Below are 46663 nucleotides of genomic sequence, written 5' to 3' on the forward strand. Positions count from 1 at the left end.
CCGCAAAGGTGCCGTCGCCTGCCGCATCCGGCTCGGCTTCATCGGTATGAAGCCAGCGCACCGCGACCCGGCATTCGCTCCCGGTTTCGGCTGCGGTCAGTTCCTCCGGGGTGCACAGCCGTTTGAACCGTGCCAGCCGGTGCAGCCCGTCGCGGTAATCCCGGGCGAAGAAGGCCGACATCGTGGCGGGCGGATGCACGGAAGTATCGGTCTCGACGGTCATGCGCAGGCCGATGGCGGGATCTTGCGAGAGTGTTTCGACCGCACGCCACAGCGCGAAATACTGTGCCGTCGTCAGCCATGTCTCCGGCGCGATATGCAGTGTCGCCGGCAGCCTTGCCTGACGCAGCAGAGCCGGGGCGGGCAGGCCCATACGCTCCGCCGCCCGCCAGAAGGCTTGCGGCAACCTGCATCTGTCGCCCGCGTCCCTGGTCATCGTTGCATCCTCCGCCGCGGTCCTCACATCTGGCTCTTGATCAGCCGGTCGAAGGCACGGTCGCCCAGCCACTTGCGCACCCAGATCATGAGCTTTGCGTATTTGCCCGCTGCGTAGCGGGCTTTGGGCCGGGCCGACAGGAGGGCATTGCCGACGACATCGGCGATGACTTTGGGATCAGTGCCCTGGCCCCGGCCATAGCTCCTGTCGATGGAGGCGGCCACGCTTTGCGCGAGCTTCTGATAAGGGCCGCTGCCGGACCGTTCCAGGATGCCCCGGGAAGCCGCATCGCCAAAGCCCGTCTCGATAAGCCCCGGCTCGATCACGACGACGTGGATGCCGAAGGGTTCGAGCTCCAACCGAAGGCTGTCCGACCAGCCTTCCAGCGCATGTTTGGTCGCGTGATACCAGGCGCCCAGCACCGTATAGATCTTGCCCCCCATCGAGGTGATGTTGACGATGGTGCCGGCGCCGCGCGCCCGCATCGCCGGGAGCAGAAGCTGGGTCAGGCGAGCGGGGCCGAAGACGTTGACCTCAAACTGGTAGCGCGCCTCATCGAGCGGGATCTCCTCGACAGGGCCGTAGAGACCGAAGCCGGCATTGTTGACCAGCACGTCGACGCCGTCAGATTTTTCGGTGATCGCCCGGACCGCGGCAACGATATCCTCGTCCTTGGAAATATCCATCCGCAGAGGGATTGCGCCAAGCTCTGCCAGATCGGCCATCTTCTCGACGCTGCGGGCGGCGGCATAGACCAGATAGCCGTCAGCGATCAGGCGTCCGGCTATGGTTTTTCCCATGCCGGATGACGCGCCCGTAACCAGGGCCGTAGGTTGGGATTTGCTGTTCATGGTGCACCTTTTTGCTCTTGCATGGAACGCAAGGTAAGCCGGCGCATCATGCCAGATCAGTTGCAGACGACGCCAGAGATATTGCGAAAGGCGCCAATTCTCCGATATTCGCAATGCTTCGGCACGTCATCTCGCTTATTCTTTTGGTTTTATGTCATTGAAATAAAGTATTTTTACTAATCCTTTTATTGCTGAGAGGAATCTGTAATTAAATTCTCATGCTTGTATGTAGAAAGTGAATTTTTAGAGTTAATAACTATAAGTTGACAATATACAATTCACGTTTATTCTTCCTGTAGTATTTTTATGGGAGGAGAAATTGTCTAGCGCAATCAATGAAAAATTCTTCTTCGACTATATAAAGCTGCATTTGTTCGATGGCAGCCTGTCGGCAAAACAAGTCGACGGTATGCAAAGTATTCTGACCGCGTGGAGTGCAAAACATGCAGGGCAGGACGACCGGTATCTTGCCTATATGCTTGGTACAACCCATCACGAGACCGGAAGAACCATGCAGCCGATCAAGGAATGGGGCAGCGATGCCTATTTCTTCAGGATGTATGATCGCAAAGGTCAACGGCCGGATGTCGCGCAACAGCTGGGAAACACGCAGGATGGCGACGGTGTCAAATTCTGCGGCCGCGGCTACGTCCAGCTCACCGGACGGGCCAATTATACCAAATGGGCCGCGAAGACCGGGCAGCCGCTGGTGGATAATCCGAATCTCGTCCTGCAAGCCGACATCGCCACTGTCATTCTCATGGAGGGCATGATTGCCGGCTCCTTTACCGGCAAGAAGCTCGGAGATTACTTCTCCGGGGCAACGGCCGACTGGGTGAACGCACGGCGCATCATCAACCGTCTGGACAAGGCCCAGCTCGTCGCGAGCTATGCCACCAAATATTACGCCGCCATCAGCTACACGACGTGAGCCCGACGCAATGACGGATAGTTCCGAAAACCCGCCGCCGCGCGAGGCGACGCCGCTTGCGGAAACGCTTATCAAATGGGGAACTGTCGCAGCCGGGCTGATCGCCGCCGCCCAGGCCGGTACGACCTGGATCAATGGCTATTTCAGCGAACGCAATGCCAATATAGCGGCCGTGCAGAGCGTCGAGCTGCAGAAGGTCAAGGACCAGAGCGAGCTTGCCAAGACCTATCTCGATCTCATTCTCGACGACCAGACCACGCCGCAGGACAGGACGCTGCTCTACGATGCGCTGAGCCAGCTCAAGGACCACCCGCTACAGGCATGGGCGAAGCAAAAATATGATGCCAATCGGCTCTATATGGAAGCGCTGGTCAGGAACGCGCAGGAGAGGGCGGAGGCCGCGCGCATCAAGGAGGAATCCCAGCGAGAGAGTACGGAGCTGAAGCTCGAGGCCGAGGCCATAACGCTCGACATGAGCCAGGCGAAGGCTGAGGCTGACCCGGAAAAGGTCGAGAAGCTCCGGGAAGAGATCCTGGCGATCTATGCGAGGATATCGGAGACCGAAGCCGCCGTATCCGTTGCAACGATCACCATTGAAAAGAGCGCGTCCGACCAAAGTGTCAGCTCGAAACTGCCCGAGCTGAGCAATAGCGTGGGCCAAACAGGCGATACCGTCGTGGCGCTCAGCGAAAAAATCACGCCCGACCTGCTCAAGCCGCTTTTTGCCGCCTCCGCCTCCCAGAGGATCGAGGACAATTACATCTACCTGCAGAAGGCGCTGCAGGAGTTTCGCGTCTCCGATCCCCGGATCGTCGCCGCCGTTGTCGCAAATCTCGCGGTGGAGGCGCCCGACCTCAGGGAGCAGGAGGAAAACGAGGCCTATGCGGCGCGGACCTATGAGGGCAAGGCCGTATTGGGGAACACCCAGCCGGGGGATGGCGCAAAATATCGCGGGCGAGGCTATTTCGGCCTGACCGGACGAGAAAACTACGTGCGGATGAGCAAGAGCCTGAAGCTGCCGAGTCTCGTCGATTTCCCCGAGGATGCGAAGAAGCCCGAGCTTGCCCTGCGCATTGCCGTTGCCTTGCTGACGGAACGAACATCGCGGCTGACGGCGGCACTCGATGCAGACGATCTCGTCACAGCATCAAAAATCGTCCGCGCAGGGGCGAACCCCGAGCTTCATCAGAAGTTTGCGGCCACCTATCGGCAGGTGATCGTGAAGCTGGCGGGGTAGGCTGTCCCCGTCGACGATCGCCGCAACGCGGAGAGCCCGCTTTGGTGCGTGCTCAATTTGTTGGCAGGACCTTTGCTGCTAACGCAATGCCATCCTTGGCCTTGTGCCTGATATCGAACGCCAGCAGATATCAGGGACAAGCCCGAGCATGATGGCGGGCAGGTGGCGGCCCTGCCTTACTGGTTAGTTCGACTTCTTGGCGTCGACTTCCCTATACGCGGCGTCGAGGAAGCTGGTGTCGATCCACTTGTCGTAGTCGACGGAGCCCTTGAGCAGCTTGGCGTCGGCCATGAACTGCTCTTCGCTCTTCAGCGAAGCAAGTGCCTCAGGCGTGATCTTCGGGTCCTGATAGAAAAGGTTGTCCTTGTAGGTCTTGCGGACCGACTTTTCCGAGGACTTGGTTTCGTCGACGAAGATCTTGATCGTGTCTTCCGGGTGGGCATCGGCCCAGCGGGCGGTTTCGATATCGACCTTCAGAAGGCGCTTGACGAGATCGGGGTACTTGCGGACGAACTCGCCATTGGCGGATATGAGGAAGGGGGCCGACCATTCCGGATGCGAGGAGGCATCGAGGATGACGCGGGCCTGGCCGGTGTCGACGAGCTTGGCGGCGACATCGCCGCTTTCGACGACGGCATCGACATCACCGCGCACCAGCGCCGGGCCTGAGGCGTCGAAGGCGAGGTTCAGGGATTCCACGTCGTTCAGCGACAGGCCAGCGGATTTCAGCGCCTTGGCGAAGGTGGAGTGGCGCACTGTGCCGGTGAGATAGGCGACCTTCTTGCCCTTGAGATCGGCGAGCGACTTGATCGGGGAGTCGGTCTTGACGATGATCGCCGAGCCGTTTTCCTTCACGAAGCTGGAAAGGCCGATGGCCTTCACGTCCGCGCCGGCTGCGGCGACGCGGAGCGCCGGGTTGTTGCCGGTATAGATGAATTCGACAGCGCCGGTGGCAAGCGCGGTGGTGGCTTCCGAGCCGCCATTGGTGAAGGCGATGAATTCGACCTTGATGCCGTCCTTTTCGAATTCCTTGGCGAGCGAGCCGCTGTGGCGCTCAAGGATGAATTTCAGGTGGCCGGGGGCGGTGCTGCCGATGCGGATGACATCGGGCTTGTCTTCGGCAAGCGCGGGCGTGGAGAGCGCGGCGCTGCCGAGGGCGAGGGCCGCGAGGCCTGATAGCAGCGTGCGGCGCAGGATGGATGGGTTGAAGCGTGTCATGTGGTGTCCCCTTCAGAAACGGTATTGCATTCAGTTGTGAGAGATTTCGGAGCTGCCCTTCCAGGCGGTGGCCCAGCGCTCGAACCAGACGAGCAGGTAGTTCACGAGCAGGCCGATCGCGGTCATGGTGATGATGCCGGCATACATGTCGGCCGTTTCCATCATCAGCTGCGACTGCTGGATCAGGAATCCGAGGCCGGATTTGGCGGCGAGCATCTCGGCGCCGATGACCGCGAAGATCGAGGATTTGACGGCAAGGCGCATGCCCGAGACGATCGAGGGAATGCTCGCCGGCAGGATGACCTTGCGGAACATGTCGAGGTCAGACGTGCCCATCGAGCGGGCGGCCTTCAGCAACAGCGGATCGACTGACTTGACGCCGGAGATCGTGTTGATCAGCAGGAAGAAGACCGAGGAATAGAAGCAGATGGCGATCTTCGAGGCCTCGCCGATGCCGAGCAGCAGGATGAAAACCGGCAGCAGGGCAAATTGCGAGGTGTTGCGCAGCGTCTGGACAAGCAGGTCGGAGACCTTTTCGAACAGCGTATAGCGTCCCATCAGGAAGCCGAGCGGCACGGCGACCACGACGGCAAGCAGGAAGCCGATCGCGGCGCGCTGCAGGCTGATGCCGATATTGGCCGAGAGCGTGCCGTCGAGCAGCATCGCGTACCAGGCTTCCAGCACTTCGCTGAGCGGCGGGAAGAAGATGCGGTTCAGCCAGCCGAGGCGCGGCGCGATCTCCCAGAGGCCGAAGAAGACGACCATCAGCGGCAGGCCATAGGTGGCAGCGCCGAATTCGATGCGGCGCCTGGGCCGTGCGGCCTTTTCCTTCGCGGGGAAGAGACGGGCGCCGACGGCGGATTTATCGGTAATGTAGGCCATGGCAGGTCCTCCCTTCAGTTGCTGTAGGCGGGCGAAAGCGCCCAGTCTTTCTGCGCCTTGTTCACCTCGTCGCGCAGCGCTTCCCAGACGCGGCCGCGATGGGCGTTGAACTCCGCACTGGCTCTGATGTCGCCATCGCGCGGGCGCGGCAGGTCGATATCGATGATTTCCTTCACCGTGCCGGGGCGCGCCGTCATGACGACGATGCGGTCGGCGAGGTAGATCGCCTCGTCGATCGAGTGGGTGACGAAGACGACTGTCGTGTTGATCTTTTCCCAGATGCGCAGAAGCTCGGTCTGCAGGATCTCGCGGGTCTGGGCATCGAGTGCCGCGAAGGGCTCGTCCATCAGCAGCACTTCGGGATCGGTCGCGAGCGCGCGGGCGATCGCCACGCGCTGCTGCATGCCGCCGGAGAGCTGGTTGGGGAAACGATCTTCGAAACCGGAGAGGCCGAAGAGGGAGAGGAAGTAGCGTGCCTTCTCCGTGCGCTCGCGCTTGGGAACGCCGTGGACCTCGAGCGCATATTCGATATTTGCGAGAGCCGTGCGCCAGGGAAACAGCGCATATTGCTGGAAGACGTAGCCGGTCTTCGGGTCCGGCTTGACGATGTGCTTGCCGTCGATCCGGACGATGCCGTCAGAGGCTTCGGTCAGGCCGCCGATAATGTCGAGAAGCACGGATTTGCCGCTGCCGCTCGGGCCGACAAGGGTGATGAATTCGCCCTTGCGGATGGTGAGATCGATACCGTTCAAGACCGTGACGCGGTCCGAAGGGCGGCCGTCGATCGTAACGGTCTGGCCGGGCTTCAGCTGGAAGGTCTTGCGGACATCGGTGACGGTGATGCGGTCCATGGGATTCTCCAATTCAGACTTGCGCGACGCGGATGCGGTGGGTGGGGTCGAGTTGCGATCCGCCCGGTTTGCCGCGCTTCCAGCCAAGCGCGCGGGAATAGCTGCCGAAGAGGTTACGCGCCTCGACCTCTTCTTCAGTGATCGACAGCGGACCGTCGGCGCGCTCGGCGACATAGAGCGCGTCGGTCGGACAGTAGATCTCGCAGAGGAAGCAGGTCTGGCAATCATCCTGGCGGGCGATGACGGGCACGCCATCGGTGGCATCGAAGACATTGGCCGGGCAGACCTTCACGCAGATATCGCATTCCACGCAGCGGCTTTCGGAGACGACTTCGATCATGATGCGATCTCCTGGCGAGCATCCGATACGGCGCTGACGGCGATCTCATCGACGCCGCGCACGGTGATGGAGTGGGCAAAGGCCGGGTCGTTGCCCTTGAAATCGGAACGGCGGTGCATGCCGCGGCTTTCCTTGCGGGCAAGGGCTGAGGCGAGCGACCAGCGGCCGTGGGCGGCGATGGCGGCGGCCTCGCGCGCCTTCAGCCTGTCGAGGCCGGAGCCTGCGAGATGGTTTTTGACATCGGCCCAGAGGGTGTCGAGCTTGTCCTGGCTCGCCTGCAGGCGGCTGCCTTCGCGGAAATAGTTCTTCTCCAGGGGCGTGACTTCGGCGCGCACGCTATCGATGACATCCTTCGGCGTCAGCGCGTCCTTCACCGTGCCGCCGGGGCGCAAGCCCGCCTGGCCGAGCGGGCTGGATTTGGCGCGGAACGCCTTGTCGCCGCGGCGTTTGGCGTGGCCGGCCGCACCCTGGCCGGACCACCAGCCGCTGGCGATGGCCCAGGAGGAATTCGGGCCGCCGCCGCCTGACGTTGCACCCGCCAACGGTTCGCGGCTTGCGGCATCGCCGGCGACATAGAGGCCCTGCACATCGGTGCCGCAATCGGACGTGGCAATGCGGATGCCGCCTGTGCCGCGCACCGTGCCTTCGGCGCGGAAGGTGACGCGGAACATCTGGGCGAAAGGGTCGACCGGCGTGCGGTCATAGGGCACGAAACAGTTTGGCTGGCCGCGGCGCAGCCAGTCCTGCAGGGCGGGCTCGGCCTGATCGAGCACGGCATAGACGGGGGCTTCGATCATGGCCCTGGCGATTTCCTTTTCGCGCTCGCCGATACCGTTCTGCAGGTGGTTGCCGTCGCTATCGAGGATCGGCGTGCCATCCTCGCGGAAGAAGGAGGCCCAGCGGAAGGGCAGGCCCTTGTTGAGCGAGGAGCCGTAGGGGGCGAGCGTATATTTGCCGGTGAATTCCATGCCCGAGAGGCTGGCGCCGGCTTCCGCCGCCATCAGATGGCCATCGCCGGTCAGAGCCGCAGCGCCGAGGATGCGCTCATGGAAGGCGCAGCCGCCCGTTGCCAGCACCACGGCGCCGGCATCGACCCGCCAGTCGCGGTCTCGCTGGCGATCTATGCCGGCAGCCCCGGTGACGGCTTCGCCATCGAAATAGAGTTCGAGGGCAGGATGGTGATCGAGAACGGTGATGCCGGCCTTGAGCACGCGGCGGCGCATGAAGGCCATGTAATCGGGGCCGCGCAGATTGGCGATATAAAGCTTGCCGTCTTCATCATCGGGGAAGGGGTAGCCCCATTCGGCAAGCTTCAGGAGGTTTTCATAGGCCTGATCGACGGTGCGCAGCATCCAGCGCTGGTCGGCGAGATTTCCGGTGCGCTGCCAGCGGCGCTCGACGATCTGTGCGCGGTTTTCACCCGGCGGGACCAGCCATGTGCCGGTATTCGACGGGGCGGTCGCGCCGCTGGTGCCGAGATAGCCCTTGTCGGCAAGCACGACGCGGGCGCCATTCTGTGCCGCCGACAAGGCAGCCCAGGCACCGGCCGGGCCGCCACCGATGACGAGCACGTCCGTTTGCAGATGCAACGGGCCGCTGCCCGCCAAGTCCTTACGCTTCAGCGACATCAGAAAATCTCTAGGTGATGATAAAGGCGCGGCAGCCGGAGGGACTGCCGCCCAAGAGTCACGATAAAAAAGCGCGGCAGCTGCAGGGCTGCCGCGCTGGAACACATCAGGCAGCGTTGGAGAACCAGGAGGGTTCGTTGCCTGCGGTCCACTTGATATTGCAGCCGATGGATGGGGTCTGCTCGAGCGCAGGCCTGGCGCCGGCGAGCACGGCGTCTGTCGCAGCGCGCAGGTCCTTGCCGGTGACCGGCTTGCCATTGCCCGGGCGGGCATCGTCGAACTGACCGTGATAGGCGAGCTTGCGGGCGCCATCGAAGAGGAAAAGGTCAGGCGTGCAGGCAGCGCCATAGGCCTTGGCGACGCCCTGTGCCTCATCCTTCAGATAGGGGAAGGTGTAGCCGATCGCTTCGGCTTCGTGGCCGACCGCGGCAAGGCTTTCTTCCGGATGGGCCTCGGCATCGTTGCTGTTGATGGCGATGACACGCAGGCCCTTCGCCTCATATTCCCTGGCGAAGGCGGCAAGATCATTGCGGATCAGCTGCACGAAGGGACAACGGTTGGAAATGAAGGCCACGAGCAAGGCCGGCGTGCCATCGAAATCAGAAAGCTTGTGCAGCACGCCCCTGGCATCCGGCAGAATGAAGTCCGCGGCGCGGGTGCCGAGCTCGATGGGATTGGACGCTGTCTTGGGCATGGAAATCCTCCTGATGGGTTCAAATGATATAATCTATAAATTTTATGAAGTTTGAACCGGAAGACATTTGCTTCGATGGCGCTTTAGCGAAATAGCTTTCTTCTATGCGGGACAATCGTGGAAAGTTTTTGGGGTGAGGGTGGGAATGGCAGAGGTGGCGGGTGCGGGGAGGAGTCGAGGTGCATTCGCGGATAGGCGAGGATAGGCTGTGCCGTGTGGCCCCCTTATCCGGCCCTGCAAGCCACCTGACCGGAATGAGGGGCCTAACGCAAAATGGTTCTACACATTCCTGAGACATGTTCGGAGACATGCCTGACAGTCGGGCGCGTATCACCGCCCGCTATCCAAGCCTATGCCGCATCCAGACATTCGGCTCCTCGTACAGCCCGATGTCCGCTTCGCAATCGGCCATCAGCGGCGCCAGCCCGCCCTCCACGTGATAGGGGCCGGATACCGGAAAGCGCAGGCCGGTCCACACGGTCCATTGCTCCAGCGGTGCTGCGACGCGCATCGAGCGCGGGACGATCTTCACGATCCGGCCGCCGAGCTGCCAGTGCTTTCGCAGCCACGGATCGAACGGAGCGCCGTCTGTGGTTTTCCAGCCGATATAGTCCGCGAAGGATGCCAGCGGATAGGCGGGTTTTTTGGTCGGGCGCACGGGGGCGACGAGGGCATCGAGCCCGCTGTCTTTGGCATGCCTCTTCATGTTGGCGATCAGGCGTTCGGCAAGATCCGAGCCGCGCACTTCAGGCGTCACCACGATGGCGAGAGCGGAAAGGGCATTGGGCGTTTCTCCCGCTGCGGCGCCTTCCACGCCGCGGGTAAGAACCGCGTCCCAACCCGCGTCGGGCAGGGAGGTTTCGTCATCGGCATCAGGCCAGTGGAAGGAAATGCTGTTCGATGTGGCAAGCACGCGTTCGTTGCCGTGGCCATCGTGGCCGAGGGCAAGGAACTGGTGGCGGCGGAGGGCCGACGAAAACAGGCTGTCCCAATGTCTGACGATCACCTCGTCGCCGCCGATGAATTTCGGCCAGACGGCAGCGCCGAGCTCGTCGAACGCGGGGATGAGGTCAGGCCGCTCCTCGGCGGAGACAAGGGTGATCTCGTGGCGGGTTTCGTGCGGGTCGGTGGACATGATTGGCTTTCCTCTCCCAGATCCCGAAACGGGAGCGGGATAGCTATACGCGAACCAAGGCTCCAGCGGAATTGGCTGGCAGACGAGGGCAAGTCACCAAGGTGGTTTCGCGCAGCAAGCGGACTTAGCGGTCCCGCGGAAATTGAGGCAGAATGCATTCCGCAAGTAGCTTCAGCTGAGAGCACAGAGGAAATCACATGCGCATGGCCATTTTACCGGAGCCGCCCTATTACATGGTCAGCTTCACCTCGCAGCGAACAGCCGTAGACGATGGCTATGGCGAGATTGGTTACGCAATGACCGAACTGGCAAGCCAACAACCGGGGTATCTTGGCTTCGAAAGCGCTCGCGGCGCAGATGGCTTCGGAATACTGATATCCTTCTGGAAGGACGAAGACAGTATCCGCGCCTGGAAGGCGGCCGTTGATCATCTGGAAGCGCAACGAAGAGGCCGTCAAGACTGGTATTCGAAATACGAAGTTCGCGTCGCTCTTGTTCAGCGAGCCTACGGTTTTGACAGCGGGAGCCGGTAGACTGCCATCGAATGGAAGTGTCTCGACGACAGCTTTGGGCCAAGGGTGCCCGTCGGACTTTCCCGAAAGGGGTATCAAGAGAGCGCCTGGCGCCGGCCGAAGGCGTTTCGCAAGGTCACCGGAGGAATTCGGCCCCCAACCCGTCGCTCTCTTGATGGGGTGATGATGGTAGGCAATGGTTGAGGCGGTGTCTTGCCTATCTGTTCAATCGCCGCGCCAAAAGTGCCCCGGCATCGCCGATGACGATCGCCGGGATCAGCACCAGTGCCATGTCATTGATGCGCGGCGGCACGTCGATGACGACCAGATCGAGGCCGAACCAGGGATTGAGGATCTGCACCATGTAGATCGCCGCCCACCAGAGCCCGAAGGGGATGACGATGAGCAGGCGGCCGAGGCGGGTGGCGCTCCAGCGGTCGGCGGCTTCGGCCACGGCGATGTCGCGGGCGGCCTCGATGCCCTTGATCACTTCCGCAGCGGCCAGCTTCTGCTGATCGGTCTCAGCCGAGAGTTTCGCCTGATAGGCGGCCAAGAGCGGGCCGGTGAATTTCTCGATGATGCCGCCGAGCAGCAAGTCGGCCAGCCACTTCATTTCGCCCATCCGAACTTGTGGGCGAGGTAATACCAGCCTTCCGCGAGCGCGGCGATGAGCGCGCCCGAGGTGACCTGAAGGGCCATTGCGATATCGGGATCGCGCGAGATCATCTCGCCGAGATCGGGTGCGATCAGCCCGCGGGTGACGAGGACGGCGGCGAGGTAACGCAGGAGAATGCGGATGAAGACGAGGGTCATGTCTGCTGCCCTGATGGTGATGAATGGCGGCAGGATGGCCTGGGAAGAGTTGTCAGGCTGAACTCAGAGAATTTGAATCAGGAAAATTCTCTATCTCTTTGTTTTCCCGCAATTCCGGACACAAGACCGCTATGCACTTTTGCTGGAATTGCTCTCTTTATTTTCCGCAATTCCGGACACAAAACCACTAGGCACTTTTGTTGGAATTGCTCTAGAGAAAGCGGGCGAGCGCGCCGGAGGTGATCGCCTTGATCAGCAGGCCTGCGAGCGGTGTCAGCACGATGGCGACGACTGCCCAGAGCGCCTTGCCGATGCGGTTTGCGAGCTTTTCGACGCTGCCTTCGATGCGCAGCAGAGCAGCGTTGATATGCGGCTGCTGCGCTTCCAGCGAGACGACGCGCTCCTTCAAATCGTTGATCCTGCCGTGGAGTTTATCAAGCTCGTTGCGGGTGGTCTCATCCATGATGCCATTCCTCGTTTGGCGTCATGGATAGAATGCGAACGGTTGACAGCGAAAATCGCGGTTGACGGCGCGCGCTGGCCGAATCGGTCGGGGCCGGCATTCACCCAGCGGGCAATTACCTGACATCCAAAGATCTGACCTTTCCGCAGGAGTGGAGAAATCCTCCTGCCTATTCTTCAGTCTATGCAGCCCAGGAGTTCTTGGGCTTCGATAAGACTTGGCTTTCTCCGGTCGTCTGTCTCGGACTCAACCTTTCCTGCCGATGTTCGCTGTGATCAGCAATACGACGAAGAAAGGCCGCGGATTTGGTCAAGGTTCCCCTCTATCAAGAAAATCAGGACCGCGTTGCACTGCGGCCCGAATATACCGAAACGCTGGTTGGCGGCGCGACGGCCGATGCCTTCGGCTCGGCGATCGGCAAAGGGCTGCAGTCGGTTGCGAGCGGCATGGATGTCGCGGCCGAAGCGGTGCAGCGTGTGCAGCAGATGCGGGATGAGGCCGTCGTCAGCGATGGCGCCAATCAGTGGCTGCAGGCAAAAGACAGGCTGCTCTACGACCCCGATACCGGCTATGCCAATAGCGAGGGCCGGCAGGCGGTCGAAGGGTTCGATGCCTATGAGAAGAGCGTCCGGGGCCTGAAGCGCGATATCGTCGCGAAGATGTCGCCGGCGCAAACGGGCCTCTTCAACAAGCAGGTTGCCGCCTACGAAACCGACGCTCTGCGCTCCGGCATGATCAAAAAAGCCGACGAGACGAAGAAGTGGCTGCTGCAGGAACACACGGCGGCGGCCGAAAACTACTCGCGACAGGCGATCCAGACGCCCGATGATGAAACGCGCTGGAATGGCTTCGTCGGCCGCGGCCTGCAGGAGCTTGATGCGCGCGGCGCAAAGGAAGGCTGGGGTGAGCAGCGCACGCAGCTTGAGCGCGCGACCTATATCAGCAACGTTCGCCTGCAGTCTGCCTTGCGCATCGCCGAGAACGACCCGATCAGGGCCGCGAAATACGCCACCGATCACGTTGCCGACATCACGCCACAGGATCACATGATCCTGCTCGACAGGCTGAAGCCCGATCTCAAGAAGGCGGCGAGCGCCGACGCTGCGCATTTCAACGCTTCCAATCCCGCGCCGGGGCAGTTTGCGGCGACGGGCTTGAGCTATGATCAATATGCGCTGCTCTCCGTCATCTCGGACACGGAATCGCCTTCCTACGACCTGATGAACGGCGGCCAGCGCATCACGGACTATGCCGCCCATCCCGGCTTTATCGGCGCCGACGGCACGACGACGGCGACCGGCCGCTATCAGTTCGTCAAGGGCACCTGGGACATGGCGGCCAAGGCGCTCGGGCTGACGGATTTCTCGCCGGCCTCGCAGGATCGCGCCGCCGCGTGGCTTGCGCAGGCCAACTACCGCACAAGGACGGGGCGCGATATCAATCAGGATATCGCCGCCGGAAACTATACTGCCGTGCGGGCCGGGCTCGCCAAGACTTGGCAGGGACTGGCGAAGCTTTCCGATGCCGAGTTTGCAAAGCGCATGGGTGCTGCAAGGTCGGCGCCTCTCGCCGTCGCTGCCGGCGCACCATCGACCACGGCCGGGCCAGGACCGGCAGTGCCGCAGACCGCCGGGCCGCAATTCTCACCGGCGACGGAAAGCGTATTGGCCGGATTGCCGGCGGCCTATGCCGACGAGATCCGCGAGGGCGCTGCCGATGGCGCACGCGCCGCGGCCACACAGCAAGCCGCGCGGGAGAAAGCCGCACAGGCGGCGCAGGCCGAAGCCACCCGCCAGCGCATCGCCAGTGGCGACACGACGCTGACTGCGCGCGATATCCATGCTGATACCGTGATCGATCACGCCGACAAGCCCGCCTTGCTCGACATGCTTGATGAGAAGCGCCGGGAGGCGCTGGCGACGGACCTCCGTCTCCAGGCCCTCGCGGCCGACAAGCTCAGAATCAACGCCTATAGCGAAGAGGGCCGCAAGGCCAATGACAATCTGTGGAGCGCCATCTCAGCGGCCGTCGAGCCGGCGAAGCAAGATGCGATGCTCGAGAAACTGATCCGCCAGACCGGGGCGGTGCCGACGCCGGTCTTCGCCGATCTGCGCCTCAATCTGACACGGGGGGATCCGGCCAGCGTGCAATACGCGCTCGAACGCGCAAACTTGATTTCGTCCGCCGATCACGGCGCGCTGATGCGCTTGCCGGGCGGCGCAGGACTCGCCGACGATGCCGTCCTCTATGAGTATTACCGAAGCGACATCGACCTGCCGCCGGGACTGGCGGTACAGCGCATCATCGACAGCAAGGATCCCGAAAAAGTGAGCCAGCGCACGGCGCTGATGGAGACCCCGGGGATGAAGAGCACGATCGCCTATCTGGCGACGGAAGAATGGATCAAGCCGCTTTACCGCACGGGTATCCTCTCCTGGACGAGCTTAGGCAATGAGAAGCAGGCGACCGCGATCATCAGCGATTACAAGCAGATTCTGACGGAAAGCATCTTTGATGCCGGTGGCGATGTGGGTGCCGGCCAGAAGCTCGCCAATGAACGCCTCCAGCGCCTTTACGGCGTGTCGGAATTCTCGCTGGATGGGAAGGATGTGCTCATGCACCTGCCCCCGGAAAACTACTACCCCCACGATGGGACTGGTTCCCATGCCTATATCAGGACGCAGTTGAACGAAGCGCTTGCGGCCGATGGCATCAAACACGGCAAGGTCTTCCTCTCCGCCGACCGCACTACCGAGACCGATATCGCCGCCGGCATTTTGCCCCACTATCAGGTTCAATTCGTCAATGAAAAGGGCGAGCTGGAGCACTACCGCAAGCCGTTCTTCGCCAACCCGCCGACCCAGGACGAAATCAAAGCCGCCGAGGATGCGGCGTTCGAGAAAAAGCTCGCCGAACGTGGGGCCGAGAAGCTGGAGTATCGGGAGCACATGGAATTCGGACGCGACCGCGAGAGGGTGCTCGAGTGGCAGCTTGGCCTGCCGGAATCGATGATGGACCCGCGATTGCGGCCCCCCAAACCCGCGCCGTCACCCGCCAAAGCCTCGCCGCCGCTTGAAAGCCGCGCTCGCCCGTCGCCGAATCTCGTAAGAAAGAAGTAATCCATGCCATTTGATGAAAGCCGGGCGAGCCCGGGAACACCGCTGGAAACCGATTATCTCATGTCACAGAGGATCGGCAGGAAGCTTCCCGCCCCAAGCCCCGATATCCTCACCACGACCGGCGCCGCCTTCCGGCAGAACAATCTCGTCGTCTCGATGGCCTCGTCGCACAAGCTCTATAAGATGGCGACGGGAGAATTTTACGACATCGATCCTGATTTTGACTCCTTCGCTCCGGAGAACCTGAAAGGCTACGAGGAGTATCTCGATCACTTCGTCCATGTCTTCAACAAACGCGCGATGGATGCGGTGAAGGCAGATATCGATCAGGAGAGGAAGGACCGCGAGGATCTGGATCGAGCCGGAATGTTTGGCGCGGTGATGAATATCGTGGCGAGCACGGCCGATTTGCCCACCTTTATTCCCGGCGGCGGGCTGGTGAGGGCCGGCAGAGGCGGCTTTTCCGTCGCCCGGTCGGCGTTCAGCATGGGGCGCGCTGCTGTCGTCTCCAACAGCGCGCAGGAGGCAGGCCTCCACATCAGCCAGGAATTGCGCACGGTCGATGAGTCGCTGGTGGGCATTGGCGGTTCGGTTATTGCGGCGGGCCTGCTCGGCACGCGCCATGCCGCTCGCATGACGCAGCTGGAACACGCCGCCGCCGCACGCGCCTTCGACGCCGCCAAGGCACCGGATTTCGACGCGGCCACCAACGCGCTTCATGCTGAAATGACGGGCTTTTCCGCTCCCCGGCCTGCCGGCGACGCCGGTCTGCGGCCGGTGTCATCCGCCGATCCCTCCATTGCCGGGAATGCGGTACCGGATACTGCCAAGGCCGCGCCAGCCGCCCCGACGACCGCCCCGACGACCGCAACCACGACGGCCGAGCTCAACCCGCTGCTGCGCATGCAGAACAGCCCTTCCGCCGCCGTGCGTGATATCGGCGCGCAGATGATGGAAAACCCCGTCTACCTGTCGAAGACACCACTCTTCAAGGAGACACTGGCCGGGAATGCCGCCGGCGCAGGCGATGCCCCCACCGAGACACTTCCCGAATTTGCCCGCCGCGCCCTGGACAAGGCCGTCGAGGCCCACCGCGCCGCCTATATGGATGCCCGCAAGACGGGGCTGGCGCTGACGGAGCGGGAATTCCACGAGGACGTCGGCCGTGCCATGCGCCGCGGCGGCCAGAGCGATATTCCAGCTGTTGCGCGAGCCGCGGGTGCCTGGCGCTCTCATGTCGTCGAGCCCCTGACCAAGCGGGCGATCGAGACGGGGCTGCTGCCGGAAGACGTCGATGCCGCTGGCGCCAGCACCTATTTCTCGCGCCTGTGGAACCGGGAGGCGATCGAAGCCAACGAACAGGAATTCAAGGGCATTCTGCACGGCTATTTCGACGGGCAGGCGTCGGCTGCAACAGCGCGCGAGACAGCTGAAAAGCAAAAGACGCTTTCAGGCCTTGAAGGCGCCAAAGCCGATCCGCAAGCCGCAACGGCCGAGAGCGGCGCTGCAGCGGGAGGCAAGTCCGACCTCCTCCATCGTGCCGGCCACTTTTTCAAGCATCTGGGCCATGGCGCGGCCGAGCAACTCGAGACGGGCCTCTATAAATTTGCCATCGGCCTCGTCGGCACTGAGCCGGATGATGCCGGCGGCGGTGACGGGAGTGGCTCTGGGGAGATCGGCCCCGAAAAGACTGGCCCTGCGAAGACTGACCCTCAGCAGACTGGCCCTGCGAAGACGGGCCCCCGCGTACGCAGCAATTTCGAAAGCCGGATAAACGATCATGCCGCCCGCACCGCGCCCGAACTCCATGATCCTGCCGCCCGCGCCGATTATGTGAATGGCATCGTCGATGACGTCTACGACAGGCTGACGGGCCGGGCGACGGAGGGCTTCCCGCCTGACATCACCCTTGCCGCCCACGGCCCGTTGAAGGGCCGCAGCTTCGACATTCCCGACGCGCTCGTCGAAAAATTCCTGGATGACGACGCTGGTCGTATCGGCCGCCGCTACGCCCGCACCATGGCCGCCGATATCGAGCTTGCCGAACGCTTCGGCTCGCTCGGCATGGAGGAGGCCTTCCAGCGGGTGCGGCGTGACTATGCCGACCTGCGCGCGCAAACCCGTAATAATCTGGCCGGTAATAATCTGGCTGGTGATAGTCTGGCTGGCGGCGATCCGGCCGCGCTGCATCGCCTTGATGAACGCGAGCGCGCCGATATCGCAGACCTGCAGGCCGTGCGCGACATGCTGCGCGGCAATGCCCGCCCTGAAGCTCAGGATACGAGCTGGGCGCGTATCCGGGCCGACGCCGGCGTCTTCGATTATATCAGGACGATGGGCGGCGCATCGATCGGCGCGCTTGCCGATGCCGTGCGCCCGCTGATGGTGCAGGGCTTCACCGGCTTTATGAAGGATGCGATCGACCCGATGCTGCGCGGCGTCACCGCCGCCGGCCTCGGCATGGAGGAGGCGGGGCGCGCCGGCGCCATCGGACAAAAGATCCTGGCATCGCGCATGGCTGCGCTCGCCCAGATCACCGACCCTTATGCCAATGGCCCCGTCTTCGGCCGCTTCCTCGCCAATATGGCCGAGGGCCGCCCGCTGTTGACCGGCCTCATGCACTGGGACGATTTCCAGAAGACGCTCGCCACGCGCCTCATCGAGGACCGCATCCTGGCCAATGCCGAAAAGGTCACCCAGGAGGGCTTCGCCTCCCTGCCGCCCGGCGAGCGCGCCTATATGGACGCCCTCGGCCTCGGCAATGAGCGCGCCGAAGATCTCGGCCACTTCTTCGCCAGCCACGGCCAGACCCTCGATGGCATCAGGCTCGTCAACGCGGAAAGCCGGGGCGACGACATCGCTGCCGCCACCATCAGCCGCGCGCTGCGCGCCGCAATCGACAAGGAGACCCGCTCCCTCACCGCCGGCGGCGACGATGACACGCCGCTCTTCGCCGCAACACCCCTCGGCCGCACCCTCCAGCGGTTCCGATCACTCGCCATCGCCTCCAACCAGCGTGTCCTGCTCCGCGGCTTGCCCGAAGACCAGACCCGCCTCCTCGGCGCCATCGCCGGCATGACGACGATCGGCGCCTTCCTCCACGCGTTGGGCGCGCTGGAAGGTGGTCAAGCCTTACCCGAAGACCCTGCCATCTGGGCAAGGGAAGGGTTGGACCGTTCCGGCCTATTCGCCGTGGGCTTCACGCTCAACAACGCGCTGGAGAAATCGGGCGTGCCCGGCCTTGCAGCCGGTGCTCGCCTGCCGACAGCCTTCGCAAGCCTGCCCCACTGGCGCTGGCTCCTCGACGCGCTGCTCGGCCGGCGCTGAAGAAGGAGACGCTCGGCTGCCGCGGACCGCTCTATCTGGAGCCCGCCGCGGGCCAATCTGCTCCGACAGTCACTGGGAAAGGGTTGTGCCGGCATCAGGTCTGACTCTCGCTGATCAATGGCGGAAAGGCGCGCAAATCCAATAGTTCAGGCAATCTAAAACTGGCGGGCTGAGTGTCCGCCAGTTTCTTGATAGGCTTCAAAAGGCTTCGCGGCTGTCGCTTCTCGGATCGCCCTCGATCTGGTGTGGTCGGTAAAGATCACCCTGGGCGGTGCGCCGCCAGGGGCGGGCGAGATTGGCCGGGTCGGTTGCGATTTCGGCGATTGCGATACCTGGCGAGCCATCATCAGGGCAACGGGCCGCCCACTGGCCCTTTGGGCCGGCGATACCGCAGGGCGTGACTACGCTTTGCGGCGCATGGGTGGCGTAGCTTACCCAGAACGTGTTGCTGGCCGCAACTCCCAGCACCTCGGCGGCGAAGGGCGGGGCTGCAGAGGGAGTTTCTCCCGATGTGGAGAAGAGCACGCAGTCCACATCGAGCCTCTCATATTCGGTGAAGATTTCGTGATAATGCGACTCTATGCCGGCAGCGCAGCCGAAGCGCATGCCGTCCACCTCGAAAGTGACGGGGATTCTGCCGGGCGAATACATGAAGGAAATTTTCGTGTGGGAGAGCAGGCGCTCGTCATAGCGCGTCACCAGCTCGCCCTTGCCGGAGATGACGTAGAGGCTGTTGTGCGGCCGGTGCGGCGGGGTCAGCCGATGCGGTGCGCCGAACACCGTCCAGAGGTTCAGCGCGGCTGCCAGCTTTCTCGTTTCTTCCAGCTCCTCGCGCAACACCTCCCACTGATAGCGGCTCCAGTCGGCAGCGCCGATCTCCCTGGGGCCGGTTTCGGAAAGGAGGCGCTTGTTGGGAAAGCAGATCGTTCCCTCCGGGAAATGGATCAGCTTGGCGCCGGCCTCGCTCGCCTGGCGCATCAACAGGCGCATTTCGGCGCCGTTGGCGCGAAAGGCATCCGCATCGCGCGGGTCGAGGCAGACCGTGGTCTGGGCCACTGCCAGCCGCAGGGATTTGCCGGCGAGCTCATCCGTTTGCGGGGTTGTTTTCGATTTGCGGATATGGCTGAGGGCTGAAGTGTAGGATTCGCCGGTTCGTGCGGCGCGGGCGCGCACTCGGCGCTTGAAATTTCCGTTTCGGGTCATTGTCAGGCCTTTCCGTCACGGACGCATGTTCCCCGGCAACCACGCCCGCACGATCGGACCCTCGGTTGATGGACCCGAGACGGAAGTCCCTTTGCCTCCGCTTGAAGACCCTGCCGGGGAGGATCGCTGGAGGTTGGGCGCAGGCCACGCCTGAACGTGATGATGTTCATGCTGTGACGATTCGTCAATCTGGGGAGAGGGCATGATGTGGCCTGCGAAACGCGGCGGCGGATCCGCCGCGTTCCGTTCCTTCCGTAGAGTCAGGCGCCTTACGCAGCGGCAATGCCGTCGAGTTGCGCCATCACCTCGCGCGACAGTTCGATATCGGCCACCGCGAGATTTTCCCTGAGGTGACCGCGGGAGGAGGTGCCGGGGATGAGCAGGATGTTCGGCCCGCGCTTCAGGAGCCAAGCGAGCGCCACCTGCAGGGGTGTGGCGTTCAGGCGGGTGGCGACCTCGGAGAGCGTCGAGGACTGCAGGGGCGAGAAGCCGCCGAGCGGGAAGAAGGGCACGTAGGCCGTGTTCTCGGCAGCAAGCTTGTCGATCAGGGCGTCGTCGCCGCGGTTGGCGAGGTTGTACTGGTTCTGGACGCAGACGATCCCGGTGATCTTGCGGCCGTCATCCACCTGTTTTGCGGTGACATTCGACAGGCCGATATGCCTGATCAGACCCTTCCGCTGCAGCTCGGCCAGAACTGTCAGCGGCGCTTCGAGTGAGCCTTCGGCCGGACCATGCACATCGAACATGGCGCGCAGGTTGACCACTTCGATGACATCGAGGCCGAGGTTTTTCAGGTTGCTGTGGATCGCCGCGGTCAGCTCTTCCTTGGAGAAGGCCGGATTCCAGGAGCCGTCGGCACCGCGCAGCGCGCCGACCTTGGTGACGATGACAAGATCGTCTCTATAGGGGTGCAGCGCTTCCCTGATGATCTCATTGGTGACGTAGGGGCCGTAGAAATCGCTGGTATCGATATGGTCGACGCCGCTTTCGACCGCTTCGCGCAGCACGGCGATTGCCTCGTTTCGATCCCGCGGCGGGCCGAAGACGCCCTTGCCGGCGAGCTGCATGGCGCCATAGCCGAGCCGCTTCACCGCGCGGTCGCCGAGCTTAAAGGTTCCGGATTTTTCGACAGTAGACATCAAATCTCTTCTCCGATTGAAGGCACGAGGGAGATAGGCCCGTATCATTGCTGCGACAATCGGCTATAATCTGGACGGGCTGTCCTGTATGAAGGACAATCAGTGAGGTCAGGATTATGAAGCAGGGTTCGCCAGAAATCAGCGATGTCAGCGCTTTTCTCGCCGTGGCAAGGGCCGGCGGTTTTCGCGAGGCGGAGCGGGCAGGGCATATGAGCTCATCGGCGCTCAGCGATGCGGTGCGCCGGCTGGAAGCGGAACTTGGCGTTCGGCTGCTCAATCGCACGACACGCAGCGTGGTGCCGACCGAGGCCGGCCGCGGGCTGGTGGAGCGGCTCGGGCCTGCCTTCAGCGAGATCAATGCGGCGCTCGATTTCGTCAAGGATTTTCGCGATCGGCCGGCCGGAACGCTGAAGCTCAATGTGCCTGTCAGCGCGGCGCGACTGGTGCTGCCGCGCATCGTGCCGGCGTTCTTGAGAAGCTATCCGGATATCCGCCTCGAAATCGTCACCGAGGAGAATTTCGTCGATATCATTGCCGCCGGCTGCGATGCCGGCATCCGTTATGATGAGCGGCTGGAACAGGACATGATCGCCGTGCCGATCGGCCCGCGCATCCAGCGTTATGCCGGCGGAGCTTCATCCGCCTATCTCGCAGAACACGGCCGGCCGGAGCATCCGCGGGATCTGCTTCGACATGCCTGTATCCGCGGGCGTTTTGCCGGCCGCGCCATCCCGGTCTGGGAGTTCGAGCGTGACGGCGAGGTCGTCAGGGTCGATCCGCCGAGTCCGCTGATCGTCCAGAATGGCGGCGGCACGGATCTCGCCGTCGATGCGGCCGTTGCGGGAACCGGTGTCGTCTTCACCTTCGAGGACTGGCTGAAACCCTATTTCGAAAGCGGTGCGCTGGAACCGGTGCTGGAGCCCTGGTGGGAAAGCTTTTCCGGCCCTTTCCTCTACTATCCCGGCCGCCGGCTGGTACCGGCGCCTCTGCGCGCCTTCATCGATTTCGTCAAGGCGATGCCGCGGGAGGCGTGAGCAGAGATCATCGGCCCGCAACGTGGTAGAGTGGGTGCGGGCGATGCATTCGCCGCATCGCCATCATTCTCAATGATGGAGGAGATCATGAGCGACGCAAGCATGATGCCCGGCAACGGGACCACTGAGATGAAGCTGGAAATCATCGTCGTGCCCGTGTCGGATGTCGACCGGGCCAAGGCCTTTTACGGCGGGCTCGGCTGGCGCCTCGACGCCGATTATTCCTCTGGTGACAATTACCGGGTGATCCAGTTCACCCCGCCGGGCTCGAACGCCTCCGTCATCTTCGGAAAAAACGTCACGCCGGCGGCACCGGGCTCCGCGCAGGGGCTCTATCTCATCGTTTCCGATATCGAGGCGACCCGCAAGGAGTTGCGGGAGCGCGGTGTGGAGGTCAGCGAGGCCTTTCATCCCGAAGGCGAGGTCTATAGCGGGCCCGACGTGCCCTATCTCTTCGGCCGGCGCCGGGTCAGCGGCCCGGATCCTGATCGCGGCAGCTACCGCTCCTTCGCTTCCTTCAGCGACCCCGACGGCAACGGCTGGCTCTTCCAGGAAATCACCGCCCGGCTGCCGGGCCGGATCACCTCGGACCTTGCCGCCTTCGGCACGGCGAAAGATCTTGCCACAGCGCTCAGCCGCGCGGCCACGGCGCATGGCGAGCATGAGAAGCGCAATGGCGGCAAGCATGATGAGAACTGGCCGGACTGGTATGCGGAATATATGATGGCCGAGCAGACGGGCAAGCCGCTGCCGCAATAAGGTCATTGGCGAGCGGGGCCGGCTGCATTGGCTGGTCCCCGCCGGCTATTTTACGAGAGCTCACATCATGCAGGCTCGATCTGGGCCGCCCATTTCCAGAGATCGTCCATCTGGTTCGGCGGAATGCCCATGGCCACCGCGAGCAGATCGATGCGGGGATCTTTGCGGGAATATTCTTGGGCGTCCTCGATCATGATGCGCACGGTTTCCTTGTCCTTCAACGACATGTCAGCCATGCCGTTGACGAGGGAGAGGACATCGGCCTTGAAAACCGGCGGTTCGAGTTCGAGTGCGGCGAGCCAGAGTTGCCATTTCTTGAGGGGTGGGAAGCGCTCTTCTGAGCCCGTTGGATCGTGAAGGTATTTCGCAATGGCGGGTTCTTGATCGTCACGAGGGACGAGGATCATATCAGGCTGATCGCGGGTGAATATTTCAAGGATAGTTCCGGCGCTGTCGTAACGAACGTATATAGTGGTCATGCGAATAGCCTCTTGCAGGTGTAATCATACCAGCCGCACACGAAAAAGGAGGCTGAACAGGCCGCGCTTGTCACAGCGACGTACCTCCAGAGCTGGCCATTAGCATTGCTTCGCGCCTTGCCTGCCGCCGCACCTTGGTCGGGATAGTCGTTGCCTGAGCGCGACCGACACCGCACATGATGGGGGGCACCAGTGGTGTAGTTGGCGGCAGCAGCATCTGAGACGATCCCGATGCAGTCCTGCCCCATGCTTGCCACAACGGTATCAATCAGCACCCAGATGTCCACACTTAGTCCCACAGGGACGTTGCTTGGTATGGCTAGGCCCTGCACGCTGGCGCTGGCGGTGAACCACGCGTAGGTGTCGGTGTTGACCTCGTTGCCTGTCTGCCAGAACGGAACAATGTTTCCCGACGAGTTGGTGATGATGAGGCCCACGCGGCTCCCAGACAAGCATTCCCACCCTACCGGCTTCGTGACGCCTGCCTCTGATCCCGACAGCGACATAACAAAATCTGTAGTGCCATCTGATGGCTTCCTAATGACATATAGGAAATACGTCTTTGACGCCTGCACAGCCCCCGTGTCGAGTAGTTGAACAAGCGTTTTCGCCGTGGCAAGGGTAGTCTGATGCTTCTTACCGCCAAACCAGCCAACGCCTGGGCCGATGATTACAGATGTAACGCCGACATAAGCGGGGATGAATCCTGTAAAGAAATCAAGACCGGTGGCAACACAGACATATTTGACAATACTGCCCGCGAGAACCTTTTTCAGGCCCCAGCCTGTCGCGCTGTCGGCAATGGCGAACTCGTCGCCATCCACGATGTCGGTCTTTGCCGCCGCGCCGTGAAGCCAGCCGGCCAGGGTATTGGCGACGTCATTGTAGATCGCCAGCGTCTTCCGATACCAATGAAAGGCGGAAAACAGCCCGCCCGAACCGGCAACCGCTATATCTTCCGGATTCGTTGCATAGGCGGTCGCGAGGCTGGCGCTGGCATTTGCGCTCGTTGCCGACTGAGTGGCTTCCGCGGCCTTCTGCTGGGCGGTCTGCGTCAGGCCGGCAACATCAGGAATGTCATCAGCAATATCAGCCACGGTCTCCAGATATTGCGAGACGGCGGCAACGGCCTCCAGCGCATCGCCTTTGTCGCTGAGCGTCAGAACGTCTGCAATCAGCTTGTCGATCGTTGCTGAATCGAATGACGGTGGAATGGTGACTGCGCGGGCTGCTCTTTCCTTGAGCTGCTGGAGCCTCATCACAACGAGGTCAAGCGCCTGCTCGACGGTTTCCGCATAATAGGCGCCCTGGTTTTCCAGGTCGGTTTCCTGGGTGAAGGGGACATCCAGCAGCAAAGTAATCTTGGTGCCGTTCGCTGGAGCGGGGATGATGACCGCGCTTCCGCCGCTATCGTTGCCGATGCCGGTCACAGTGTAATCGGCGTCGAGCACCAGGATTGAATCCGTGCCAGATGCATCCGTCCGGATCACCTGCAGATGACGGGGCTCCAGGATTTTGAACTTGTATTCGAAAGCCGTGGCGATGCCGTCCCCATTATAGGGGCCGGATCGGTTTATCTCGCTCGAAATGGTCATGTGATTGTACCTCTGGTTTCCTGAACCATAGGCTCAGGAAGGTTGTCGGCCTGACCTAGCCAATCCACCTCGAGCGGCGAGACGGTCTTGCCTCGTCACCGGGCAGATGGCCCGGTTCGCGGCCGTGACAGCAGGCGCCTTGATCGCTGCCTCGTCATAGGCGCGGGCGGCACCCGGCGTCAGGCCCTTGCCGAATTCAGCGTGCTTCTGCTCGGCAAGCTTTTCGAAGGTGGCGCGGCCTTCCACGCCGGCGCGGCCGGTCAGCGTCAGGAAGCCGCCGTTGCCATGAAGCGCTTCGCGCGACCAGTCGCCGAATTTCGTTTGGCGATCCTTGGCGGCGTTGGCATTGTCCAGCTGCTCGACTTTCGCTACGGCATCGGCCAGCGTGCCGAGGCCGGTTGCTGCATTCTGTATGCCACGGCCGATCGCGGCGCCGAAGGCATCGGCGTCAGCACTGGCCGCCAAACCCTCGGTATATTCGGGGCGAAGCGCGACATGCTACTGGGTGTCCTGATAGGTGGGAACGGTCGGCATTCAGAACCTCAATTTTTTGTTTCCCGCAATTTCGGACGCAAAGCTGCGGCACAGTTTGCTGGAATTGCTTACTAACCCAAGCCCTTGGCCTGAGTATAAACTTTGCCCGCACCGCCGAGGATCGTGCCGATGGCATCCAGATAGCCGCCCTTGACGGCGGCGTCGGCGCGCATGCGGTCGAGTTTGGCGCTTGCCAGCTGGTTGGTGCCCTGCACCTTGTAGCCATAGGCTTCGCGATAGGCATTGGTGCGCACGTTCAGCGCATCGATCTCGCCCATCTTGGCGGTGTCGACGATCGTATCCAGCGGTGAGCCGAAGGAGAGGTCGATGCCGTTTGCGGCGATCGCGGCTTTCTGGCGTCCTTCGAGCTGCGATGTCTGCAGGCGCTTCTGCTGCTCTTCCTGCTTGCCGCGCTCGATCGCATCCTTCGCCTGCTTGTCGGCGATCTGCGCGTTCATTTCGGCGACCTGGGCATTGTATTTGTTCGCTTCGCTGGTCGCCTTAGCCTGCTGCACCTGGCCGGCAGCACCCAGAAGCGTCGAGCCTAATGTCAGCGCCAGACCAAGATCACACATCCGCTTCTCCCATTTCGAACAGCCGGAACGGATGGCCGTTGATCTCCACCGGTTCGGATAGCCGGAAGCCCAGCCATTCGAGCCAGCGAACGGAGATCGTATTGCGCGCATCCACGAAGTTTCGCAGTAAGCGATAGCGGCCCAACAGTTGAGCCGGCCAATCCTTGGATATCCGCAGGAATCCGCGGAAATTCTTCTCCACAGCATCCGTACCGAGCAGCCAGGGCGCACCGATGCCGGTGAGGATGTTGATATCGCCGACACCCCACATCACCTCCGGCCGGCCGTCGAAAAGCGCGGTCCAGACTTCCGAGGAATGGCGGTAGGAGAATGTCAGCGCCGAAAGCGGCGAACGGCCGGAGGCGGCGAAGACCTCGTCGCGGTCGGCCGCCCGCATGCGCGCGGCAATCTGCCGGATATGGCTCGGCCGGGCCTCGATGATGGCGATCTCAGCGGCCAAGGGTGACATCCGGCATGATGGAGAGAATGGTCATCGGCAGCGGGTCGAACTGCTTCACCCACATGGCGCCGCTGGTGCTCCAGTCCCAATAGGGAGTAATGGTGAGGTCGCCGGTATAGAGGCTGATCGCGTCGTTCCAGTTTTCGTTGCGGCGCTGCTTGTACTCCACCAGCGTGCCGCCGTCGCGCTCGCCGTCCTCAGGGCCGGTGAAGATGCCGCGGGTGTTTTCCACCCGGAAGGTCACTTCGGAGACGGATTTCGAGCGACCCTGCACGGTGCCGAGGCCCTGCACCTGGCCGACATCGAGATCGAGCGTTTCGATCGCCGCCGTCACCGGCAGGCCAATATGGATTTTCGAAGCGGCGTTCTGCAGCCGCACGCTGCCACCAGTGACAGTGAGATTACGCACGACATTGCCATCGGCCAGCGCCACGAGTGATTGCCCTTCGAGATGGGAAAGCCCGCTCAGCGTGGTGGTCGGCGGACCGGAATAGGTCAGCCCGCAATCGACGAAGAAGGCGTCCTGCACATCCTCGAAGGCGCGGCTGTGCAGCCGCTCGATGTAGCGCTTCTGTGTGCCATTGATCGTGCGACGGATGATGAAATAGGGCACGTCCTCGCCATCTTCCTCGATCACAGTCACATCCTCGAAGAAGGCGTCGTTGCCGGGGCCGCTTTCATGGCGGGTCCAGGCCCAGACATCCTGCTCCTTCATGTAGGTGAGCGAGACGAGCGCCCCGTCATCGAGCACCACCCAGACCACGGAGTCCGGTGCCTGCGCATAATCCCAGGCTGATATCTCGCGGCCCTTGAAGAGGTGGCGGGCAAGGATGGTCAGATCCTTCCCGACATAACTATCCTGCGTATAGTCATAGGAGAAATCGCGCACCACGCCGCCAAGGCGCTGGGCAAAAAGCACCGTATTGCCGACGACGATCGGCTGCACCTTGGCGGCTCCGCGATAGCCCTGGTTATCGAGCTTGATGGCGGAGGGGGAAATCGCATCCGAGGTCGAGCCGCCGGTGACGATCCATTCGGAACCGGAGGTCAAGAGCAGCAGGCCGCGTACCGAGATCATCGAGCGGATCTCGTTCACCTGCCGGGCGCGGATGCGGAAGGTCACGGCGTCACTTGCCTTTGCGGGCGAGGAGACGCCAAAATTTTCGTAATTGGCGGACTGGCTGAGCCAGACTGCCTGCGGATCGTTCAGCGTCGAGGCGAAGGCAAGCCGCTGCTCGATGAAGGTGACGCAGCGCGGATAATTGGCCGCTGCATTGAAGGGGTTGCGGCCGCTCTGCGGCGTGTCGGAGAGATCGGGCGTGATGTTCTCGTCATCGAAGCTCAGGCCCGTCGTGCCGCCGACATAGCCGAAAATGCCGTTGTCGTCGCGGTAGACGATGTAGCGCGTCGCACCCGACACCGCCGCCCAGGTCACGCGATTGATGCCGCCCTGGATGGCGAGGTCGTTGACGGTGGCGCCGACATTCGACGGCAGGCTTTCCTCGCCGCTGTCTGCAACGGCGGAAACGCAGTAGCGATATGTGGTTGCCACATAACCCGGCTTGCCTGATGTGTCGCCGGGCTTGGTGACAGAGGGCGTAACCGCCGGCGGGTTGATCAGCGGCTTGAACTGGACCGTCGTCAGTGTCCAGTTGTTGTCGGCCAGCCGCCCGAGTTTGCGTACGGGGTGATTGACGTGGCAGAGGTAGAGCACATCGGCTTCCTGCACGAAGACAAGGTCCTGCACGTCTGCTGCCGTATAGGCGGTGGCAACCTCGTAGGGGGCGGCGCCCGTCAACACCAGCCCGCCATCGCGGAAGATACGGATGTATTTGTCACCGAATTCGAGGATATAGGTCTGCTCGGTATTGAACTGGAAGCGGATCAGCCGGGCTTGTTTCGAGCTGTCCTTGATCTCGTGGATGAATTGCAGCCCGGCCCGGTTCGAGACACCGCCATGAGGGTGCACGAAGACATTCAGCGCCGTGCGCAAGCCGCTCTGATATTTGGTGAGATCGACGCGGGCGCCGAGGGCGGGCGAAAGTTCGCCTGCGGTGAAGGAAGGCTGGTAGGCGCGGAAATCAGCCATGGGCGCGCACCGCGATCAGTTCGCTCACGAAATTCTCGCTCGTGTGCCTCATCTGATTAGCCTCGGCCTGCTCGGCCGCCCGCTGGCTGTTTTGCGCCAGCGCCATCGCATCGGCGCGGATCTTCGGATCGCGCGTCAGCGGCATGGCAAGCCGCACGGCCAGATGCCAGGCGAGCGCCTCGATGAAGAGCGGCGAATATTTCGTCGGGTCGGTCAGCCGGCTGGTATAACGCAGCAGCGCCGGCGAGAGATCGCAATAGAGCCGGTCGCCCTCCAGCGCATAAGTATATTGCATCTCGCGCCCGGCCTCATCGAGATCGGGCTTCAGTGTTTCGGGCGGGGTTGCGGCATCGGCGGAATAATGCGGCCTGATCCAGCGGATCTGCAGGCAATCGGCCGGCCGCGCATAAGAGTGGCGCCACACACCCGGCTTGTCATTGTCGAGCGCACCCAGCGCCACCGTCTTGCCCGCCACCTGCCAGGGGAAGGATTGCAGCAGCACATCGCGCGTCTGCGCATAGAACTGATTGCAAGCCCGCGCCTCCGCGCTCTTTTCGGTGAGATCGTTGATATTGTCCTTGCCGATATTGGAAAGGGCGAGATTGCAGATAGAGACGACGGTAGCCATGAACCAACCTCTTGAGTTGGGGTAGGGCTAACGTGGGGATGGTTGTTGGGGTGAAGTGGGTGGGGAAGTGTGCGGGCAGGGTGCATCTCGCTGCGTAGGGAGGGGCACGCCATACCTCTTCTCCCTTATTCCTTCTCGTCTCCGGAGGCAGACGTGAAAAGTCTTTCCTGCCCGAGGACTTGGGCAAGCTGGATCCTGTGATGATCCGCTGAACAAGCCCGAGGACAGGGATAACGGAGGAGCGGTGAGGTATAGCATCGCCTCGCACGAAAGGCATTGGCCGGGCGCCGCCTATCAGCCGTAGCCAATCATGCTGCAGGTATATTTGCTGTAAGTGCCATAGTCCGTGATCCAGCCGTCCTCCTCGAATTCCCGCTTGGGTCCGGATTCGGTAATAACCTTCAGATCCTTGCCGGTGCGCTGCAGGATATTGTCGTGCACCGTCTTTGCTTTTTCCGGGAAAGTGAAACTGTAATAGAAATCCGACATGCAGCCGCCGCCGGCATTGAGGGCGTAGATCGGCAGGCTGAACTGGTTGAACCGGCTTCCGAAATATTCTCCTACTGTATTGACCACCACCGGTGGTCCTTCGTTTGAGGTGCAGGTTGCCGATATCCTGCTTTCCATGGCCTTCAGGCTTTGCTTCGCCTCTTCGGGCAGAGAGAGGTTGTTGATAAGGATTTCCTTGTCGTCGGGGTTGTAGGAAAGCCCGCCTTCGGCAAAGGCGCAATCAACAGGGTCGGGGAAGAGTTTCTCCGCCCATTTGTCCACGGCAATTCTTGATGTCGGAAGAAGAGCGGCAGTCGAGAAAAGCATTGCAACCGACATGCCCTGTAAGCTGAAAAGAAATGAAAACATGGATATTCACCCTAAACCCCAGATGCAGGTTGCACGGCAGGCGCGAATTTTCAACACGAAATTTCTCTCAGAATCTCCGGAGATGAATTGCGGTTAGCCCGTCTTCCGGCTGACAAACAACCCCGTCTCCTTGCCCACCTCCAGCACACCGCCGCCCGCTCGGAATGCCTCGGCAATCGCTGCCCGAAACGCCGCGAGCTCCGCCTCGCTCGCCCTGTCGCCAGGCGGGTAGGAGGTCAGCGCCAGGAACACGTCTTCCGGCTCCGTTATCCGCATATGGGCCGGGTGCTCGGTCATCGTCACATTGCCGAATTGCGCCTGCATCAGCCGTTCCGCTGTCTCATAGCAGAAGGCCGCACCGGCGGGATCGTAGGGCGGGCTGCCGAAGACTGCGGTCAGCGCATACATGCCGCGCATGTTGTTCGCACCGTTGGTCGTCACCGCAAGGTGACCGCCTGGTTTCAGCACGCGGTGAATCTCGGCAAGCGCCTGCGCCTGATCGGCCACATGGTAGAGCATGTGCATGGCGATGACGGTGTCGAACGTCCCGTCTTTAAAGGGCAGGGCGGTGGCGTCGGCCTGCTGACCGGTGACATTGGCGAAGGCGAGTGCCCGGCAGCGATCGAGTCCTTCCTGCAGCATGCCGGGGGAGAGATCGGCGAGGGTGAGGTGCAGATCGTCGGGCAGCTCGGGTGCCACGGAAGCCCAGAACCAGGCGGGGCCGCAGCCGATATCCAGCACCTGATCGCCTGACTTGAGGGGAAGCTGTCCTGCCACCCAGGGAAACCAGCCGGTTTCGGCGATCGTATATTCGCGGTTCAGGCGCCCGCGCGCGGCAAGCTTGCGGCTGTCGCTATATTGCTCGTCATTGCCTGTGGTGATGGATGACATGATCGGCCGCTGCTTCCCTCAATGTCAGATGGAATGAATGCGGCGGCTGATCCTGCATCTTTGCGGTGAGTGGGGCAATTGCGATATCTGGCCTTTGACGGTGGGCTAACGGTTGCTGCTCTCAACCGCACCTGCTACCTCACCCTTTCAGCCATCGCCGGCCTCGAAGGAGAAACAGTGAAGAACCCCATCTTTCTCGTTATCGCGAGCCTCTTCATTCTGGTGGCGATCGCCGGCCTTGCGATCAGTTCGGCGCGGCTGATCGGCCTGTTCGGCTGAGCAGCGACAGGCAACAGCTGCGTCTAGACCTTCCCTGCAAGCGCCAGATAGGCCGAAATCGTCAGCACCGAAAGCACCGTGGAGGCGAGCACGACGCGGCCTGTCAGGCTCGCTTCGCGGCCGTAGAATTCCGCCAGCATGAAGGGGCCGGTGCCGGTCGGCAGTGCTGCGAGCAGTACGGCGGTATGGGTGGCCGCTGGCGGCAGGTTCAGGAGCGGTGCGGCGATCAGCCAGGTGACGGCGGGCTGGGCGATCAGCTTCAGGCCGACGAGAATGCTTGTCGTCGTCGCCCGGGCGCTCGCTTCGCCGGCCCTGGTGCCGGCCAGAAACAGGCCAAGCGCGATCAGCGCGCAGGGTGAGGCTGCCCCGCCCAGAAGCTTCAGGAAGGCATGCACGGGGGCGGGGAGCGATGCACCCGAGAGCATCACCAGCGCGCCTAGCACGGGTGCGACGAGCAGCGGGTTTTTCGCCAGCGAACGGGCGGTCTTGAGCGCGATATCGCGCCGCCGGGTTTCCGATTGCAGCCCGCCTTCGATCAGGATGATGGCGATGGCAAAGAGCACGCAGACGGTGAGGATGGTAGAGATCAGCGTCGGTGCCATGCCGGTGTCGCCGATCAGTGACAGGACGAGCGGAAAGCCGATGAAGCCGGTATTGGCGTAGCTGGCATTCAGCCCGTCGATCGCTGCATCCGCCAGATGCCGCCCCTTGGCGATGCGCCAGAAGAGCGTGGCGCCGAAGATGACGGCGCAGCCGGCGGTAAAGGCCAGGATGAAGCCCGGCTGCCAGATCTCGGCGGGTTTGGCATTGGCCATGATATCGAAGAGGAGCGCAGGCAAAGCGAGATAGACGACCAGGCGGTTGACCTCGCGCGTGGCATTTTCACCGAGCGCCCCGGTCTTGCGGGCGATCCAGCCGGCAAGGATGAGGGCGAAGATCGGCAGGACAATCGAAAGGTTCGTCAGCATGGGCAACTCGGGCAATTCGGCGCAGCTCCGTACGTGGAGCGATGATTGCCTAGCGCCTGAGATCGAGATAATCCAATGTCATCTGCAATGCTGATTGATACTTCTGAGGTATCGAATGGATACACGCCATATGCGCTATTTCGTGGCGCTGGCCGAAACGCTGCATTTCGGCCATGCGGCCGCACGCATGAACATGAGCCAGCCGCCCTTCAGCCGGCAGATATCAGCCATCGAAAAGACGCTTGGTGTGCGGCTCTTCGAGCGCAATTCGCGCAATGTTGCGCTGACGCCGGCCGGCCGGCATTTCCTGGCCGATTGCCGCGCGGTGCTCGAACGCTTCGATGCTGCCTGCCGGGACGTGCAACTGGTCGCCAGCGGCATGAAGGGTGAGCTGAAGCTCGGTTTCATGATGCATGCCGCCCATAGCGTCATCCCGGCGCTCGTGCGGCTTTATTCGCGGGCGCGTCCGGATGTGCGGCTGATCCTGGAGGAGCGCATACCTACCGATATCGAGGAGATGCTCACCGAAGGTAAACTCGATGCTGCCGTCACCTTCGGCGGCGGTCCCGCACCGCATCTGCGCACGCTGCTGCTTGCCCGCGACCGGCTGTGCCTGATCGTGCCATCAGGCCATCCGCTGGCACGAGCCGAAACCATCGGGCCGCAGTCGCTTGCGGGCGAGAAACTGATCGCCGCGCCCGCAACCGTGGCGCCAACGCTGCGCACGGCGATCGGCCTCTATTGTGCTGCCGCCGGCGTCATCCCGCACTTCGCCTTCGAGCCGCGCCTCCAGCACACCATCATCCGGCTGGTGCAGGAGGGGCTCGGCGTGGCGCTAATCCCGCAATCGCTTTGCGATGATCTGGCGGAGGGTGTGGTGTCGAGGACGCTCGACGACGCCCCGGAATTCGATGTCGTGCTCTGCGCGCCCCGCGCCGCCAGGAACCCGGCCGTGCCGCAGTTGTTCGAGGTGGCGGCCCACACAGGCAGCAACGAGAACAAGGCCGGCTGAGGCGGCCGGCCCAGTCCATCTGAAAGAAGAGCTCAGAGGCTTTCGGCGGCGACTTCGAAATGCATGCCGTCTTTCGTGGTGAAATAACCGCCCCAGTAAAATCCATTGGCATTGGCAATCGCGACCATCTCACGCACGCAACCGCGGTCTCCCATCAATGCGGGTATGGTTCCCCGCGCGTTCCAGGTTGCGTTGATGTCGAAGGCGGTTCCCCAGGCGTGATTGGAAAGGTTCTCCGGAATGGCTTTTGTCTTGCCCCGCTTCAGGCGGGCGTTGAAACTGCCGTCGAAGGTCAGGATCCGGTTTGCCAGCCCGGCCGCGGCCCATTCGGAGAAGAGCTTGGCGAGCCGCGTCGTGTGGTTCTTGTGGAAACGGATGCGTCCGTCGGTTTTCGTGACGCCCGAATCCAAGGGAATGACGCAATCTTTTAGCTCCGGAATGTTCACGGTCGTTATATTGCTCGCCTCGAAACCGTTGGTGATCGTGATGTGCTCCGGATTGCCGGAAACCGGGCTATGATTGAACTTTATGACACCGCATTTTGACTGCATGTCCGCGGCGCTTGGTGATGACAGGCCCGGCTTCTTCTTTGGCCAGTCGATACCCTTCTTTGCCGGGTCCGGATCGAAATCGGGTTTGATATCGGCATGCGCTTCGGAAATCGCGAAACACTGGTCGTCAAATGTTGGACTTTCCGGAAGCCCGAACTTCCTCCGGAAGCGGATGACCTCTTCCTTGGTTTTCCCGCCGTAGGAGCCGTCCGTGCCCAGGGACGCCGATACTTCCTGATTGAGATATTCCTGAAGGCGGCGGACGTCGTTGCCGAACGCGCCGACGGATAAAATGTAAGCCATGCGTTCCCCCTCCTGATGGCATTGCCTGCCGGATCAAACGCCGGCGAAAATCAGAATTTCACGTCGATGGCGGGAAAGAAGGCGTCCTTGGGCGGATCCTTGTCGGCGCATGCCACTCCCTTGATCATCGCGCCGCCGCTGTCGCTCAGGATTTCGCCCTCGTGATCGTTCCAGACCACGATTGCTTCGGGCGTCATTCCCGAGAAATCCGCATCGGGACCCGATGTCACGCGGCCATCGGCATTTCCATCCCACCAGAAAAGCTTGGGCGGAGGATTGCCGCCATCGGGCTCGGAGCCAGCGAGCACGAGATATCGATTGCCGACCCGCGCAATGTCGCGCACGCCGCGGCCGGTCGTTCCCGGTCCATCGGAAAGGTCCATCGTGACGACCTGGGTCATTTTCGCAGAGCCTGTGTCGCCGGTGCCCAGCTTGACCAGCTGCATCGGGTTGGCGAGTTCGAGCACGATGGCGCGGTTATCGGGCACTGGTCCGCGCAGGCCGATCAGGAGATGCCCTTCGGACGTTGCTGCCAGGCCTTCGATGTTGACGTGGGTCTTTAAATCACCCTCGCTCAGCTTAAGCGCTGCGGCCATGTCCGCGCGAAGATTGCGATAGACCTCGCCGGAGCTGGACAATGTTCCGTCGGCCGATACGGCTGTTGCAAACAGTTCCTTGCGCTTTGGCTTGTCCTGGCCGCTGCTGTTCAGCGAATGGGATGTCAGCCAGAATATCGTGTCGCCGATACGGGCGGCGCCTTCGATGTCAGTCACATCGTCGAGCGGGAACTTTGTAACCGGCTTCGGCTTTCCCCGCTGGTAGATCATGATCGCGGAGAAATCGTCGCTTGCGACCGCCATATGCGACGCATCGACCAGGGCTGCGGCCGAGGCCTCGCAAATGCCTTGATATGAGCGGCCCGCCGCATTGGCCGCCAATGGGCCAAAGAGCGATGAAAATGCGGCCAAGAGGATCACGCGGCTCTTATTGCTCATGCGACAAGCCCCCGTCTCGATGTCCAGCCTCCCGGTGAGGTGGCATTCCACAATTAAACTATCGCGGAAGGTGCGCGTCAAGATAATCTTTAATAATTAATTACGAATATACTGTTCTCGTGCGCTGAGAAAACTTTGATCAAATTTATAGACTACAAATGCCTCTGCATTCGCAACTAAAAATCCTCCTTTCGAATCTATTTGTAATATGTCTGGATTGAAAAGTCTTAAAAGGATTTGCGCAAGGCGCTGTATCGGCATGCCTATTGCTAGATCTGTTGCGGATTCATCCAGTTAGACAGCGCCGGCGGGCAGTAGCGTCCATTCTACTGCAATAGCCCCAGCCTCCGTCCCTCGGCGGCCGCCTGTCCCCTGGATTTCGCGCTCAGCTTGGCAAGGATCGAGGAAATATGATGATCCACCGTCTTGGCCGACACGAACAGGCGCGCGCCGATCTCGGCATTGGAGCGACCCTCGTCGATCAGCCGCAGCACGTCCATTTCGCGTGTCGTGAGGCCGGCGGCGTTAGCCTGGGTGCTGGCCCGGGGGCCGCGCGCCGCAAGCCGGCCGCCACGCTTGCGGATCAGCTCCTTCACGTGGGTGACGACGGCAGTGGCGCCGAGGGCTTCCAGCGTCGTCAGGGTGCGGTAGAGCGCGTCATTATCGCCGTCGAGCAGGGCAAGGGCGGCGAGATAGGGCGCGCGGCGGTCGGTCCAGATATCGGCTGCCTCCTGCCAACGGCCGTTGAGCATGGCGATCACGGCAGCGTCGCCGCTGGAGTCCTCGGGCGCAAGGCCGGTTTCGCCCAGAATATGCGCCCAGAAGCCGATCATCGAGCCGGCGGCATCGTCGCTGCAGAGGGAAGCGGCCTGCCGCAGGCCGGCGAGCGCTTCCTCCCGGTCGCAGAGGCCGAGCCAGGCGCGCTCGGCCACCAGCGCGGCATGGGCGGACAGGCGCTGGAATTCGAAGGTGTTTTCGAGGAATTTCGCCATTTCCTGCAGCAACTCGCCTGAGGTCTCGCCGCGCCGCGTTCTGAGCGTCGCCAGCGCCACGAGCGAAGGATAGCGGGAGAGCGCCGGGGCATTCTGGTTGTCGACCACGGCCTGCGCTGCTGCGGCTGCCTCCTCCCAGCGGCCGAGGAAGGTCAGCAGTTCGGCGAGCTCGCCGCGCATATAGTCGCGCCAGGTATCGAGGTCATGCTCGATGCAATAGGCAATGCCCCGCGCCAGCACATTCTCGGCGGCATCGACCGCGTGGAGCTGGATTTCCACCCAGGCGCGGTTGGTGAAGGCGCGGGCCGCATGCTCCTGGAAGCCATGCTCTAGGGCGATTGCCAGCGCCTGATCGAGCGTTTGCCGGGCGCGCTCCGGCTCCCGCCAGCAGATGGCGGTACCGACATTGTTCAGCGCATGACAGAGGACCTCGGGCCTGGCGATATCGTCCGATGTCATGAGCGCGATCGCGCGCTCGCCGTAGAGGGTTGCGGTCTCGGCATCGCCCGCCAGCATGCCGAGCTGCGACAGGTTGGAATAGCCCATGGCGAGCTCGGCCGGGCTTGCTGCCTGCTCCAGCACCTCAACAGCCTCGCGGCCGAAGGCATCGGCGCCCTTGCGGTCTCCGGCGAGATAGCTCAGCCGCGACAGCCAGCGCAGGTTGTCGCCGACATGCCTGATATCGCCGAGCGCCCGGTAGAGCGCAAGCGCGCTGGTCTGGGCGGCAATGGCCCGTTCCATCTGGCCGGTCAGGTGGCATTCGAAGGCATAGCCCTCGTAGAGGCAGGCGCGCCTGGCATCGCTCAAGTCTCCGGCATGGGCGAGCGCCAGCTCGTAATGGCGCATCGCCTGCCGGTGGGCGCCGAGCCTGCCGGCCTCGGCTGCGGCTTTCGGGGCGAGCTCCGAGATCGCGCTCATGTCCTGCGCCTCATTGGCATGGTGGACCATGCGCGCGACCGAGGCCTCGGTCCGGTTACGGAAATAGGCGAGCGCCTTTTCATGCAGTGCCCGGCGGCGCAGCGGCGGCAGCGATTGCTCGACGGCCTGCCTGGCAATCTCATGGCGGAACATGAAGAGGTTGCCCCCCGGACCACTACTCGCGGGCACCAGAAGCCCGCAAGCCGTGCAGGCTTCAAGCGAGGCGCGGGCATCGCTGCCGCAGATCGCCTCGATCAATTCAGGCGCAAAGGCATCGGGCGAGGTGGAGGCGGCCCAAAGCGCCTCCCTGTCAGCCTCGTCAAGGATATCGGCCCGCGCCAGCACCGCATCGCGGATGGTTGTCGGCAGATGGTCGCGGCTGAGTGGCGGCAGGCAATCGCTGCCGGCGCAATCCACGAGCTCGCTGACGAAATAGGCATTGCCGCCGGTGGCGCTGAAGATCGCCTCGCCATCGAGGCCCTTGCGGTTCGCAAGCTCCAGCACGGCGGCCTTCGACAGAGGCGGGACAGTGATGCGCAGCCAGTGGGCCGGCGGAATATCGGCAAGCAGCCGCCTGAGCCGCGTCTGGCCCGGCGTATCGTCATTCCGCGCGGTTGCGACCAGCAGCAGGCAGGTGTGGCGGATGCGGCGGCCGATATAGCGGATGAGGTTCAGCGTGGCGTCATCGGCCCAGTGAATATCCTCGATGACGAGCAATGTCGGCTGGCGCCCCTCGGTCAGGAGATCGAGCACTTCGGAGAAGAGGGTGATCCAGTTGCCGCTGGAGGCCCTTGTCAGCGTCCAGCGGGCGTGCCGGGCAATATCGCGCCAGGGCCCGAGCGGCTCGGCCGTGCCGAAATTCTCGCAGGCGCCCGAGAGAACGCGGGTTCCCTCAGGCACGGCGCCGGCGAAGGCTGCGGCGAGGGAGGATTTTCCCGCGCCTGCTTCCCCTTCCAGAAGGACGACCCTGCCATTGCCGTTGGCGGCCTCGCGCAACAACGACTGAAGATGATCGAGATTGGGGGCGCGCTCGATTAGTCGCATGGCGGATTATTGCCAGCATCATTGCCGGCTGGGAATAGGAACGTGCCAAAATAGGGCGGCGAGCGCCAGAAAATGGGGAGATATCCCGATGCGCCGGCCCCGGCATCGGCCTAGCGTCCGTTTCGTCAACAAGGATGCGAACAGGAGGTCGCCATGCCCAGATATCTTATCGAACGCAACATTCCCGGCGCAAGCAAGCTAACCTCGGAAGACCTGTGCAACATTTCCGCAAAGTCGAACCAGGTCGTGGCCGGCCTCGACCGGCCCTATACCTGGATCACCAGCTATGTCGCCGGCGACAAGATCTACTGCGTGCATGAGGCCGACAGCGCCGAAACCGTCTACCGCCACGCCCGCGAAGGCGGCTTCCCGGCCGACCTGGTGAGCGAGATCGCCTCGGAGTTCGGCCCCCAGACTGCCCGGCAGACCGCCCGCGTATGAGTTACCACGCCGACCGCAACGCGAGGGGCGGCGGCCGGCGCTCACCTCGTTCCCTCCTCGGGTAAGGCCGGGGAGGGAATGGGGGGACGGGAAACTACTTTGAGCGACCGGGCGGATGGTCGACGCTTTGGACCCGGACGATACCTGACAGTTTTTATTGCGTCGTGCGTTTTGTTGTTTTGATCTCGGGCGTCCTTGCAGGGGCGAGGGGGACATCCCTGAGAATGCCGAGGTCGTGTTGGATCTCCTTCTCCCGGCGGGAGTTTGAAGGACGGATCGAGACCCGTGGCTCGACACCGGTCAGGTGAGCCGAAGGCCGTACACATCTTCGAATCCTTTCTCCACCTCTTTCCTTCCATCGATCCCCCATCATCTTAGAGACCAGCATTCGCTCTTGACGAAAAGAGCATATGCTCCTATTTCTATCTAAATAGGAGCATATGCTCTTATTTGGCCACAAAACTGCATCAGCCCGCAAAAGCAGGAAACCATGTCACACGATAAACATGACCGTCATCCCTTTCTGGACGACCTGACCGCCGACGCCGAGCTCGTCAGCTCCGTGCTGCGCGGACCCGTTGTCGGCCGCGACGAGATCACGCTCGCCGTCAATACCGTCGGCACCTTCTATGCCTTGCAGACGCCGACCTTCTTCGAGGTCGTCGGCTCTCGGCTCTTCCTCGAATATGAAGCCGTTCTGGTGAGCGGTGAAAAATTGACCGCGGCTGTCATCGTCGATCGCAACCCGGACGGATCCGTGCCGCATGTCAGCGTACGCATGAGCCCGCTCGGCTCCGTCCTGTCGCTTGCCGCCGGCCTGCGAGAGACGCTCTCGGCAAAACTGCCGGAGCATTTATTTCTCTGAATCGCAGTCACCCGCCGGACCGGGCGTGCAGAATGCCGCCTGATCCCGCCTTTTCAAAGGATATGAGCCATGGATATCGCCAACAGCACAGTCTTCATCACCGGCGCCAATCGCGGCCTCGGCCTTGCCTTCGCACGTGAGGCCCGCCGCCGCGGGGCAGCCAAAATCTATGCCGGCATGCGCAACACCGCTGGCTTCAATGAGCCCGATATCATCCCGATCAGGATCGACGTCACGGACAAGGCATCGATCGCCGCCGCTGCCGGACTCGCCGCCGATACGACGCTGCTGATCAACAATGCCGGCATCGCAGAGCTGATCGACGGCCCCCTGTCTGGTGATGTCGAAGAACAGTCGCAGCGTCTCTTCGACGTCAACTATCATGGCGTCGTGCGTGTCACCCGGGCCTTCGAGCCGATCCTTTCGGCGCAGCCACAGGCGGCCATCATCAATGTCCTCTCCGATATCGTCTGGCTTCCGCGCCCTATCCTTACCCCTTACGCAGCATCGAAGGCTGCTGCCTGGAGCTACACGAACCAGCTTCGCTTTCACCTGCGCGAGAAAGGCATCCAGGTGCTCGGCCTGCATGTCGGCTTCGTCGATACGGATCTGACCGATGGTATCAACGTGCCGAAGGCAAGTCCGCAGGATGTGGTGCGCCAGACCTATGACGCGCTTGCCGCCGGCAGGAGCGAAATCATGGCCGATCGCGGCACGACCGTGCTGAAGAGCACGCTTTCGGCCGAGGTGCCTGGCTATATCACACCGCCTGAAGGCGTCATCTGACGCCGGCTATCGCGACGATGCCATTGAACCATGATCGGCGCGGAGCTTTTCTGAGGGCCGCGCCCATGGCACCTATGAGGCGGGAATCGAAAGGAATATGCGATGTTGTTGGCCGACCAGCCGCTTGGGATCGATCAGTGCACCTGTTCTGCCATCAGAAAGGCAAGCCGCCAGATCACCAGGCTTTACGACAGCCACCTCGAACCCGTCGGCCTGCGCATTACCCAGTTCCTGATGTTGGCTGCCCTGGAGGAAGCCGGCGGTGCCACCGTGAACACGCTTGCCGAACGGCTGGATATCGAACGGACGGCCATGGGCAAGATGCTGGGCTTCCTTGAACGCGACGGCTTTGTCGCGATCAGCCAGTCGCCCGCCGACGGCCGGGTGCGGATCGTCGAGATCACCGACGAAGGCCGGCTGCTGCACAAGAAGGCAGAGCCGCTCTGGGAGGCGGCGCAACGTGAATTTGAAGAGCTGAACGGGGCTGCGAATATCGCGGTATTGCGCCAGGGGCTGAGGGATATCGTCGTCGGGGATTTGGCGGCGGAGGCTTCAGGGGAATGAATCTTCAGGTGAGGGGTTCCCTCGATGAGGAGAGGTTCACCTTCACCCTTGCCATCCCGCCGAAGTCGGCGCTATAGATCAGCCCGATGGGGATGGAGTGCCCCCGAAACCGCCCTCAAGGCTGATGACTCCTACCGTGTTTAACCGCGGTGGGAATCTGTCCGGAGCCCGCCGCAAGGCGGGTTTTTTATTGCCCGCCCGAGAGTTTTGGAGCGAGCATGTCCTTCTATACCTGCCTTATCGTCATGGCCGGCGGTGCGCTCGGCACCTTCGCCCGCTATGCCGTATCGATCATCGCCATGCCCATCAGCCGGGATCTGCCCTGGGGCACTGTGATCATCAATGTCACGGGCTCGCTGATCATCGGCCTGTTCAGCACGCTGACGCTCGCCAATGGCCGTTTTCCGGTCTCCGACAATATGCGCCTCTTCGTGATGATCGGCCTCTGCGGCGGCTACACGACCTTCTCCTCCTTCAGCCTGCAGACGCTCGACCTGCTGCGCTCGGGCGCAACGGTCAGGGCCTGCATCAATGTCGCGGCATCGGTCGCGCTCTGCATCGGTGCGGTGGCGGTGGGGCATCTGATCGCGACGCGGATCAATGGCGGGGTGGCACAAGTTGCGCAGGCGGCGATCGAGGAGCAGGCTTGAGGCGGCGGGGCGTTTGCGGCTCAAAGACTCCACTAGCTCAAAAAAGTTTATCGTCGGGGCTGCTGGGATAGGTAGTCCAGCGTAAACACACCTTGCGGCAACAGGACACGAGGCGAGCGGGCGATGAAAATGCAGCTCCTACAGGTGCAGGACAGAAACCAGTGGCAGAACTATCACGCGATCAGGCGTCACGTTCTCTTCGAACTGCGCGGCCAGTCTGACTATGATGAGATGCATCCGGACGAGCATCGGGAAAATCACTTTCCCCTGCTGTTCATCTGCGACGATGTGCCCGTTGGCACCGTCCGGCTGGATATCGGGCCCGCGCACGCCGACCCCGGAACCGTACGGCTCGTCGCGATCGTTCCGCAGTATCAGCGGCAAGGAATTGGTAGGGCCATGATGCACGCGCTTGAACGACTTGCCGCCGACAAAGGCCTTACGCGGCTGGAGGTTCATGCTGCACCGGATGCCGTGGCCTTCTACAAAAAGCTCGGATGGCTCCTCGTCGATATGGACAGAGCCACTCCGCTCCTTACAAAGCAAATTTCCTGATATGGCATCTGCTGCAAAGCCGACGTCTGCGCAAGGCGAAATGCGCTACATGCCGCCAATCTGAAATCTGGCGTAGCTTTGGGTATCGACGCCAACCCTAACCTCCCCCATTCCTGTTTCCTCGTGCTGACACGAGGGGCGTCACAGGAATTCAGCCTGCCCAAGTCTTTGGGCAGGAAAGACTTTTTGTTAAACAGAGTGCGTCATTCACCGCGCAGACGCACGGTGGCTGGATCTCTGTCACATCCCTTGTGCTGGCGCGAGGGCACAGAGATGAGGGAGGTGGAGGAGCAGGGCGGTGCCACTAGTTGGTCCTTCCTTGCGGGAGGGTGCGTCACGAAACGCCTCCGTCCTCCGTCACAGCGCCGGGCGAATGAAGATGCCGCCGAATCTTCCGTCTGCCGCCAGCGCGAAACTCCATTCGAGATGGCCGTTGTCGAAGGTCACGTCGTAGACATCCCAGCCTTCCGCCGTCACGCCCTTGAAGGATATGTCCCTCAGCGGCCCCATTCGATCGAGGTCGGCCTTGATGATGGCAGCTTGTTCGCGTGCAAGGGCGGCGAGCGGCGGGCTCATCCGCTCATAGTCGGGTTCGCCGCGCTGGTGCTCTTCGATGACCCGCTCCAGCAGCGCCTTGCTGTTTTCCACCGGCTGCTTGTCGCGGATGCGTGCAGCAAGCGCCTCTTCCAGATCGGTCGCGGCGCGTTCGTCAATGCGGGATGCTTCCTGTTCATAGCCGTTCTGGTGCAGCACGAGGCCGGTGACAGCGCCGCTTTCGCTGCGGGTAAAGGTGATCTGCGCCTGAACCGCCTTGTAGAAGAAACGGTCGACATCTTCGGCGAAGATTTCGAGTTCCGGCTGGCCGGTCAGCCGCGTGAAGAGCCGCCCGTCGCGCAGCCTCACCACATAGGCCGACGTACCCAGATGATAGTGTCCGGCATAATCGGCATAGAGGGCCGGGTCGATTTTCCGTTCGGTGCGCGGCCGTGCCTGCTCATAGCGGCGCCAGGCGATGGCATCGGCTGAGGTATCGGTCATGTTCGTGTCCTTTGCGAGCTTCAGCAGTTCATCGATCGAAAGAATGTCGCCTGCGGCCATCTTCGCGCGCAGCGCGTCGATGATGGCGAGGCTGCGCTGCGTGCGCGTCAGTTGGTCCTGCAGGGTGAGGTTCTGCATGGCGAGCATGCGGTCGAGATCGGTCGCGCGGCCGGCGAGCAGCCGGGCGATGTCCTGCAGGCTAAGCCCCAGCCGCTTCAGAGCCAGGATCTCGGTGAGCCGCGCAATTTCCCTGGTGCCATAGAGCCGCCAGTTCTTTCCCGTGCGCGGCGGCCGGATGAGGCCTGTCTCTTCATAGAGCCTCAGCGCACGCACCGTCATGCCGATCCGCTCGGCACATTGCGCCGCCGTCAGCCAGCTCTGTTTTCCTGTTTCGGCGTCCATCAAGCCTCCCGCGATGTCTCGGAACCCTTCTAAGCTATGACGCTGGGTCCGGCTCAAGAGGTTTTTCGCGGGTTTTTTCGGTTTCGGCTTGATGCCTGTTGCAGGGAGGCCCGGATGTCGCCGGGAACCGGGCCACAGCATCGGCCCGAAAATCGGAATCGATCTTCGGAAAGCCTGATGCGTCGATTCAAAGAGTTGGAGCGTCGGTGCGGCGAATGGCGCAATGGAGGGGGAAAGAGATTATTCTGCCCATGGGAAAACCCATGACAGGTGCAATCGATCCGCCGGGTATGCCGCCCGGCGGATCGAGCGGCCGTTAATTCCCTGTCGAGGTCGGGGCGGAGTAAGACAGGGATTCACGGATCTGGTCGATTTTGCCGTCGGCCTCTCCGACGCCGAGGATGGTCTTGGCCTCATCCAGCATTGCCGGGCTCACCTCGCCGGTGCGCGTTGCGGCGGCCAGCGCGTCCTCCAATGCGGCGTCACCGAGCACCGGATCATCGGCTGCAGGCTCGATGCCGTTGTCGAGCTCGAACTGGGCATAGGCCATGGCGTAGGCGGCGATCGCGGTCATCTTCGGATCGGACGTGTGCAGATAGGCCTTGTAGCTGCGGTTGAGAGAGTTCAGGCCTTTAAGCTCGGAGGCCAGGTTCTTCTGCTTGATATCGGCTGCGGCGTTTTTCGCATTGAGCGATTTCGTCTTCGCCTCGCCGGATTTGCCCTTCACTCCGCTCCCGGATTTCGAACCGTCGCGCAATGATTTGCCTGTCTGGGAGCTGCCGGTCTGGTGGCCGCGATTTTCGTGACTGCCGCTTTGTCCGCCGCCATTGCCGCCACTATTGCTGCTGCCGCTACCGCCGCCGTTGCCTCCGCCATTACCGCCGCCGTTGCCGCCACCGTTTCCTCCGCCCTTTGCCATGGCGGCACTATCGAAGCCGGTGATCGCCAGCGGGCTGGAAGCCATGATCATTGAAAGCGCAGCTATGGACGCAAAAGTTGCGAAACGCATCGGTCTCTCCCTCGCAGGATAATTTATCGAAAGTCGCGAGATAGCCGACTCGGGAAGGCGGCCATCAGGATCACGATGTTAGGTGCGAAATGCGGAGCGTGCATCGGACCGAGGTCCGGCATCCGCCGGACTATGGTCTTAGAGAGCGGGAGATGGTTAACGGGTTCGACGTCAGGCGCCTTGACGGCCATGCGGGTATCGGTGGGGGGCTCAGGCAAACAGCACTTCATGGATCGCAACGCCAACCAGGATGATGCCGGCGATCGCCTCGATTGATTTCGAAGCGGCAGCAAGCAGCCTCGGCCGGGTGGCGAGCAGCCGGGAAAGCCAGTCGCGAAAGAGCACGGCAAGCAGTGCGACGGCAGACAGCGTGATGCCGACGCCGAGCATCATGGTCAAAGCGAAGAGGATTCCCGTCACGATCACCTGATGCAGCATGGCAAAGGTCATGACGAATAGCGTCAGCGGGCAGGGGATCAGGCCGGCGAGGAAGCCGAAGGCGATGCCTTCCCGGTGGGAATGAAAATGGGCGTGGCGGAAAAGTGCACTCCACAGCATCCATGCGCCGATCAGGCCAAGCAGACCGCGGCTGACAGCCTGCAGGAGCGGTGCGGAGCCGGAATCGCCGAAGGAATGCGAGACGAGCGGCAAAGCAAAAAGCGCAATCAGCACCGCCATGCCGACATGGGTGAAAGACAGTGCCATCGAGACGAGGAGGCCTCGATGCGCCTTTAGCGAGGAGCCGGCGAGATAGGTGGCGAGCACCGACTTGCTGTGGCCAGGCGTCAGCGCGTGGATCGCGCCGAAGGCGATGCCCATCGGCAGGAAGGCGAGGAAGGCAAGCCAGCCGCCGCCTGCGGCTAAGGCTTTGATATGGCCGGCGAAGGTCAGATAGATTTCGCGCTGAAAGTCGATGATCGTTTGCCAGGGCATCAGGTCAGGCCCGTTGTTGCTGCCGTCAAGACAAGGTAACGCCCGACCTTGGCGATGGTAACGAGCAGCAGGAACATTGGCAGCGGTTCACGCAGCACGCCGGCAACGACGGTGATCGGATCGCCGACGATGGGTAACCAGCTTGCAAGCAGCGACCATTTTCCATAGCGCTGATACCAGTGCTGCGCTCGCTCCAGCGCCTGTGGGCCTATGGGAAACCAGCGGTGCGTGCGGAAGCGTTCGATCCCCCGGCCGAGGAACCAGTTCAACAAGGCGCCGAGTACATTGCCGCCGCCTGCGGTCGCGACCAGCCAGAATGTCGAATATTTTTCCGTCAGCAGCAGACCGACTAGCACGGCTTCGGATTGCATCGGCAGGATCGTCGCCGCACCGAGGGCTGAAACGAACAATCCGAGATAGGCCAGAAGATCGGCCATTCGGTCAGAGATATTTGGTGATCGTCTTGAATTCGTCGATCGACTGGCGCTTGTCGCGCGACAGCGCGCCGACGGTTTCTTCCAGGCAGTGGTCGAGATGGTCCTGGATCAGCGTGCGTTTGGCGTTGACGATCGCCTTCTCGACGGCCGAAAGCTGCTGGGCGATATCGAGACAGGGCTTGCCGCTATCGATCATCGCGATGACGCTCTTCAGGTGCCCCTCGGCGCGTTTCAGCCGCTTGACGATCTCGGGGTGGGTGGCGTGCGTATGGGGCTCGTTATCGCTCATCATGTCCATGCGGTTGTTCCCTCCTGCAGCGGAGGCAGCCCGAGCTTACGCCGCGGACCGCCCTGCCGACAAGTCAGTGACGATGTCCATCAGGTTCTTCCATGCGGAAGGGCAGGTCGATGCTGCCTTCGTCGGAGCTGAGCCTGAGGATGGCGTCGAACTCGTGCGGCTCTGCCGGCGCCACGGTGCTCTGCAGCGAATGGTGATCATCCGGCGAGGCAACGAGCGGCAGGGTCTCGACATGATCGGGACGCTTGATCTCCACCACTGCCTTCAGGCCGCGCTCGTGCTTCCTGATGCTGAAGCGCATGCGCTCGCCACCCGCCGTATCGACGATCTCCAGCAGACCGGTTGCGATCTCGGATTCGACCTTGAACGGATCGGGCGCATGGTGATGGTCATGCCCGTGATCATGGGCGCGAGGGGCCGCTTCCACGCCGAAATCGTCGAACTGGATCGTGGCATTGCCGAGTGAAGGAAGGTGGCCCTTCAACTCGCGGCGCAGGCTTGCGGCAATCGCGTTGGCTTCCGTAAGCGATTTCGATGGATCGACGGAAATCACCAGATCGGTATGAAGCTTGTGGCCGAGCCAGCGCGACTTGACATCGACGATGCGCTCGATGCCACCGACATGCTCGGCAGCATGATAGATCTGCTCGTTTATACCGGGTTCGACGCCGTCGAGGCTGCGGGTGATAACGGCGCGTGCTGACTGCCAGACGATGCCGAAGATGGCGAGCGTGATCAGCAGGCCGATGATCGGGTCGGCAAGCGGGAAGCCCATCCAGACGCCCAGCGCGCCGAGTACGACCGCAAGGCTGGTCAGGCCGTCCGTGCGGGCGTGGTAGCCGTCGGCGATCAAGGCGGCGCTGTTCATTTCGCGGCCGACGCGGATGCGGAAGACGGCGACGGCCTCGTTGCCGATGAAGCCGACGATACCGGCAGGCGCCC

General features: G+C 62.2%; 47 protein-coding genes and 1 riboswitch. Of the genes, 14 read left to right on the forward strand and 33 right to left on the reverse strand.

All coding sequences use genetic code 11. The features are described 5' to 3' along the window. Both PMI11_RS09855 and PMI11_RS09860 read right to left on the reverse strand, forming a co-directional pair. Positions 1 to 373 (reverse strand): AraC family transcriptional regulator ligand-binding domain-containing protein (locus PMI11_RS09855; RefSeq protein WP_037071053.1); only part of this gene is annotated, 373 nt, incomplete at its 3' end. Between the two features lie 86 nt (positions 374 to 459). Next, positions 460 to 1287 (reverse strand): oxidoreductase, encoded by an 828-nt coding sequence (locus PMI11_RS09860; RefSeq protein WP_007816183.1) that lies wholly within the window; start codon positions 1285 to 1287, stop codon positions 460 to 462. 319 nt (positions 1288 to 1606) lie between these two features. Between PMI11_RS09860 and PMI11_RS09865 the strand changes: the two genes are divergently transcribed. Together PMI11_RS09865 and PMI11_RS09870 are read left to right on the forward strand one after the other, a co-directional pair. Continuing rightward, positions 1607 to 2218 carry a glycoside hydrolase family 19 protein gene (locus PMI11_RS09865; protein WP_007816184.1) on the forward strand — a complete coding sequence of 204 codons (612 nt, stop codon included), beginning with the start codon at positions 1607 to 1609 and terminating at the stop codon, positions 2216 to 2218. Positions 2219 to 2228: 10 nt separating this feature from the next. Beyond that, entirely contained in the window at positions 2229 to 3455 is a 1227-nt protein-coding gene (locus PMI11_RS09870; RefSeq protein ID WP_007816185.1) for a hypothetical protein, read from the forward strand. A 183-nt stretch (positions 3456 to 3638) separates the two neighbouring features. Here PMI11_RS09870 and PMI11_RS09875 read toward each other — a convergent pair whose 3' ends face one another. The 7 genes from PMI11_RS09875 to PMI11_RS09905 form a co-directional block, all read right to left on the reverse strand. Next, positions 3639 to 4673, reverse strand: a complete 1035-nt coding sequence (locus PMI11_RS09875; protein ID WP_007816186.1) for an aliphatic sulfonate ABC transporter substrate-binding protein — start codon at positions 4671 to 4673, stop codon at positions 3639 to 3641. A gap of 30 nt (positions 4674 to 4703) precedes the next feature. Next, complete coding sequence (locus tag PMI11_RS09880; RefSeq protein WP_007816187.1) at positions 4704 to 5555, reverse strand: ABC transporter permease; 852 nt, start codon at positions 5553 to 5555, stop codon at positions 4704 to 4706. A gap of 14 nt (positions 5556 to 5569) precedes the next feature. Beyond that, on the reverse strand, positions 5570 to 6406 hold the full coding sequence (locus PMI11_RS09885; protein ID WP_007816188.1) for an ABC transporter ATP-binding protein: 837 nt from the start codon (positions 6404 to 6406) through the stop codon (positions 5570 to 5572). Between the two features lie 13 nt (positions 6407 to 6419). Continuing rightward, entirely contained in the window at positions 6420 to 6746 is a 327-nt protein-coding gene (locus tag PMI11_RS09890) for a 4Fe-4S dicluster domain-containing protein (protein ID WP_007816189.1), read from the reverse strand. After that, positions 6743 to 8374, reverse strand: a complete 1632-nt coding sequence (locus PMI11_RS09895) for an FAD-dependent oxidoreductase (protein WP_007816190.1) — start codon at positions 8372 to 8374, stop codon at positions 6743 to 6745. The genes PMI11_RS09890 and PMI11_RS09895 overlap by 4 nt, the downstream gene beginning before the upstream one ends. Before the next feature lie 106 nt (positions 8375 to 8480). Further along, positions 8481 to 9068, reverse strand: a complete 588-nt coding sequence (locus tag PMI11_RS09900; RefSeq protein ID WP_007816191.1) for a thioredoxin family protein — start codon at positions 9066 to 9068, stop codon at positions 8481 to 8483. Positions 9069 to 9408: 340 nt separating this feature from the next. Next, a complete protein-coding gene (locus PMI11_RS09905) occupies positions 9409 to 10203 on the reverse strand; it encodes a hypothetical protein (protein ID WP_007816192.1) in 795 nt (264 codons plus the stop codon). A gap of 197 nt (positions 10204 to 10400) precedes the next feature. On the opposite strand from PMI11_RS09905, the gene PMI11_RS09910 reads away from it, so the two are divergent. After that, positions 10401 to 10736: an antibiotic biosynthesis monooxygenase family protein gene (locus PMI11_RS09910; protein ID WP_007816193.1), complete on the forward strand. Its 336-nt coding sequence runs from the start codon at positions 10401 to 10403 to the stop codon at positions 10734 to 10736. Between the two features lie 196 nt (positions 10737 to 10932). Here PMI11_RS09910 and PMI11_RS09915 read toward each other — a convergent pair whose 3' ends face one another. From PMI11_RS09915 to PMI11_RS09925, 3 genes are all read right to left on the reverse strand, one after another. Then, entirely contained in the window at positions 10933 to 11328 is a 396-nt protein-coding gene (locus tag PMI11_RS09915; RefSeq protein WP_007816195.1) for a hypothetical protein, read from the reverse strand. Continuing rightward, a complete protein-coding gene (locus PMI11_RS09920) occupies positions 11325 to 11528 on the reverse strand; it encodes a hypothetical protein (protein WP_007816197.1) in 204 nt (67 codons plus the stop codon). The genes PMI11_RS09915 and PMI11_RS09920 overlap by 4 nt, the downstream gene beginning before the upstream one ends. Before the next feature lie 211 nt (positions 11529 to 11739). Continuing rightward, on the reverse strand, positions 11740 to 11991 hold the full coding sequence (locus PMI11_RS09925) for a hypothetical protein (RefSeq protein ID WP_007816199.1): 252 nt from the start codon (positions 11989 to 11991) through the stop codon (positions 11740 to 11742). Positions 11992 to 12296: 305 nt separating this feature from the next. Between PMI11_RS09925 and PMI11_RS37870 the strand changes: the two genes are divergently transcribed. Together PMI11_RS37870 and PMI11_RS09935 are read left to right on the forward strand one after the other, a co-directional pair. Then, positions 12297 to 15110: a hypothetical protein gene (locus PMI11_RS37870; protein ID WP_007816201.1), complete on the forward strand. Its 2814-nt coding sequence runs from the start codon at positions 12297 to 12299 to the stop codon at positions 15108 to 15110. Positions 15111 to 15113: 3 nt separating this feature from the next. Further along, on the forward strand, positions 15114 to 18437 hold the full coding sequence (locus PMI11_RS09935; protein ID WP_007816202.1) for a hypothetical protein: 3324 nt from the start codon (positions 15114 to 15116) through the stop codon (positions 18435 to 18437). 198 nt (positions 18438 to 18635) lie between these two features. Here the strand turns inward: PMI11_RS09935 and PMI11_RS09940 are convergent, their stop codons facing one another. Next, complete coding sequence (locus PMI11_RS09940; RefSeq protein WP_007816204.1) at positions 18636 to 19640, reverse strand: carbon-nitrogen hydrolase family protein; 1005 nt, start codon at positions 19638 to 19640, stop codon at positions 18636 to 18638. Between the two features lie 269 nt (positions 19641 to 19909). After that, positions 19910 to 20779, reverse strand: a complete 870-nt coding sequence (locus PMI11_RS09945; RefSeq protein WP_007816207.1) for an aldo/keto reductase family oxidoreductase — start codon at positions 20777 to 20779, stop codon at positions 19910 to 19912. A 116-nt stretch (positions 20780 to 20895) separates the two neighbouring features. On the opposite strand from PMI11_RS09945, the gene PMI11_RS09950 reads away from it, so the two are divergent. Then, positions 20896 to 21813 carry a LysR family transcriptional regulator gene (locus PMI11_RS09950; protein ID WP_007816209.1) on the forward strand — a complete coding sequence of 306 codons (918 nt, stop codon included), beginning with the start codon at positions 20896 to 20898 and terminating at the stop codon, positions 21811 to 21813. Between the two features lie 87 nt (positions 21814 to 21900). Beyond that, the gene (locus PMI11_RS09955) at positions 21901 to 22572 is read left to right on the forward strand and encodes a VOC family protein (protein ID WP_007816211.1); all 672 of its coding nucleotides are present in this window, start codon (positions 21901 to 21903) and stop codon (positions 22570 to 22572) included. Between the two features lie 65 nt (positions 22573 to 22637). On the opposite strand, the gene PMI11_RS09960 is transcribed toward PMI11_RS09955, so the two are convergent. The 10 genes from PMI11_RS09960 to PMI11_RS10010 all read right to left on the reverse strand — a co-directional run bounded on the left by PMI11_RS09960 (position 22638) and on the right by PMI11_RS10010 (position 31928). Next, positions 22638 to 23051: a hypothetical protein gene (locus PMI11_RS09960; protein ID WP_007816213.1), complete on the reverse strand. Its 414-nt coding sequence runs from the start codon at positions 23049 to 23051 to the stop codon at positions 22638 to 22640. Continuing rightward, a complete protein-coding gene (locus PMI11_RS09965) occupies positions 23048 to 24646 on the reverse strand; it encodes a hypothetical protein (RefSeq protein ID WP_007816215.1) in 1599 nt (532 codons plus the stop codon). The genes PMI11_RS09960 and PMI11_RS09965 overlap by 4 nt, the downstream gene beginning before the upstream one ends. A gap of 33 nt (positions 24647 to 24679) precedes the next feature. After that, positions 24680 to 25111, reverse strand: a complete 432-nt coding sequence (locus PMI11_RS09970; RefSeq protein WP_007816216.1) for a hypothetical protein — start codon at positions 25109 to 25111, stop codon at positions 24680 to 24682. Between the two features lie 140 nt (positions 25112 to 25251). Then, positions 25252 to 25755 carry a virion core protein, T7 gp14 family gene (locus PMI11_RS09975; protein ID WP_007816218.1) on the reverse strand — a complete coding sequence of 168 codons (504 nt, stop codon included), beginning with the start codon at positions 25753 to 25755 and terminating at the stop codon, positions 25252 to 25254. Continuing rightward, positions 25748 to 26215, reverse strand: a complete 468-nt coding sequence (locus PMI11_RS09980) for a hypothetical protein (protein ID WP_157179613.1) — start codon at positions 26213 to 26215, stop codon at positions 25748 to 25750. The genes PMI11_RS09975 and PMI11_RS09980 overlap by 8 nt, the downstream gene beginning before the upstream one ends. Further along, on the reverse strand, positions 26205 to 28304 hold the full coding sequence (locus PMI11_RS09985) for a hypothetical protein (RefSeq protein WP_007816223.1): 2100 nt from the start codon (positions 28302 to 28304) through the stop codon (positions 26205 to 26207). Before PMI11_RS09985 ends, PMI11_RS09980 begins: the two co-directional genes overlap by 11 nt. Then, complete coding sequence (locus PMI11_RS09990; protein ID WP_007816225.1) at positions 28297 to 28932, reverse strand: hypothetical protein; 636 nt, start codon at positions 28930 to 28932, stop codon at positions 28297 to 28299. Before PMI11_RS09990 ends, PMI11_RS09985 begins: the two co-directional genes overlap by 8 nt. Before the next feature lie 294 nt (positions 28933 to 29226). Next, positions 29227 to 29790 carry a hypothetical protein gene (locus PMI11_RS09995; protein ID WP_007816227.1) on the reverse strand — a complete coding sequence of 188 codons (564 nt, stop codon included), beginning with the start codon at positions 29788 to 29790 and terminating at the stop codon, positions 29227 to 29229. 93 nt (positions 29791 to 29883) lie between these two features. Continuing rightward, entirely contained in the window at positions 29884 to 30681 is a 798-nt protein-coding gene (locus PMI11_RS10000; RefSeq protein ID WP_007816229.1) for a class I SAM-dependent methyltransferase, read from the reverse strand. Positions 30682 to 30983: 302 nt separating this feature from the next. After that, complete coding sequence (locus tag PMI11_RS10010) at positions 30984 to 31928, reverse strand: AEC family transporter (protein ID WP_007816233.1); 945 nt, start codon at positions 31926 to 31928, stop codon at positions 30984 to 30986. A 115-nt stretch (positions 31929 to 32043) separates the two neighbouring features. On the opposite strand from PMI11_RS10010, the gene PMI11_RS10015 reads away from it, so the two are divergent. Then, the gene (locus tag PMI11_RS10015) at positions 32044 to 32940 is read left to right on the forward strand and encodes a LysR family transcriptional regulator (protein WP_007816235.1); all 897 of its coding nucleotides are present in this window, start codon (positions 32044 to 32046) and stop codon (positions 32938 to 32940) included. A 32-nt stretch (positions 32941 to 32972) separates the two neighbouring features. Here PMI11_RS10015 and PMI11_RS10020 read toward each other — a convergent pair whose 3' ends face one another. From PMI11_RS10020 to PMI11_RS38370, 3 genes are all read right to left on the reverse strand, one after another. Then, entirely contained in the window at positions 32973 to 33794 is an 822-nt protein-coding gene (locus PMI11_RS10020; RefSeq protein WP_007816237.1) for a M15 family metallopeptidase, read from the reverse strand. Positions 33795 to 33844: 50 nt separating this feature from the next. After that, positions 33845 to 34789: a DUF3616 domain-containing protein gene (locus tag PMI11_RS10025; protein WP_007816239.1), complete on the reverse strand. Its 945-nt coding sequence runs from the start codon at positions 34787 to 34789 to the stop codon at positions 33845 to 33847. A gap of 326 nt (positions 34790 to 35115) precedes the next feature. Continuing rightward, positions 35116 to 37743: an ATP-binding protein gene (locus PMI11_RS38370; RefSeq protein WP_007816241.1), complete on the reverse strand. Its 2628-nt coding sequence runs from the start codon at positions 37741 to 37743 to the stop codon at positions 35116 to 35118. A 153-nt stretch (positions 37744 to 37896) separates the two neighbouring features. Between PMI11_RS38370 and PMI11_RS10035 the strand changes: the two genes are divergently transcribed. From PMI11_RS10035 to PMI11_RS10060, 6 genes are all read left to right on the forward strand, one after another. Beyond that, the gene (locus tag PMI11_RS10035) at positions 37897 to 38184 is read left to right on the forward strand and encodes a DUF4242 domain-containing protein (protein ID WP_007816243.1); all 288 of its coding nucleotides are present in this window, start codon (positions 37897 to 37899) and stop codon (positions 38182 to 38184) included. 490 nt (positions 38185 to 38674) lie between these two features. After that, positions 38675 to 39049, forward strand: coding sequence for a hypothetical protein (locus tag PMI11_RS10040; RefSeq protein ID WP_007816246.1), 375 nt, complete (start codon positions 38675 to 38677; stop codon positions 39047 to 39049). Positions 39050 to 39118: 69 nt separating this feature from the next. Further along, positions 39119 to 39835 carry an SDR family oxidoreductase gene (locus tag PMI11_RS10045; RefSeq protein WP_007816247.1) on the forward strand — a complete coding sequence of 239 codons (717 nt, stop codon included), beginning with the start codon at positions 39119 to 39121 and terminating at the stop codon, positions 39833 to 39835. Between the two features lie 102 nt (positions 39836 to 39937). Continuing rightward, entirely contained in the window at positions 39938 to 40399 is a 462-nt protein-coding gene (locus PMI11_RS10050; protein ID WP_007816249.1) for a MarR family winged helix-turn-helix transcriptional regulator, read from the forward strand. Positions 40400 to 40478: 79 nt separating this feature from the next. Beyond that, positions 40479 to 40540, forward strand: a riboswitch (Fluoride riboswitch). A gap of 77 nt (positions 40541 to 40617) precedes the next feature. Then, complete coding sequence (gene crcB / locus PMI11_RS10055) at positions 40618 to 41049, forward strand: fluoride efflux transporter CrcB (RefSeq protein ID WP_007816250.1); 432 nt, start codon at positions 40618 to 40620, stop codon at positions 41047 to 41049. A gap of 123 nt (positions 41050 to 41172) precedes the next feature. After that, positions 41173 to 41604 (forward strand): GNAT family N-acetyltransferase, encoded by a 432-nt coding sequence (locus PMI11_RS10060; protein ID WP_007816252.1) that lies wholly within the window; start codon positions 41173 to 41175, stop codon positions 41602 to 41604. A 357-nt stretch (positions 41605 to 41961) separates the two neighbouring features. Here the strand turns inward: PMI11_RS10060 and PMI11_RS10065 are convergent, their stop codons facing one another. The 6 genes from PMI11_RS10065 to PMI11_RS10090 all read right to left on the reverse strand — a co-directional run. Further along, complete coding sequence (locus tag PMI11_RS10065) at positions 41962 to 43044, reverse strand: MerR family transcriptional regulator (protein WP_007816254.1); 1083 nt, start codon at positions 43042 to 43044, stop codon at positions 41962 to 41964. Positions 43045 to 43360: 316 nt separating this feature from the next. Next, a complete protein-coding gene (locus PMI11_RS10070) occupies positions 43361 to 44053 on the reverse strand; it encodes a hypothetical protein (protein ID WP_007816256.1) in 693 nt (230 codons plus the stop codon). 210 nt (positions 44054 to 44263) lie between these two features. Then, on the reverse strand, positions 44264 to 44986 hold the full coding sequence (locus tag PMI11_RS10075; RefSeq protein WP_007816258.1) for a nickel/cobalt transporter: 723 nt from the start codon (positions 44984 to 44986) through the stop codon (positions 44264 to 44266). Next, a complete protein-coding gene (locus tag PMI11_RS10080; RefSeq protein WP_007816261.1) occupies positions 44986 to 45423 on the reverse strand; it encodes a YqaA family protein in 438 nt (145 codons plus the stop codon). Before PMI11_RS10080 ends, PMI11_RS10075 begins: the two co-directional genes overlap by 1 nt. Before the next feature lie 4 nt (positions 45424 to 45427). Beyond that, complete coding sequence (locus tag PMI11_RS10085; protein ID WP_007816264.1) at positions 45428 to 45721, reverse strand: metal-sensing transcriptional repressor; 294 nt, start codon at positions 45719 to 45721, stop codon at positions 45428 to 45430. 64 nt (positions 45722 to 45785) lie between these two features. Then, the coding region (locus PMI11_RS10090) for a cation diffusion facilitator family transporter (protein ID WP_007816265.1) at positions 45786 to 46663 on the reverse strand (878 nt) is incomplete at its 5' end.

The sequence above is a fragment of the Rhizobium sp. CF142 genome (genome assembly GCF_000281145.1).
Lineage (GTDB): Bacteria > Pseudomonadota > Alphaproteobacteria > Rhizobiales > Rhizobiaceae > Rhizobium.

Bases quoted from the DNA above. Each gene is read 5' to 3' on its own strand.
- PMI11_RS09860 (WP_007816183.1), bottom strand. From the start codon at position 1,287: ATGAACAGCAAATCCCAACCTACGGCCCTGGTTACGGGCGCGTCATCC.
- PMI11_RS09870 (WP_007816185.1), top strand. From the start codon at position 2,229: ATGACGGATAGTTCCGAAAACCCGCCGCCGCGCGAGGCGACGCCGCTT.
- PMI11_RS09875 (WP_007816186.1), bottom strand. From the start codon at position 4,673: ATGACACGCTTCAACCCATCCATCCTGCGCCGCACGCTGCTATCAGGC.
- PMI11_RS09880 (WP_007816187.1), bottom strand. From the start codon at position 5,555: ATGGCCTACATTACCGATAAATCCGCCGTCGGCGCCCGTCTCTTCCCC.
- PMI11_RS09885 (WP_007816188.1), bottom strand. From the start codon at position 6,406: ATGGACCGCATCACCGTCACCGATGTCCGCAAGACCTTCCAGCTGAAG.
- PMI11_RS09890 (WP_007816189.1), bottom strand. From the start codon at position 6,746: ATGATCGAAGTCGTCTCCGAAAGCCGCTGCGTGGAATGCGATATCTGC.
- PMI11_RS09895 (WP_007816190.1), bottom strand. From the start codon at position 8,374: ATGTCGCTGAAGCGTAAGGACTTGGCGGGCAGCGGCCCGTTGCATCTG.
- PMI11_RS09900 (WP_007816191.1), bottom strand. From the start codon at position 9,068: ATGCCCAAGACAGCGTCCAATCCCATCGAGCTCGGCACCCGCGCCGCG.
- PMI11_RS09905 (WP_007816192.1), bottom strand. From the start codon at position 10,203: ATGTCCACCGACCCGCACGAAACCCGCCACGAGATCACCCTTGTCTCC.
- PMI11_RS09910 (WP_007816193.1), top strand. From the start codon at position 10,401: ATGCGCATGGCCATTTTACCGGAGCCGCCCTATTACATGGTCAGCTTC.
- PMI11_RS09915 (WP_007816195.1), bottom strand. From the start codon at position 11,328: ATGAAGTGGCTGGCCGACTTGCTGCTCGGCGGCATCATCGAGAAATTC.
- PMI11_RS09920 (WP_007816197.1), bottom strand. From the start codon at position 11,528: ATGACCCTCGTCTTCATCCGCATTCTCCTGCGTTACCTCGCCGCCGTC.
- PMI11_RS09925 (WP_007816199.1), bottom strand. From the start codon at position 11,991: ATGGATGAGACCACCCGCAACGAGCTTGATAAACTCCACGGCAGGATC.
- PMI11_RS09935 (WP_007816202.1), top strand. From the start codon at position 15,114: ATGCCATTTGATGAAAGCCGGGCGAGCCCGGGAACACCGCTGGAAACC.
- PMI11_RS09940 (WP_007816204.1), bottom strand. From the start codon at position 19,640: ATGACCCGAAACGGAAATTTCAAGCGCCGAGTGCGCGCCCGCGCCGCA.
- PMI11_RS09945 (WP_007816207.1), bottom strand. From the start codon at position 20,779: ATGTCTACTGTCGAAAAATCCGGAACCTTTAAGCTCGGCGACCGCGCG.
- PMI11_RS09950 (WP_007816209.1), top strand. From the start codon at position 20,896: ATGAAGCAGGGTTCGCCAGAAATCAGCGATGTCAGCGCTTTTCTCGCC.
- PMI11_RS09955 (WP_007816211.1), top strand. From the start codon at position 21,901: ATGAGCGACGCAAGCATGATGCCCGGCAACGGGACCACTGAGATGAAG.
- PMI11_RS09960 (WP_007816213.1), bottom strand. From the start codon at position 23,051: ATGACCACTATATACGTTCGTTACGACAGCGCCGGAACTATCCTTGAA.
- PMI11_RS09965 (WP_007816215.1), bottom strand. From the start codon at position 24,646: ATGACCATTTCGAGCGAGATAAACCGATCCGGCCCCTATAATGGGGAC.
- PMI11_RS09975 (WP_007816218.1), bottom strand. From the start codon at position 25,755: ATGTGTGATCTTGGTCTGGCGCTGACATTAGGCTCGACGCTTCTGGGT.
- PMI11_RS09985 (WP_007816223.1), bottom strand. From the start codon at position 28,304: ATGGCTGATTTCCGCGCCTACCAGCCTTCCTTCACCGCAGGCGAACTT.
- PMI11_RS09990 (WP_007816225.1), bottom strand. From the start codon at position 28,932: ATGGCTACCGTCGTCTCTATCTGCAATCTCGCCCTTTCCAATATCGGC.
- PMI11_RS09995 (WP_007816227.1), bottom strand. From the start codon at position 29,790: ATGTTTTCATTTCTTTTCAGCTTACAGGGCATGTCGGTTGCAATGCTT.
- PMI11_RS10000 (WP_007816229.1), bottom strand. From the start codon at position 30,681: ATGTCATCCATCACCACAGGCAATGACGAGCAATATAGCGACAGCCGC.
- PMI11_RS10010 (WP_007816233.1), bottom strand. From the start codon at position 31,928: ATGCTGACGAACCTTTCGATTGTCCTGCCGATCTTCGCCCTCATCCTT.
- PMI11_RS10015 (WP_007816235.1), top strand. From the start codon at position 32,044: ATGGATACACGCCATATGCGCTATTTCGTGGCGCTGGCCGAAACGCTG.
- PMI11_RS10020 (WP_007816237.1), bottom strand. From the start codon at position 33,794: ATGGCTTACATTTTATCCGTCGGCGCGTTCGGCAACGACGTCCGCCGC.
- PMI11_RS10025 (WP_007816239.1), bottom strand. From the start codon at position 34,789: ATGAGCAATAAGAGCCGCGTGATCCTCTTGGCCGCATTTTCATCGCTC.
- PMI11_RS38370 (WP_007816241.1), bottom strand. From the start codon at position 37,743: ATGCGACTAATCGAGCGCGCCCCCAATCTCGATCATCTTCAGTCGTTG.
- PMI11_RS10035 (WP_007816243.1), top strand. From the start codon at position 37,897: ATGCCCAGATATCTTATCGAACGCAACATTCCCGGCGCAAGCAAGCTA.
- PMI11_RS10040 (WP_007816246.1), top strand. From the start codon at position 38,675: ATGTCACACGATAAACATGACCGTCATCCCTTTCTGGACGACCTGACC.
- PMI11_RS10045 (WP_007816247.1), top strand. From the start codon at position 39,119: ATGGATATCGCCAACAGCACAGTCTTCATCACCGGCGCCAATCGCGGC.
- PMI11_RS10050 (WP_007816249.1), top strand. From the start codon at position 39,938: ATGTTGTTGGCCGACCAGCCGCTTGGGATCGATCAGTGCACCTGTTCT.
- crcB (WP_007816250.1), top strand. From the start codon at position 40,618: ATGTCCTTCTATACCTGCCTTATCGTCATGGCCGGCGGTGCGCTCGGC.
- PMI11_RS10060 (WP_007816252.1), top strand. From the start codon at position 41,173: ATGAAAATGCAGCTCCTACAGGTGCAGGACAGAAACCAGTGGCAGAAC.
- PMI11_RS10065 (WP_007816254.1), bottom strand. From the start codon at position 43,044: ATGGACGCCGAAACAGGAAAACAGAGCTGGCTGACGGCGGCGCAATGT.
- PMI11_RS10070 (WP_007816256.1), bottom strand. From the start codon at position 44,053: ATGCGTTTCGCAACTTTTGCGTCCATAGCTGCGCTTTCAATGATCATG.
- PMI11_RS10075 (WP_007816258.1), bottom strand. From the start codon at position 44,986: ATGCCCTGGCAAACGATCATCGACTTTCAGCGCGAAATCTATCTGACC.
- PMI11_RS10080 (WP_007816261.1), bottom strand. From the start codon at position 45,423: ATGGCCGATCTTCTGGCCTATCTCGGATTGTTCGTTTCAGCCCTCGGT.
- PMI11_RS10085 (WP_007816264.1), bottom strand. From the start codon at position 45,721: ATGGACATGATGAGCGATAACGAGCCCCATACGCACGCCACCCACCCC.